At 64.5% G+C, this 57,510-nt stretch carries 49 protein-coding genes and 5 pseudogenes (1 of these 54 only partly in view); 30 read left to right on the forward strand and 24 right to left on the reverse strand.

Translation table 11 applies throughout. The features are described 5' to 3' along the window. The 6 genes from BME24068_RS07385 to BME24068_RS07410 form a co-directional block, all read left to right on the forward strand. On the forward strand, positions 1-545 hold the 3' end of the coding sequence (locus BME24068_RS07385; protein WP_174925623.1) for an acetamidase/formamidase family protein. It extends 796 nt beyond the left edge of the window; only the last 545 of its 1,341 coding nucleotides appear in the window; the start codon falls outside the window, past its left edge; its stop codon occupies positions 543-545. A gap of 58 nt (positions 546-603) precedes the next feature. Further along, positions 604-1,806: an aromatic ring-hydroxylating oxygenase subunit alpha gene (locus BME24068_RS07390; protein WP_174925624.1), complete on the forward strand. Its 1,203-nt coding sequence runs from the start codon at positions 604-606 to the stop codon at positions 1,804-1,806. A 14-nt stretch (positions 1,807-1,820) separates the two neighbouring features. Beyond that, entirely contained in the window at positions 1,821-2,162 is a 342-nt protein-coding gene (locus BME24068_RS07395; protein ID WP_096504740.1) for a hypothetical protein, read from the forward strand. Between the two features lie 63 nt (positions 2,163-2,225). Continuing rightward, complete coding sequence (locus BME24068_RS07400) at positions 2,226-2,717, forward strand: nuclear transport factor 2 family protein (protein ID WP_096504738.1); 492 nt, start codon at positions 2,226-2,228, stop codon at positions 2,715-2,717. A gap of 302 nt (positions 2,718-3,019) precedes the next feature. Beyond that, positions 3,020-4,093: a porin gene (locus BME24068_RS07405; RefSeq protein ID WP_244110684.1), complete on the forward strand. Its 1,074-nt coding sequence runs from the start codon at positions 3,020-3,022 to the stop codon at positions 4,091-4,093. 17 nt (positions 4,094-4,110) lie between these two features. Next, positions 4,111-5,541 (forward strand): purine-cytosine permease family protein, encoded by a 1,431-nt coding sequence (locus BME24068_RS07410; protein ID WP_174925625.1) that lies wholly within the window; start codon positions 4,111-4,113, stop codon positions 5,539-5,541. A gap of 62 nt (positions 5,542-5,603) precedes the next feature. On the opposite strand, the gene BME24068_RS07415 is transcribed toward BME24068_RS07410, so the two are convergent. After that, positions 5,604-6,254 (reverse strand): response regulator transcription factor, encoded by a 651-nt coding sequence (locus BME24068_RS07415; protein ID WP_096504732.1) that lies wholly within the window; start codon positions 6,252-6,254, stop codon positions 5,604-5,606. Between the two features lie 167 nt (positions 6,255-6,421). On the opposite strand from BME24068_RS07415, the pseudogene BME24068_RS34915 reads away from it, so the two are divergent. The 17 genes and pseudogenes from BME24068_RS34915 to BME24068_RS07500 all read left to right on the forward strand — a co-directional run. Further along, positions 6,422-6,904 (forward strand): annotated as a pseudogene (locus BME24068_RS34915) (ketopantoate reductase family protein); the annotation flags it as partial. Position 6,905: 1 nt separating this feature from the next. Further along, positions 6,906-7,184: pseudogene (locus BME24068_RS07425) on the forward strand (VOC family protein); the annotation flags it as partial. Between the two features lie 39 nt (positions 7,185-7,223). After that, positions 7,224-7,669, forward strand: a pseudogene (locus BME24068_RS07430) (LysR family transcriptional regulator); the annotation flags it as partial. 364 nt (positions 7,670-8,033) lie between these two features. Beyond that, complete coding sequence (tssF, locus tag BME24068_RS07435; protein ID WP_174925626.1) at positions 8,034-9,914, forward strand: type VI secretion system baseplate subunit TssF; 1,881 nt, start codon at positions 8,034-8,036, stop codon at positions 9,912-9,914. 154 nt (positions 9,915-10,068) lie between these two features. Continuing rightward, complete coding sequence (locus tag BME24068_RS07440) at positions 10,069-13,068, forward strand: type VI secretion system Vgr family protein (RefSeq protein WP_174925627.1); 3,000 nt, start codon at positions 10,069-10,071, stop codon at positions 13,066-13,068. Further along, positions 13,068-13,937: an ankyrin repeat domain-containing protein gene (locus BME24068_RS07445; RefSeq protein WP_174925628.1), complete on the forward strand. Its 870-nt coding sequence runs from the start codon at positions 13,068-13,070 to the stop codon at positions 13,935-13,937. Before BME24068_RS07440 ends, BME24068_RS07445 begins: the two co-directional genes overlap by 1 nt. 15 nt (positions 13,938-13,952) lie before the next feature. Then, positions 13,953-14,396 (forward strand): hypothetical protein, encoded by a 444-nt coding sequence (locus BME24068_RS07450; RefSeq protein WP_174925629.1) that lies wholly within the window; start codon positions 13,953-13,955, stop codon positions 14,394-14,396. A 64-nt stretch (positions 14,397-14,460) separates the two neighbouring features. Continuing rightward, the gene (locus BME24068_RS07455; RefSeq protein ID WP_174925630.1) at positions 14,461-14,919 is read left to right on the forward strand and encodes a DUF1795 domain-containing protein; all 459 of its coding nucleotides are present in this window, start codon (positions 14,461-14,463) and stop codon (positions 14,917-14,919) included. 21 nt (positions 14,920-14,940) lie between these two features. After that, complete coding sequence (locus tag BME24068_RS07460; RefSeq protein ID WP_174925631.1) at positions 14,941-19,179, forward strand: RHS repeat-associated core domain-containing protein; 4,239 nt, start codon at positions 14,941-14,943, stop codon at positions 19,177-19,179. Between the two features lie 6 nt (positions 19,180-19,185). Beyond that, positions 19,186-19,746 carry an imm11 family protein gene (locus tag BME24068_RS07465; protein ID WP_096504718.1) on the forward strand — a complete coding sequence of 187 codons (561 nt, stop codon included), beginning with the start codon at positions 19,186-19,188 and terminating at the stop codon, positions 19,744-19,746. A gap of 40 nt (positions 19,747-19,786) precedes the next feature. After that, a pseudogene (locus BME24068_RS07470) lies at positions 19,787-20,599 on the forward strand (RHS repeat-associated core domain-containing protein); the annotation flags it as partial. Then, positions 20,599-21,225 carry an Imm43 family immunity protein gene (locus BME24068_RS07475; RefSeq protein WP_174925632.1) on the forward strand — a complete coding sequence of 209 codons (627 nt, stop codon included), beginning with the start codon at positions 20,599-20,601 and terminating at the stop codon, positions 21,223-21,225. The pseudogene BME24068_RS07470 and the gene BME24068_RS07475, both read left to right, overlap by 1 nt. 304 nt (positions 21,226-21,529) lie before the next feature. Further along, positions 21,530-21,943: pseudogene (locus BME24068_RS35485) on the forward strand (RHS repeat-associated core domain-containing protein); the annotation flags it as partial. Then, a complete protein-coding gene (locus BME24068_RS35265) occupies positions 21,937-22,320 on the forward strand; it encodes a DNA/RNA non-specific endonuclease (protein ID WP_279608818.1) in 384 nt (127 codons plus the stop codon). The pseudogene BME24068_RS35485 and the gene BME24068_RS35265, both read left to right, overlap by 7 nt. A 27-nt stretch (positions 22,321-22,347) precedes the next feature. Next, complete coding sequence (locus BME24068_RS07490) at positions 22,348-22,773, forward strand: NTF2 fold immunity protein (protein WP_174925633.1); 426 nt, start codon at positions 22,348-22,350, stop codon at positions 22,771-22,773. A 164-nt stretch (positions 22,774-22,937) separates the two neighbouring features. Next, positions 22,938-23,462 (forward strand): SMI1/KNR4 family protein, encoded by a 525-nt coding sequence (locus BME24068_RS07495; RefSeq protein WP_174925634.1) that lies wholly within the window; start codon positions 22,938-22,940, stop codon positions 23,460-23,462. 407 nt (positions 23,463-23,869) lie between these two features. Continuing rightward, positions 23,870-24,742, forward strand: coding sequence for a hypothetical protein (locus BME24068_RS07500; protein WP_096504708.1), 873 nt, complete (start codon positions 23,870-23,872; stop codon positions 24,740-24,742). Positions 24,743-24,857: 115 nt separating this feature from the next. Here the strand turns inward: BME24068_RS07500 and BME24068_RS07505 are convergent, their stop codons facing one another. From BME24068_RS07505 to BME24068_RS07520, 4 genes are all read right to left on the reverse strand, one after another. Next, on the reverse strand, positions 24,858-26,246 hold the full coding sequence (locus tag BME24068_RS07505; RefSeq protein WP_174925635.1) for an MFS transporter: 1,389 nt from the start codon (positions 26,244-26,246) through the stop codon (positions 24,858-24,860). Positions 26,247-26,348: 102 nt separating this feature from the next. After that, positions 26,349-27,527, reverse strand: a complete 1,179-nt coding sequence (locus BME24068_RS07510; RefSeq protein ID WP_174925636.1) for a CaiB/BaiF CoA transferase family protein — start codon at positions 27,525-27,527, stop codon at positions 26,349-26,351. Between the two features lie 13 nt (positions 27,528-27,540). After that, positions 27,541-28,698: an acyl-CoA dehydrogenase family protein gene (locus tag BME24068_RS07515; protein ID WP_096504702.1), complete on the reverse strand. Its 1,158-nt coding sequence runs from the start codon at positions 28,696-28,698 to the stop codon at positions 27,541-27,543. A 30-nt stretch (positions 28,699-28,728) separates the two neighbouring features. Continuing rightward, positions 28,729-29,574 carry an HTD2 family dehydratase gene (locus BME24068_RS07520; RefSeq protein ID WP_174925637.1) on the reverse strand — a complete coding sequence of 282 codons (846 nt, stop codon included), beginning with the start codon at positions 29,572-29,574 and terminating at the stop codon, positions 28,729-28,731. 140 nt (positions 29,575-29,714) lie between these two features. On the opposite strand from BME24068_RS07520, the gene BME24068_RS07525 reads away from it, so the two are divergent. Next, complete coding sequence (locus tag BME24068_RS07525) at positions 29,715-30,665, forward strand: LysR substrate-binding domain-containing protein (protein WP_174925638.1); 951 nt, start codon at positions 29,715-29,717, stop codon at positions 30,663-30,665. 94 nt (positions 30,666-30,759) lie between these two features. Here the strand turns inward: BME24068_RS07525 and BME24068_RS07530 are convergent, their stop codons facing one another. The 5 genes from BME24068_RS07530 to BME24068_RS07550 all read right to left on the reverse strand — a co-directional run bounded on the left by BME24068_RS07530 (position 30,760) and on the right by BME24068_RS07550 (position 34,378). Then, entirely contained in the window at positions 30,760-31,494 is a 735-nt protein-coding gene (locus BME24068_RS07530) for an ABC transporter substrate-binding protein (RefSeq protein ID WP_174925639.1), read from the reverse strand. 23 nt (positions 31,495-31,517) lie between these two features. After that, positions 31,518-31,811, reverse strand: a complete 294-nt coding sequence (locus BME24068_RS07535) for an antibiotic biosynthesis monooxygenase family protein (RefSeq protein ID WP_096504694.1) — start codon at positions 31,809-31,811, stop codon at positions 31,518-31,520. Positions 31,812-32,314: 503 nt separating this feature from the next. Further along, entirely contained in the window at positions 32,315-32,518 is a 204-nt protein-coding gene (locus BME24068_RS07540) for a hypothetical protein (RefSeq protein WP_096504692.1), read from the reverse strand. Beyond that, a complete protein-coding gene (locus BME24068_RS07545; RefSeq protein ID WP_239007699.1) occupies positions 32,515-32,862 on the reverse strand; it encodes a hypothetical protein in 348 nt (115 codons plus the stop codon). Before BME24068_RS07545 ends, BME24068_RS07540 begins: the two co-directional genes overlap by 4 nt. 430 nt (positions 32,863-33,292) lie before the next feature. Further along, entirely contained in the window at positions 33,293-34,378 is a 1,086-nt protein-coding gene (locus BME24068_RS07550) for an extracellular catalytic domain type 1 short-chain-length polyhydroxyalkanoate depolymerase (RefSeq protein ID WP_174925775.1), read from the reverse strand. Positions 34,379-34,697: 319 nt separating this feature from the next. Here BME24068_RS07550 and BME24068_RS07555 point away from each other — a divergent pair, with 319 nt between their 5' ends. After that, positions 34,698-35,159, forward strand: coding sequence for a GNAT family N-acetyltransferase (locus BME24068_RS07555; RefSeq protein ID WP_174925640.1), 462 nt, complete (start codon positions 34,698-34,700; stop codon positions 35,157-35,159). 39 nt (positions 35,160-35,198) lie between these two features. Here the strand turns inward: BME24068_RS07555 and BME24068_RS35490 are convergent, their stop codons facing one another. The 7 genes from BME24068_RS35490 to BME24068_RS07590 form a co-directional block, all read right to left on the reverse strand. Continuing rightward, a complete protein-coding gene (locus tag BME24068_RS35490) occupies positions 35,199-35,876 on the reverse strand; it encodes a cobaltochelatase CobT-related protein (RefSeq protein WP_420887524.1) in 678 nt (225 codons plus the stop codon). Positions 35,877-36,906: 1,030 nt separating this feature from the next. Continuing rightward, entirely contained in the window at positions 36,907-38,115 is a 1,209-nt protein-coding gene (locus BME24068_RS07565) for an AAA family ATPase (RefSeq protein WP_174925642.1), read from the reverse strand. Positions 38,116-38,738: 623 nt separating this feature from the next. Further along, positions 38,739-39,698: a SphA family protein gene (locus tag BME24068_RS07570; RefSeq protein WP_174925643.1), complete on the reverse strand. Its 960-nt coding sequence runs from the start codon at positions 39,696-39,698 to the stop codon at positions 38,739-38,741. 45 nt (positions 39,699-39,743) lie between these two features. Beyond that, positions 39,744-40,259, reverse strand: a complete 516-nt coding sequence (locus BME24068_RS07575; protein WP_174925644.1) for a flavin reductase family protein — start codon at positions 40,257-40,259, stop codon at positions 39,744-39,746. Further along, positions 40,256-41,503 carry a styrene monooxygenase/indole monooxygenase family protein gene (locus tag BME24068_RS07580; RefSeq protein WP_174925645.1) on the reverse strand — a complete coding sequence of 416 codons (1,248 nt, stop codon included), beginning with the start codon at positions 41,501-41,503 and terminating at the stop codon, positions 40,256-40,258. The genes BME24068_RS07575 and BME24068_RS07580 overlap by 4 nt, the downstream gene beginning before the upstream one ends. 65 nt (positions 41,504-41,568) lie before the next feature. Beyond that, entirely contained in the window at positions 41,569-42,357 is a 789-nt protein-coding gene (locus BME24068_RS07585) for an SDR family oxidoreductase (RefSeq protein WP_174925646.1), read from the reverse strand. 48 nt (positions 42,358-42,405) lie between these two features. Further along, the gene (locus tag BME24068_RS07590; protein ID WP_174925647.1) at positions 42,406-43,653 is read right to left on the reverse strand and encodes a dienelactone hydrolase family protein; all 1,248 of its coding nucleotides are present in this window, start codon (positions 43,651-43,653) and stop codon (positions 42,406-42,408) included. Positions 43,654-44,007: 354 nt separating this feature from the next. Between BME24068_RS07590 and BME24068_RS07595 the strand changes: the two genes are divergently transcribed. After that, positions 44,008-45,033, forward strand: coding sequence for an AraC family transcriptional regulator (locus BME24068_RS07595; RefSeq protein ID WP_174925648.1), 1,026 nt, complete (start codon positions 44,008-44,010; stop codon positions 45,031-45,033). A gap of 173 nt (positions 45,034-45,206) precedes the next feature. Beyond that, positions 45,207-46,400 carry an NnrS family protein gene (locus BME24068_RS07600; RefSeq protein ID WP_096504650.1) on the forward strand — a complete coding sequence of 398 codons (1,194 nt, stop codon included), beginning with the start codon at positions 45,207-45,209 and terminating at the stop codon, positions 46,398-46,400. Positions 46,401-46,601: 201 nt separating this feature from the next. Here BME24068_RS07600 and BME24068_RS07605 read toward each other — a convergent pair whose 3' ends face one another. The 3 genes from BME24068_RS07605 to BME24068_RS07615 all read right to left on the reverse strand — a co-directional run bounded on the left by BME24068_RS07605 (position 46,602) and on the right by BME24068_RS07615 (position 49,212). Then, positions 46,602-47,711: an S-(hydroxymethyl)glutathione dehydrogenase/class III alcohol dehydrogenase gene (locus BME24068_RS07605; protein WP_096504648.1), complete on the reverse strand. Its 1,110-nt coding sequence runs from the start codon at positions 47,709-47,711 to the stop codon at positions 46,602-46,604. Positions 47,712-47,767: 56 nt separating this feature from the next. Then, complete coding sequence (gene frmR, locus BME24068_RS07610; RefSeq protein WP_096504646.1) at positions 47,768-48,043, reverse strand: formaldehyde-responsive transcriptional repressor FrmR; 276 nt, start codon at positions 48,041-48,043, stop codon at positions 47,768-47,770. Positions 48,044-48,249: 206 nt separating this feature from the next. After that, positions 48,250-49,212 carry a LysR substrate-binding domain-containing protein gene (locus BME24068_RS07615; protein ID WP_096504830.1) on the reverse strand — a complete coding sequence of 321 codons (963 nt, stop codon included), beginning with the start codon at positions 49,210-49,212 and terminating at the stop codon, positions 48,250-48,252. A 194-nt stretch (positions 49,213-49,406) separates the two neighbouring features. Here BME24068_RS07615 and BME24068_RS07620 point away from each other — a divergent pair, with 194 nt between their 5' ends. The 3 genes from BME24068_RS07620 to BME24068_RS07630 are packed head-to-tail and all read left to right on the forward strand — an operon-like array spanning position 49,407 to position 52,615. Continuing rightward, complete coding sequence (locus tag BME24068_RS07620) at positions 49,407-50,528, forward strand: M20 aminoacylase family protein (protein ID WP_420887525.1); 1,122 nt, start codon at positions 49,407-49,409, stop codon at positions 50,526-50,528. A 53-nt stretch (positions 50,529-50,581) separates the two neighbouring features. Further along, positions 50,582-51,376 (forward strand): ABC transporter substrate-binding protein, encoded by a 795-nt coding sequence (locus BME24068_RS07625; RefSeq protein ID WP_096504642.1) that lies wholly within the window; start codon positions 50,582-50,584, stop codon positions 51,374-51,376. A 54-nt stretch (positions 51,377-51,430) separates the two neighbouring features. Beyond that, positions 51,431-52,615, forward strand: coding sequence for a porin (locus BME24068_RS07630; RefSeq protein ID WP_174925650.1), 1,185 nt, complete (start codon positions 51,431-51,433; stop codon positions 52,613-52,615). 196 nt (positions 52,616-52,811) lie between these two features. On the opposite strand, the gene BME24068_RS07635 is transcribed toward BME24068_RS07630, so the two are convergent. The 4 genes from BME24068_RS07635 to BME24068_RS07650 all read right to left on the reverse strand — a co-directional run bounded on the left by BME24068_RS07635 (position 52,812) and on the right by BME24068_RS07650 (position 57,490). Next, positions 52,812-53,900, reverse strand: a complete 1,089-nt coding sequence (locus tag BME24068_RS07635; RefSeq protein ID WP_174925651.1) for an aldose epimerase family protein — start codon at positions 53,898-53,900, stop codon at positions 52,812-52,814. An 80-nt stretch (positions 53,901-53,980) separates the two neighbouring features. Further along, a complete protein-coding gene (locus tag BME24068_RS07640; RefSeq protein WP_174925652.1) occupies positions 53,981-55,453 on the reverse strand; it encodes an NAD-dependent succinate-semialdehyde dehydrogenase in 1,473 nt (490 codons plus the stop codon). Positions 55,454-55,510: 57 nt separating this feature from the next. After that, positions 55,511-56,002, reverse strand: a complete 492-nt coding sequence (locus BME24068_RS07645) for an Lrp/AsnC family transcriptional regulator (RefSeq protein ID WP_006749694.1) — start codon at positions 56,000-56,002, stop codon at positions 55,511-55,513. Positions 56,003-56,041: 39 nt separating this feature from the next. Then, positions 56,042-57,490: an aspartate aminotransferase family protein gene (locus BME24068_RS07650; protein ID WP_174925653.1), complete on the reverse strand. Its 1,449-nt coding sequence runs from the start codon at positions 57,488-57,490 to the stop codon at positions 56,042-56,044. Positions 57,491-57,510: the final 20 nt, after the last annotated feature.

The raw sequence follows: 57,510 nt of genomic DNA on the forward strand, positions 1-57,510 counted from the left end.
GCGCGATCCTGATCTGTCCCGTCAAAGTGCCGGGCGCCGGCGTGTACATGGGCGACATGCATGCCCAGCAAGGCAATGGCGAGATTGCCGGCCATGCGACCGACGTCGCGGGCGAGGTCGAGCTGCAGGTCGAAGTGATCAAGGGCCTGACGCTCGACGGGCCGATCCTGTTGCAGCGACCGGACGACCTGCCGCCGATGGCGCGGCCGATGACGGCGGCACAGCGCGCGCATGTCGCGGCGCTCGCGGAACGCTACGGGCAGCGCGAGATCGAGGAGAACGCGCCGATCACCTTCATCGGCTCGGGAACCACGCTCAACGACGCGACGAAGAACGGTCTGCAGCGCGCGGCGAATGTCACGGGGCTGCCGTACGACGAGATCCTCAACCGCGCGACGATCGCGGGCTCGATCGAGATCAGCCGCCTGCCGGGCGTCGTGCGGGTCACGTTCCTGTGCCCGATGCCGATTCTCGAACGGATCGGCATCGCGCACCTGGCGCGTGCGCAATACGGACTCGACGGCGGCGCGCACCACCGGATCTGAACCGCGTGCGGGTCGACACAATAGAGGAAGGCGAATCAATTCATTGAGAGGAGCAGCGATGGACACCACCACCAATACCCTGAGATGGGCGGCCAAGTATCCGGAACTCGGCACGGAGCCGATTCCTGTCGAACCTTGCGTATCGCCGGCATTCTACGAACGCGAAAAGGAGCGCGTGTTTTCGAAGACCTGGCTGAAGGTCGGGCGCATCGAGGACATTCCGAAGGTCGGCGACTACAAGGTCAAGAAGATCCATTTCGCAAAGACGTCGGTGATCCTGATGCACGGCAAGGACGGCAGGATCCGCGGCTTTCACAACACCTGCTCGCACCGCGGCAACAAGGTCGTCGTCGAGCACGGCGAGGAGACCTTCGGCCGCAACAAGGCGGCGGTCGTCACGTGCCGGTTCCACGGCTGGGTCTACGACGGCCAGGGCAAGCTCGTGCAGGTGCCCGAGGAAGAGCGCTTTCCGTCGTGCTTCGACAAGGCGTCGAGCGGGCTGACGCCGGTCCATACGGAGGTGTGGGAGGGCTTCATCTTCATCAACCTGGCCGCAGAGCCGGAGCGCTCGCTGCCCGACTATCTCGGCGGCCTCGGGCATCATCTCGCGGGTTATCCGTTTCACGAGATGAGCCGGTGCTTCAGCTACAACACGGTGCTCGACTGCAACTGGAAGATCGCGCTCGACGCATTCTCCGAGGCCTATCACGTGTCGACCATCCACGCCGGCTCGTTTCCGAACGTGTTTTCGAGCGGGCTGACCGACGTCGCGCTGTTCGACGAGCATCGCACGACCGGCATTTGCCTGACGCTCAATGCCACGCCGACGCCGGTCGCCGGTATCGCCAACGACATCACGGGCGCGTCGCTGGTCGCGCAACGCGGCTCGTCGATGCTGCCGCCGGGCGTGAACCCCGAGCGCCGCGGCGACTTCTCGTTCGAACTGAGCGTCGTGTTCCCGAACATCCTGATCCACATCTCCGAGGGTATCTGGTTCACCCATCAGTTCTGGCCGCTGTCGCACGACAAGACGCTGTGGGAGGGCAAGTACTACGTGAAGCCGCCGAAGACCAACAGCGAGCGCTGGGCCGTCGAGTTCGCCCAGGTGCTGCAGCGCAACGCGTGGCTCGAGGATACGGCGACGATGGAGGATACGCATGCCGCGCTTGCGTCCGGCGCGAAGCAGCACATGTTCCTGCAGGACGAGGAAATTCTGCTGCGACACGGGTACAAGGTTCTCGAACACTACATGGAACAATGACGGAGACGCACGCAATGGACAATCTGCTTCCGAAGGAATTCGACATGCTCGAGCCGCTCGTCGCGGCGTGGGCCCTCCCGACCCAGAACGAACGGCAGCAGCGCCGCATCGGGTCGTCGCGCGGCGAGCTGCGCTACTTCTACGACAACATGCTGCCCCGGTTGCCATCGATCCTGACGTACCTCGACCGCTATCCGATCGGCGAATTGCCCGCGGACGCCGCGCGATTGCTCGCGCTGGCGCTGTCGCTCGCCGAGGTCGCACCGCACATCGAACTGTATGGCGGCGATCCCAAGGTGCCGTACAGCTTCGATGAAGCGCGCTTCGTCGCGGAGCACGGCGACGCACGGCTCTGAACTGCCGAAGCCTGCCCGGTGTCCGGCTGGACATCGGGCGCATTCCTGCAAGGAGACCGGCCGATGGCCGCATCGACACTCGCTCGGCGCATTGCACGGCTCGAGGCCATCGCCGAGGTCGGCCAGCTCGTCGGCCGCTACGCATATGGGGCCGACCGCCGCAACGATGCGGCGTTGATGGCGCCGCTCTTCAGTCGCGACGCGGTGTGGGAGGCCAACGGCTTCGGGCGTCACGAGGGCCGCGACGTCATTACGGAGCAACTCGCGCGAATCGGCAGCGAGCAGATCGTCTGGAGCCTGCATTACATGACCGCGCCGGTGATCGAGATCGACGAGACGCTGCTGAGCGGGCGATGCCGATGGCATTTGTGGGAGCTGGCGCAGATCCGCCAGGGCCGTGACGATGCCGAGCCGCCGGCCGCCCACTGGATCGGCGGCGAGTATGACAGCCGTGTCGCGATCGACGAAGGGCGGTGGCGCTTCCGGCATGTGTTGCTCGATCTGCGCCTCATCCATCGGCACGATGCAGCGTGGTTGCCTCGTCCGTCCTCCTGACCCGGTCGGCTGTGCCGCGACGACAGGGCGCTTCATCCGGCCGCGTGCAGACGCGGCTTTTTTTCGTGCGGCGCGGCACCGCTCGACCGTCACATCGAATCGGAAGACAAATAAGTATTCCCATCTAGTTTCTTACGTGCGCGACCGAATGTCGGCGGCAATTTCGGCTTCTTAACTTGGAGTCGATGCGAATTCGCCGAATTCGTGATCGGGATGGCCCGTGCGTCGATGCATCGGGCCGGCCGTTTCCGGCAAGCGTCTGCAGGCATGACTCGAACTACCGAAACCACGGGAGACACACAGTGAAGAAAACCGGATGGATGGCGATGGCCGTCATGGGCGTACCGCTGGTGGCCGCCGCACAAAGCAGCGTCACGTTGTACGGCGTGCTGGATGCCGGCGTGACCTTCATCAGCAATCAGGGCGGGAGCCGCAACACGGTGATGTCGACCGGGATGCAGGTTCCCAATCTGTTCGGCCTGCAAGGCAGCGAGGATCTGGGCGGCGGGCTCAAGGCGATCTTCAAGCTGGAAGGGCAATTCGGCCTCGAGAACGGCCAGTCGATCGGCGGCGGTGCGTTCGGCCGGCAGACGTATGCCGGACTGGCAAGCCCGTGGGGCACGCTGACGTTCGGCAACCAGTACGAGTTCATGTTCGAGTCGCTGTCCGCGAAGCGTCTCGGTCAGTCGCTCGGCTACGTCAGCCTGTACAACCTGCAGCAGGGGCCGTTCCAGGGGCTCGGCACGCCGTACGGCGGCCTCGATTTCAACCGCGTCGCCGGCGCGTTCCGGGTCGCCAATGCGGTGAAGTACGAGACCCCGGACTACCGCGGGCTCGATGCGGGCGTGATGTACGGCTTCGGCGGCGTCGCGGGCTCGTTCGGGACCGACAGTACGATCAGCGCGGGCATCAACTATGCGAACGGACCGCTCGGGCTGAATGCGGCCTACACCTATGCGAAGGATCCAACGATCAACAACGGACGCGACGGCATCCGCAACTGGGGGGTCGGCGGTCGATACACGATCGGCAAGCTGCAGCTCGATGCGATGTATACCAACACGCGCAACACGTTCAGCAACGCACACGTGGATGTGTATCAGGCCGGCATCGACTACATGTTTTCACCGTTCACGATCGTGCATGGCGACTATCAGTACATGAAGGGCAACGCGAAACTCGGCAACAACAAGGCGCATCAGTTCGGCGTGACGCTCGACTACTGGCTGTCGAAGCGTACCGATATCTACACGAATCTCGTCTATCAGCGCGCGAGCGGAAACGCCGATGCGAACGCGTGGATATCCGGGCTGTCGGCGCCTGCCGCCGGCGGCAACCAGACGGCCGTGCGCATTGGCATGCGCCACCTTTTCTGAGCCTCGAGGACGTCATCATGCATAGCGAATCCAATCTCACTTCGCGTACCGACGATCATGCGCTGGAGGCCGTGCCCGACAACGAGCGCCAGAACTGGCTGCAGTTGTCGTGGAGTACCGCGGGCATCGTCACCACGCTGATCCAGTTGTTCGTCGGCGCGCTCGTCACGTTCGTCGCCGGCATCCGGATCGGGCTGCTCGCCGGCGTATTCGTGGCCATCGCCGGCGCGCTGCTCGGCTGGGGCGCCGGCCATATCGCGTACCGCACCGGGCTGTCGAGCACCGTGCTGTCGCGCCAGCACGGCCTCGGGCCGCGCGGCTCGGCACTGCTCGCGCTCGTGTTCGGCTTCATGATCACCGGATTCATCGCCCTCGAAAACGCACTGCTCTACAAGGGCTTCCTGTTCTACCTCGACCGGCCCGACACGCTGGAAATGCGCATCGTCGTGTATGGCGCGTTGTCGGTCGCATGGATCCTGCTGACGGCCTTCGGTTTCAGGCTGGTTGCACGCGTGTCGTCACTGGCGCTGCTCGCGTTCGTCGCCGTGCTCGTCTACATGATGGTGGAGGTCATCACCGGGTCCGGACAATCGTGGGCGTCGGTCACGCAGTTCGGCGCGCAGATGCCGATGGACGCGCTGCGCGCACTCGGGGCGGACACCGACGCCGGCAAGTTCAGTTTCTGCGTGAACGTGATGATCGGATCGGCCGGCGCGCTGGCGCTGATCGACGCCGATCTCGGGCGCTATGCGAAATCGTCGCGCGACATCGCGATTGCCGCGGTGATCGGCAACCTGTTCATGGATGTCGTGATGGTTGCCGTCGGCGGGATCGTGATGTACGCGGGCATGGACCAGATCGTCGCCCATCACATGAAGGCCGGTGGCATGACCGAGGCGGCCGCGCGGACGCTCGCGCTGCAAAGTCCCGACAGCGTCGCCGTCGCGTTCATCGTGTTCGGCGGCTTGCTCGGCACGTTGCTGATGGTGTTCGCCCAGTCGAAGGCGCAGGTGCTCAATACGTACAGCGCGTCGCTTTCGCTGACCAATCTCGCGGACGTGCTGTTCGACTGGCGGCCGGGCCGGCTGACGTTCGTCGTGCTGGCCAACGTGCTGGCCTGCCTGATGCTCGTCGGTTCGATCCTCACCTGGTTCAACTCGTTCATCACGGTGCTGGGCGTGCTGACCACCGGCTTCGCCGGGATCATCATCGCCGACTATCTGCTCGTCGGCCGCCTGTCGGGTTTCTCGGCGCCGCCGGCCGAGGAGATCAACTGGGCCGGCGTCGTGACGGTCGGGGCGGGGTTCGTGCTGGCGCACTACGTGCTGGAACGGGTCGTGCCGATCGAGTTCTTTACGTCGCTGATCACGTCGTTCGTGTTGTATCCGGTGCTGCGCGTCGGCATGCTCAAGCGCATGAAACTGGTGCGCGGGCAGATCGAGGGCTGACCGGTACGGCATCCGGCTTGCGCCTGTGCCGATGCACGGGCGCAGGCCGGATCGGCCGCAGATCACTCTTCGTGCTGCGTCGTGCCGCGCATCCCGAGCCGCACGAGTTCGGCGAGCGACGTTGCGCCGAGCTTCTCGCGGATGTGTGCGCGATGCACTTCGACCGTCTTGTAGCTGATGTTCAGTTCGGCGGCGATCACTTTTGATGCCTTGCCCTCGATCAGCAGGTCGAACACCTCGCGTTCGCGTGCCGACAACTGCTTGAGCAGATCTTGCGTCTGGTTGTCCGCCTGGGCCTGCCGGTATTCGCGCAGGCCCACCTTCAGCGCATCGGCGACCTTGTCGATCAGATCCTGGTCGTTATAAGGCTTTTCAAGAAAATCGTAGGCGCCGCCCTTCATCGCGCGAACGGTCATCGGGATGTCGCCATGCGCGGTCAGGAAGATGATCGGAAGCCGGAATCCGGCGGCGCGCATGCTTTCCTGCAATTCGAATCCGCCCATGTACGGCATGCGAATGTCGAGCAGCAGGCAGCCGGGGATCTCCGGATCGGCGCCGGACAGAAATTCGCGCCCGTTCGAGAACACGTCCACCCGGTGTCCGACCGATTCGAGCAGCCAGCGCAGCGACACGCGTACCGCTTCGTCGTCGTCCACGACGTAGATTCTGGGCTCGGGGTCGCGAAGAGGGGAACTCGATCGACGGCTGTCCATGTGCGCTTCCTGTGTCGGTGCTGCTTTTTCGGTAAAGTGGGGCGGGTAGTTCGATATCCTGATTCAGGACTGAAATCGCGCCACGAACCTGTCGCGGTCCGCTGGACGCAGTTGGGTTTCGGTGTGGGCACCGTGGAAATTCTATCGTCTCAATATTGACCGGGACAGCCGGGAAAGTCCTCACCGGTCGTGTGTATGCAGCAGGCGAGTCGGAATGCGGTGAGCCTGGTTGGAGGGGCATCGGCGAACCCGACGGCCGCATCACGCGCCGCGCGCAAGCGATTGCGGATGCGTGCAACAGCGCCGGCCTGACGATCACCGTCAGCGACAACATTGTCGGCACGGTGTGGGAAAAACTGCTCATCAACGTCGCGACGGGCGCGATCACGGGCATCACCCGCGTCACCTACGGCCAGCTCTACGACGAGCCCGTTTTGAAGGCCGCCTCGCTTGCGGCCATCGACGAAGCGATGACCGTCGCGAAAGCCGCCGGCATCACGCTTTCCATCGACAACGCCGAAGACGCCCGGAACATGGCCGCCGAGGGCCTTTCACCCGCATTCGAAACCTCGATGCTGCAAAGCCTCGAGAAGTCGTCGGTCACCGAAATCGACTTCGTCAACGGCGCGGTCGTGCGGTGGGGCGAACGGCATGAGCGCACCGAAAGCCTATCTCGAACACGTGCTCGGCATGACGATGCGAGAAATCGACGGCATGCGCGAGGCGCCGCGTCAGTACTGGACGCGGGGCGGTCTGCAGTTCATCAGCGCGCCGCGGCATGAAGGCACCGAAGGCCGGCTCGCGTATCCCGGCGTGATGTGCGAAGACATCGAAGCGGCGATCGCCGCCGCGCAAGCGTTTGGTGTCACCGAACTGCCGCAGGGACGCAACTGGTTGCGTCTGCCCGACGGGCTCGTCGTCGAACTCATCAATGAATACAATGAGGGCGTTGCGTTCGACAATACCGACGTGAACACGGTGGAGCTACCCGATCTGAAGCGGCTGCGACTCTTCGATCTGCTGTATGACGTGTGCAGCGTCACGCGCGCTGCCGAGCAGCTCGGATAGAACCAGTCCACGATCGGCATCTGGCTGGGGCGTTGCGCGAACCTCTGCAGAATCCGCTGTTCGTCCACACGCCGGGCGGGATGACGCCGGCGCCTCAGGCGGACGCGGTGATCGGACCGTGCAGGGAGATCCTGGAGTCGCTTCGCCGGTTTTTGGCGTGGGAGATTTCGTTCGATCCGGCCACGGCGAAGCGCCGCTTTCACATTTGCATGACCGATGCGAGTCACATCACGCTGCTGCCGAGCATGCTGGCCCACGTGCGTGCGCATGCGCCGGGCATTCGGCTGGAGGCCGCGAGAATCGATGGAAGCACGGAGTGCGCGCTCGAATCCGTCGTGGCCGATTTGTTCTAGAACAGAGGTTAGTATCGTGAGGCGATCGCGCGGCCTCCTGGAGGCTTGATCGGGCGCGCGACAGCCGCGAGGTGACGGCGATTAATGGATTGGCGGCTGCCGGTCGACGCCGTGTATGCGGCCGGTCGAAAAAAGAATCCAACTCCCGAGGCCCGGCGGGCTGTTGCGAGGGCAATAGTGGCGGCCCTCGCGTCATGCATTTGGATTCCTCATGACTCGCGTATTACAGGCGCTGTGTTTGATCTGCGCCTGACTCGATGAATTCAAGCCAAGGAGGATCGACGTCCGGTTAAAATCGCGGCGTCTATCCATGAGCACGGTACCGATAACCCAATCGGTGCGACTGTCTGAAAAGTGTATGGCCATCGAACCCGAGGATCTTCTACCGCATTTTGAGCGTGAGTTAGGTCTGCTGCGCCGCTCGACGCGCGCATTCGCCGACCTTTACCCAAAAATCGCAGCTCGCCTTGCGATGTCCGGCGAGCACTCGGATGACCCGCACGTTGAACGGCTGCTGCAATCGTTCGCGTTGATGTCCGCCCGGCACGACATCCGGCTCGAGGATGAGGTGCCGGAGTTTACGCACGCATTGATTGACACGATCCACGGCGCTTTCCTGCGGCCGTTTCCATCGTGTGCGATGGCCCAGTTTCGCGGGAACCGCGACGGCAAGCTGACTGAGCCGCGGCTGGTTCCACGCGGTACGCCATTGGTCGCACCGAATTCCCGACTGGTGTTCTGCACCGCCGCCGACGTTACGCTGGTGCCGTTGACCATCTCTGCCGTACGTTACGCGACGTCGACCGTCGCGCCGATGCAAGCGCCACTGCCGCCTGACACCACTGGCATTCTGTCTTTCACCCTCGAACTCACTTCACCGTCAGTCCAGTTCGCCATCGCGCCGGACATGCTGCGGCTGCATTTGGCGGGAGAGCGGGAGGTCGCAGCCGCGCTTGCCGACGGCGTGCTGATGCACTCGGCGCGCGCCTTCATTGAACTGGACGACAACGGACGGTGGAACCGAGTGGACATGCCGCTGGCGGCCGCAGGATTCGATGATGCGGATACGCTGCTCCCGCCGCCTCGCGACAACACGATTGCGCCGTTTCATCTGCTGATGGAATATGGCGGCTTTCCTGCCCGATTCGACAGCCTCGATCTGAACCTGGCACGGTTGAAACGGTTGGCGGCTGGCGCGCGTCGGATCACGGTGCATTTGGCGCTCGCCGGTATCCATCCCGATTCGCGTCGTGCTCAACGATTGGCCGTAGCGTCGGCCGACAATCTCCGGTTGTTTTGCACGCCCGTCGTCAACCTGTTCTCGAGCAACGCCGAACCGATCGAAACGAAGGCTGGGTTGGCGTATTACGGCTTGAAACCGTTTTCGCTCAAGTCCGCCGGTACAACCGAGGTCTGGTCGGTCGATCAGGTTCGCTTGACGACCGCTGAGGGCGGCGCAATTCTGCCGCCCTTCGAATCTCTCCAGCATGCGCTTGACGCAGTGCCAGGCCTGTATTGGGTCGTCTTGCGAGACGAAGCCCGGCGCGCGCCGAAACCGCCAGCCGAACCACCCAAACCCGGGCAGGAAGCAACGCACGAACGGGCAACTGGAGCCAACCGCAGCGCCTGGCTTGGCTTGGAGCTCGCGCTCGTGAACGCCCACGGCGAGCCTGTCGATCCTGCCGCTCAGCACCGGCTCGACATCGTGCTGTCTTGCACGAATGGCAATTTGGCCGCCATGCGCGAGCGGCAACTGGCCGTGCGCGATGGGGACACCGTTGACGAGATCGAGTTGCTGGATCAACCAAGCGCCAGTCCCGCGCCGGTTTTTCGTCGAGGTGAACTCTGGGAATTGCTGTCATGGCTGGTTCCGCAGGCAGTACGGTTGAATGCCGATAGCCTCACGAAGGTCAAGCAGCTGTGCACCCGTTTCGGAATGTTTGCTCCTGACGGCGGGCGCCGATTCGATGCGCTGCTATCTCTCTCAGCGGAGCGGGTTCGGCGCTGGATGCCGGGAAAACCTGCTTCAGCGTTCGTGCAGGGACTGGAGATCCGGCTCGTGATTGACGAGCAGCGTTTCGTCCAATTCAGTCTCGACGGTTTGGGACGCGTGATGGATCGACTTTTTTCTCCGTACGTGCCAGTTACCAGCTTCGTACAGATCGTGTTGGTCTCCGGCGAGACGGGGGCGGTGTTGCGACGTGGTGAACCTTGCACGGGTAGCCAGCCGCTTACTTGACAGTCGATTGATGGACAGGTCAGGCGATGGAAAGGGAATTGTAAAGAAATTGCAGGTATCTTTCGTTCGCAAACGTTTTGTCCTACAGTAGCGGGGCCTCGCGCTGGTGTGCCAGTTGGGGACAGGACCTGAGACGAGAATAAAGGGAATTCAAATGAGTTTCGCCCCGAATGGCGGTATTCCGGCCGGTTCCGGCGGGAATCTGTTGGGCTCGCTGAGCGCGCTCGGTGGCCTTGCCGGGCCGGTTGCGTCCACGGTTGCAGGCCAGATCGGCCCGCTCGCCGGCGTCGCCAGTCATATCGACACCGTGCAACGCGCCGTCCAGCTTGCGCAGACCGGCTTCTCGCTGATGAACAAAACGCCGGCCGCGATTGCGGAGGCGCTTAACAATGCGGCCGGCGGCACCGCTCGACTGACTCAGCTAAATCGATACGTTACCATCGACACGCCACTCGGTTCGGACGTGCTGCTGGTCAGCACCGCGGTCATCGACGAGCACGTAAATCGGTTGCCGGAAATCCACCTCGATTTGCTGTCGCACCAGCATGATCTTGCGCCTGATGACCTGATCGGCCAACCGATCAAGATTCGCTTCGACCAGAGCGCACGGCAGTCGACACTGGAACGCATCGTCTCGTCAGGCGGCGCCGACGGCATCCGCTACTTCGACGGCTACGTCACGTCGTTCGACCGGGCCGGCAACCCGGGTAAAGTGACTCAATATCAAATGACGGTGGCGCCGTGGTTCTGGTTTCTGACGCGCTCGACCGACTGCCGGATTTTCCAGAACAAGACCGCTCAGGACATTCTCACCGAGATTTTCCAGGATCACGGGTTCACCGATTTCGAGTTCGACATTCGGACCGCGCAGAAGCCGCTCGAATACATCGTGATGTACCAGGAGTCGTATTACAACTTCTGTGCTCGGCTGATGGAGCAGGAAGGCCTGATCTGGACGCACCGCTACGAGAAGGAAAAGCACTTCCTTGTCATCGGCGATACGAATTTCGTTTTCCGCCCGATCGACGGGTTGGCCAATTTGCCGTATGCAGCCACCGCAGCGAGCGAAGACAACGGTATCGACCAGTTGCACGAAGGGCGACGCTTTGGCGTCGGCAAGATCGCCTTTCGTGACTTCAATCACCAGAACCCGTCGTCGCCGTTGATGCTGGCCCAGGCCGAGCCGGAGAATCTCCGGCATGCGGGACTCGAGACAACGGAGCGTTTCGAACACCAGTCGTTGTTCGACCACGGCGATGATGGCGATCGCTACGCACGCATTGCGATGCAGGCGGAAGAAGCGAGCGCGCATCGCTATACGGGAAGCGGCTATGCATGGCGGATGACGTCTGCAGGCAGCGTGACGGTGACGAACCATCCTGTCATGGCCAATAATCAGGAATACGCAATTCTGCACGTTCGTCACGAAGCGGTGAACGACTACACGGAACACAGCGCAAAACTGCCGTACCGCAATACATTTGGGCTGCTCCCGAAGAAGTTTCCGTATCGTTCGCCCAGAAATACCCCGAAGCCCGTCATTCATGGCACGCAGTCGGCAATTGTAGTCGGCCCGAAGGGCGAAGAAATTCATACGAACGGGAGTGCCGTGAAGGTGCACTTCCTGTGGGATCGCCGCGGCAAGCTGGACGGCTCGGATTCGATGTGGATCCGTGTATCCCAACCGTGGGCGGGTGACGGGTGGGGCGCGGCCGCGATTCCACGGATCAACCAGGAGGTCTTGGTCGCGTTTAATCAGGGGGACCCCGACAATCCGGTCATTGTGGGCCGTGTCTACAACGGCGAGCAGGGCAATCCTTACCACGGCGCCGCCGGGCAGACGATGGGGATCAAGAGCCAGACGCACAAGGGCGCGGGCTCGAACGAACTGCGGTTCTCCGACGTGAACGGTGCCCAGGAAGTTTTTCTGCATGCGCAGAAAGACATGAACACGCTCATCAAGGATGCGGAAACGCACACGGTCGAAGCCGGCGCGCGCACGGTGTCGCTGCTCAAGGGCAGCGAGACGAAGCAGATCGCGCAGGGCGGGTTGAAGGAAACCATCGCGCTGACTCGCGACACCACGGCGAACGTGATCAACACGAAGGCCATCTCGAGCAAGGCCGGGCCCGGCATGCAAAGCCATCAGGCGAGCGACGGCATCGAGCATCGTGTGGGGGACGGCGTCGTGACGATGACGCCGGACAGCATCAAGCTGACATTCGGTCCGTCAACGATCGTCATCAACGCGAACGGCATCTACCTCGACGGACCGGTCATCCATCTGAATCGCGGCAGTGCGCAGTCCGCCGAACAGGCGCTCGCGCTCGAGTGGGCGGCCGAGCAGGCGACGATCGCGAAGGGGCTGGCGAGCCCCGATCCCGCGACGCGTGCGGCGGCGGCCAAGCTGGCGAGCTCGCTGAAGGCGCAGCAACTGGCGAAGCTCGCGGATCACGTGTATCACCCGAACGATCCGCCGCCGACCGGGTGGAAGATGGCGTCCAACGATCCGGAAGCGTTGAAGGCGTTCGGCCTCAAGCCGAGCGATTTCGAGAAAAGCGGCAGCAACTTCGGGTCGCAGATGTATGTCCCGGATCCGAATGTCTTCGGCGACAGCATGAAGCCGACGGTTGCGTTCAAGGGGACGCAGCAGCTCTTCGGCGAAGACATGAGCAACAACATGGCGCAAGGGCTTGGCGCGGACGCGCCGTATTATCGCAATGCGGTCACGATCGGGAAGAACATCGAGACCACCGGCGCGTCGTCCGGCGTCGATTTCACCGGACATTCGCTAGGTGGCGGCCTGGCGTCCGCTGCAGCCGAGGCCAGCGGCGGTTCCGCCGTGACCTTCAATGCCGCCGGCCTCAATCCGGAGACCGTCGCGCAATACGGCGGGACCGCCCAGGCGGCCAACATCACGGCCTATCGCGTTGACGGCGATATCCTGACCGGGCTGCAAGAAGGCCGACTCGGGCCGATCAGCGACGGTACGGCGGCGCTGATGCCCAAGGCGGTTGGCAGCCCCGTTACGCTCGATGGCGAGAGCGTGACCACGGTCGGCCGTCACCTGATGGGTGACGTGACGAACGGGATCAACCAGCAGGTCGCGAAGGATCAACTCGACCTCGTCTCCCAACTGAATTCATCTCACTGATGCGATACAAAAAAACATTTGCCGCCGGCGCGCTTGCCGCACTCGTTGGAGTGACCTCGCCGCTTTGGTGGCCCACTCAAGCCCAAGGGACGAACATGACCGGCTTCAAACGTTACGCACCGGAAGATTTCTTTTCGGGGCAGCAACTCACGTTGGCTCAGGCCATTCATGACGGCGATCTTGCCCGTGTGCAGCAACTCGCACCGAAGACGGACCTGAATGCGCCGGGCGCGAAGAATACGACGCTGCTGTCGTATGCCGTGCAGGAAATCGTTCCGGTCAAGAACGATGCGTCGAATCCGCGCTACCAGATCATTTCCGTACTCCTGAAGAATGGTGCCGATCCCAAGGTGCCGGTCGGCGCCAACGGCGGATCGGTCGCCGATGTTGCGCTGCGCGCCGACACGCCGAACCTGCTGCGCGTGCTGCTGAACAGCGGGCTCGATCCCAACTGGCTGTACAACGGCGACACGCCGATGATTTTCGCGGTGTCCGAGAACAGGCTGCTGCCGCAGTTGAAGTTGCTGATCGAGCACAAGGCGAACGTGAATGCCCGCGACTCGCTGGGCAAGACGGCGCTCTTCGAGGCGACGATGATCCAGCAATGGGACGTTGTCGACTATCTGCTCGCGCACGGCGCGGATCCGAAGATCGCCAGCCAACTCGGCATATCGTACGGGTGGGTGTTGCAGAACGAGTTGAAGAACCACACCACCGCGGATTCGCCTGCACGCACGCGCATCGAGGAGATCCGCCGCAAGATCGTTTCGGCCGGCGCGCCGTGGCCGCCGCTGGACCCGAAGGCGCAACGCGCGGCGATGCGGGCGCGTGGCGAAAAGGTCGTGACGCCGGCCGGCCAGACCGATTGATCGCGCGGTCCGACAATGACGCGCGCCTTTGACTCGACGCCGCGTGTCAGGCGAGAGACGGTTCTCGGCGTGTCCGGAGTGCTGTACGTCCTCTCGCTGATGACGCCGGCGATGTATTTCGAAAAGGAAGCGCCGCTGAGCGGGATGTCGGTGCTCGTCCAGGGATGGTGGGGGCTGTTCATGTTGAATCCTGCATGGCTCGCCAATCCGCTCTATATGGTCGCGGCCGTTCAGCTCGTGCGAAACCGATACGCCCGCGCAAGCATGTTCTCGGCTGCGGCGCTCGCATGCGCACTGTGTTCGCTGTTCACGACGAAGTGGTACTTCAACGAAGCGGACGCGACGCCGATTTCCAGCTTCGGGATTGCGTTTTACGCGTGGTTCATCGCGCAGCTCGTGTTGCTGCTGGGCAGTTTGCGTTTGCGCCGGGAAACCACCGCCGCGCTGCCGGACAAATGATCATCGGCGAACGTGGCGCCGATTTCGACAATTTCCAATTTCAACGAACGACGAGAGAACCAGCATGACGGATTCCGAAAACCGTATCCGGATTCACGAAGGCAGCATCATTCTGCCGGACGGTTTCGAGGATCGCACGACCAACCTCTTCGTGCCGGCTGATACAACCGCGCAGCCCAACCTCAGTGTTGCGCGCGATTGGCTCAAGGAGGGCGAGACCCTGGCGGCGTATGTCGATCGCCAGATCGCATTGCTCAAATCGCGGTTGCAGGGCCATCGGGTGCTTTCCCGTCAGGTCGAGCGTCTTGGACCTGAAATCGATGGTATGCCGGGTGAGCGCATCGATGCCGCATATCGGAACGGCCCGAAGACGGTGTTTCAACGGCAGGGTGCGTTCATCGTCACCCCGGGGCGCGTGCTGATCTTTACCGCATCGAGCGCGAAAAGCTTCGGTGCAACGCTCGATGCACTGTGGCGCAACTGGCTCGACGGCTACCGCCCGGCCGAACAAGAGTCGGCGTAACAACAGAAAAGGACAATCATCGTGTTCGAAGCCGCACGAGTCACTGATCCGATTGATCACACCAGCGCGCTTGCAGGTTTCCTGGTTGGCGCCGTGCTGGGCATCGCCCTGATTGCCGCGGTGGCGTTTGCCACGTTCACGTGCGGATTCGGCGTCGCGTTGCTGGCAGGCATGATGGCCGGTATCGGCGCGCAGGCTCTCCTATCAATAGGGGAGTCGATCGGCAAGATGTTCAGTTCGCAATCCGGCAACATCATTACGGGTTCGCCGGACGTCTACGTCAATTCCCTGTCGGCGGCCTATGCGACGCTGAGTGGCGTGGCTTGCAGCAAGCACAATCCCGTCCCGCTCGTTGCGCAAGGCTCGACGAACATCTTCATCAACGGTCGGCCTGCGGCGCGCAAGGATGACAAGATTACGTGCGGCGCGACGATCGCCGACGGTTCGCACGATACGTTCTTCCATGGCGGTACGCAGACGTATCTACCCGTCGACGACGAAGTGCCACCGTGGCTACGGACCGCGACGGAATGGGCGTTCGTGCTGGCGGGTCTGGTCGGCGGGCTGGGCGGGTTGTTGAAGCAGGCTGGCGGGTTGTCACGTGCGGTCCTGCCGTGCGCTGCGAAATTCATCGGCGGGTACGTGCTCGGCGAGGCGTTCGGGCGCTACGTCGCCGGGCCCGCCATCAACAAGGCGATAGGCGGGATGTTCGGCAACCCGGTCGACATCACGACTGGAAGAAAGATCCTGTTGGCCGAATCGGAAACCGACTTCGTCATCCCGAGCCCGATGCCGGTCGCGATCAAGCGGTTTTATTCGAGCAGCATCGACTATGCAGGGACGCTCGGCCGCGGCTGGGTGGCGCCGTGGGAGCTTCGTCTGCATGCCCGCGACGGACGCCTCTGGTACACCGACGCGCAAGGGCGCGAGAGCGGATTTCCGCTGCTGCGTGCCGGGCAAGCCGCATTCAGCGAGGCCGATCAACGGTATCTGACCTGTACGCCCGACGGCCGCTACATCCTGCATGACATTGGCGAGACGTATTACGACTTCGGTCGGTACGATCCGGATTCGGGCCGCATCGCCTGGGTTCGTCGCATCGAGGATCAGGCAGGCCAGTGGTGCCAGTTCGAGCGCGATAGCCGCGGCCGCGTTACAGAGATTCTGACGTGCGGCGGGTTGAATGCCGTCCTCGATTACGAGCAAGAACACGGACGCCTTGGCACGGTCACGCTCGTCCATGGCGATGAGCGCCGGCTGGCCGTTGCTTACGCATACGATGAGAACGGCCAGCTGGCATCGGTGACGGATGCAAATGGGGCGGTCGTGCGCCAGTTCGCATATACCAACGGCCTGATGGCGAGTCATGTAAACGCACTGGGTTTCACATCGAGTTACGTGTGGTCGACGATCGAAGGGCAGCCGCGGGTTGTCGCGACGCGCACGAGCGAGGGCGAGGACACGATGCTCGAATACGACATCGAGGGCCGTCAGACACGCGTACGGCATGCCGATGGTCGCACCGCGCACTGGCGCTTCGATGCACAGTTTCAGATTGTCGAGTACACCGACTTCGACGGCGGACTCTACCGGATCAAGTACAACGATGCCGGCATGCCGGTGATGCTGATGCTGCCGGGGGAGCGCACGGCCGAATTCGAGTACGACGACGCAGGCAGGATCGTCGCCGAGACCGATCCGCTTGGCCGCACGACTCGCACTCGCTATGACGGCAACAGCATGCGGCCCGTGGAAGTTGTCGGGGCGGACGGTGGGGCTTGGCGCGCAGAATACGATCCGCAAGGCCGGTTGCTGTCGAGCCAGGATCCGCTTGGCCGCGAGAATCGCTACGAGTATCCGAAGGGGTTGACCGCATTGCCGATTGCGCATATCGACGCGCGTGGCGGACGCAAGACGCTTGTGTGGAATCGTCTCGGAGAATTGGTTGCCTATACGGACTGTTCCGGTAAAACCACGCGCAGCAGTTTCGATGCATTTGGACTGCCGCTTGCACGCGAGAACGCGCTGGGGCAGCGCGTGGTGTATGACGTACGTCCGACCGGCGAGCCACGTCGCATCACGTATCCCGACGGCAGCACGGAAACCTTCGATTACGACGCGGCCGGGCTCGTCGTGCGGCACGTCGGCCTCGGAGGACGGATACAGCAGTCGCTGCGCAATGCACGCGGTCAACTTGTCGAAGCGATCGATCCTGCCGGACGACGGACCCGCTATCACTATGACGCAGCGGGGCGCCTGCGCGAACTCCGGCAGGGCCACGCGGACTACACGTTTACGTATAGCGCGGGCGGGCGGCTGTTGACCGAGAAGCGTCCGGACGGTGTCCAGCGGCGATTCGAGTATGGCGAAGGCGGTGAATTGCTGGGGCTGGACATCGTGGGCTCGCCGGACCGCCATGCGACGGCGAATCGTCCGATCCGTACGATCCGATTCGAACGTGACCGGATGGGTAACCTGAAGGTCCAGCATACGCCGACCGATGTTACACGTTACGAGCGTAACAAGAATGACCAGTTGGTGAAGGTCGAGCGTACGCCGACGTCGGCGGGTATCGCACTCGGCATCACGCCGAACGTGGTGCGTTTCGACTACGACAAGGTTGGGCGTCTTGTTGCCGAGCACGGTGCGAATGGCGACGTCGAATACGAGCTTGATGAACTCGGCAACGTGATATCGCTCGCGCTGCCGAACGATCAGACGCTACAGATGCTGCGTTACGGCTCCGGTCACGTTCATCAGATCCGCTGCGGTGATCAGGTGGTGAGCGACTTCGATCGTGACGATTTGCATCGCGAGATCGCACGAACACAGGGGCGGCTGACTCAGCGTTTTGCCTACGATCCGCTTGGCCGAAAAGTCTGGCAGTCCGCTGGCTTCCAACCGGACGCACTCGGTCGAGGACGAGGCGAGTTGTGGCGTAACTACGGTTACGACGCGGCGGGCGAACTGATCGAGACCAGCGACAGCCTGCGTGGCAGCACGCAGTACAGCTACGATCCGGCTGGACAGTTGACACGTCGCGTGAATACCATGGATCGGCAGTTCGAGGAATTTGCGTGGGACGCAGCAGGCAACATGCTCGACGACGCACAGCGCAAGAGTCGCGGATACGTGGAAGGCAATCGCCTGCGGATGTGGCAGAACCTGCGCTTCGAGTACGATCCGTTCGGCAATCTGACGACGAAGCTGCGCGGAGCCAACCAGCAGCAGCGCTTCACTTACGACGGGCAGGATCGGCTGATCGTGGTGCGTACGCAGGACGCGCGTGGTGTGGTCGAAACGCGCTTCGAGTACGATTCGCTGGGTCGGCGTATTGCGAAGACCGATACCACCTTCGATGTACGCGGCGTGAAACTGCGCAGCGAGACGAAACGGTTCGTATGGGAAGGGTTGCGTCTCGCGCAGGAAGTGCGCGAGACGGGGGTGAGCAGTTATGTGCACAGTCCGGATGATCCGTACTCGCCAGCGGCCCGCGTCGATGCGGTGATCGCGGAGGCGCTGGCGGCGGCCGCGATCGACACGGCGAAGCGAGCGTCGCGGATCTACCACTTTCATACGGATCTGGCGGGGGCGCCGCTAGAGGTCACCGACGAGGCAGGCGAACTGGCGTGGGCGGGGCAATACACTGCGTGGGGCAAGGTCGAGCCGAGCAGGCGGCAACTGACTGCGGCGCGTACGGATCAGCCACTGCGCTATGCAGGACAGTATGCCGATGACAGCACGGGCCTTCACTACAATACCTTCCGGTTCTATGATCCGGACGTGGGGCGGTTTATCAATCAGGATCCGATTGGACTGTATGGCGGTGGAAACCTGTATGCCTATGGTCCAAATTCACAGCGGTGGGTCGATCCATGGGGTTGGTGCTCGGTCAAGTTGAGCAATAACATGGAGAAATCGGGTATAAGTCGTCCCGCCAACTCTGCCGCGCACCATCTCGTTGGAGATACAGCGAAGCAAGCTGCGCCTGCGCGTGCCATTTTGACCAAATACGGTATTGATGTTGACTCTGAATTGAATGGGGTGTTTTTGCCTAATAGGAATAATGCCGACAATCTTGGCGGTATATTGCATAATGGGAAGCATCCTGATGTTTATTTTCAGAAGGTCAACCAACTTCTGCAAAAGGCTGATTTGGGTGGAAAGCAAGCTGTTCTTGATCAATTGCAGGCGATAAGGGAGGCGCTGCAGAATGCATCCAGAGATACGCCTTGGAAATCTGTTCTTTCTGAATTGTGAGGCTGTATGGATAATATTTATGGCATGAGACAGGATGAAGCATTTCAGCCGCTTGTTCAAGTCGATGATGATGGTGAAATCGCATATGACAAGAGCGTAGCTATACGAGCAACCGCTCTGTGCGGGCGAGGGTTTGGTCAGGATTACGACCCCGTTAAGCTTACGTGGGGTACTTCACGCAGAAAAAAGACTAGCGACGTTCATACGATGCTATCTCCGTTTATCGTGTTTAGTGAGAAGGCATTTGATGCATTGGCGCCGCTACTTCATGACAGTGGGGAGATATTGCAGGTCGAGGCTCCGATAAAAGGCATGCTCGGATTTCATGTAACCAGAGTGATAGAGAATGCTGTCGATATGGATGCATCAAAATTCAAAGTTTATCCTCAGGCGACGGTTTTTAATAAGATATGTCTTCTAGGGAGTCGTATCGAGGGGGTTGATGTATTTCGCCTAAATGAAAGCCCTGCAACTGTATTTGTTTCCGAGCGTTTTAGAGAATTGGTGGAGCGAAACAAGTTAAAAGGGTTCGATTTTGGAGAGGTTATTTCTCAATCTCATAAGTAGTATTCAGATCACGCTCGGTAACTGGTCAGAATATGGTGAGCCATACTCGCCAGCGGCCCGCGTCGATGCGGTGATCGCGGAGGCGTTGGCAGCGGCCGCGATCGATACGGCGAAGCGAGCGTCGCGGATCTACCACTTTCATGCGGATCTGGCGGGGGCGTCGCTAGATGTCACCGACGAGGCAGGCGAACTGACGTGGGCGGGGCAATACACTGCGTGGGGCAAGGTCGAGCCGAGCAGGCGGCAACTGACTGTGGCGCGTACGGATCAGCCACTGCGCTATGCAGGACAGTATGCCGATGACAGCACGGGTCTTCACTACAATACTTTCCGGTTCTATGATCCGGACGTGGGGCGGTTTATCAATCAGGATCCAATTGGGTTGTTGGGCGGCAACAATTTGTATGCCTACGCATCAAACCCATTGACCCGAATCGATCCGATGGGGTGGTGTTCGACGAAGCTCGGGGAAAATATGGGGGCTCGCCCGCATGACGGTATGGCGAACCACCACTTGACTCCTGAAGAGTTCATGAAGCATCCCGACTTCGCTGCTATGTTCAATCGGCTGCGCGGGATGGGATTCGACGGTGATGGTGCGTCTAATGGCATATTCCTGCCCGGTAGCTCCAAGCTTGCCCAAACGCTAGAGCTTCCTGGGCACTGGTCGAATCACGGGCAATACACTGCAGCAATTGAAACTGAGTTAACGAAACTTAACCAGCAATTCCTGGCTGACCGTCTTAGCGATACGCAACTTGCGTTCGGTATCGGGTGCATTCAAAATATGGCAAGAAAAGGTTTGAAATCCGGTAAATATGTGGTTGACGCAATAGCGGGAAGACTGCTCTGATGAATGCACGTTTTTACGTTGTTAAATATCGCGCCGGGGATGCGGGCTGCCCTCCATATCTGTCGGGGGAATTGAACCGTGATGAATGGGAATGGCCGATGTATGTGGCTGATCCTTTCGGTGTCGATGTGAAGCATGAATATGTTTTCACGTTATCTGATCCGTCTATTTCGATTGATTTTGATTTTTATGGGGCGCAAACGAATTACGTGTCACGAGAGTTTTTGACTGTATGTGAAAAGACGGGAGTTCGTTATCGAGCAATCCCCATAAATATCGTTGCAAACAAAAGGTCCGCTGGTAAAAAAATATATTCTATATTTTTTCCTGCCGATCATGAATCTCTGCTCGACCGCCAAAAGTCAGACTATTCCGAGGACCGGGATCTGGAAACAAAAGAAGTTTCTGAGAATAAGTTGTTTCCAGGAATTCCGATGTATAGTTGGATCAAAAAATTCATCCCGTGCGACGATTGCTCTGGCAATCTTTTCAGATGCGAAGAGACAATGGAGCTAGTATGTAGCCAGGCTTTTAAAGCTGAGGTTGAGCGATGCGCATTGAAAGGCATTGATTTTTTGCCGATCGATGAAAATTATTCCTATGACCCGTGGGGTGAGGCGCCTTAGGCCGCTGTTTATCGTAGCTCCATGATTTGGATGTGGGGCGGTGCGTGAGTAACGTTTACGGTTTGAGACAGGATGACGCGTATCAGGCGCTGGTTCAGGTCGACGATAACGGTGAAATCGCAGATGACGCGAGCATTGCGATCCGAGCAGCCGCGCAATGCGGATAGAGGCTTGGGGGTGAATATTCTCCTCCAAGCCTTTCGTGGGATACGCCGCGTAGGAAAAAAGATAGTGATATTCCAGCGATGCTGCCTCCATTTATCGTATTTTTAGCTCAAAGCGCTGGACGGTCAGAGTATGGTGTCCGTACTCGCCAGCGGCCCGCGTCGATGCGGTGATCTCGGATGCCCTGGCGGCGGCCACGATTGATACGGCGAAGCGAGCTTCGCGGATCTACCACTTCCATACGGATTTGGCGGGGGCGCCGCTAGAGGTCACCGACGAGGCAGGCGAACTGGCGTGGGCGGGGCAATACACGACGTAGGGTAAGGTCGAACCGAGCAGCCGGCAACTGACGGCCACGAGGACAGATCAGCCGCTGCGCTACGCTGGGCAGTATGCCGACGACAGCACTGGCCTCCACTACAACACGTTCCGATACTATGATCCGGATGTAGGGCGGTTCATCAACCAAGATCCGATCGGGTTGTTGGGTGGTGACAATCTATACGCGTATGCGCCAAATCCGACCGGGTGGATTGATCCGTGGGGATGGTGTGTTCACCTATAGTTTCCCGCGGGGCCGCCGGTCAGCCGCTGCGTGCGACAGCGACAATCACGGCTGCAGGCCTAGGCACCGGGACCACAACGAATGCGTCGTCTCGAGCGTGGGCGAGATTATTGGGGTATCCGACTGACGATGCAGGACACATTCCAGGAAAACTTCTCGGCGGGAGTGGTGGGAAAGACGGTGTCTTCCCTCAGTTGCCGGGCATCAACCGTGGGTTGTTCAGAGATTTCGAGGGACGGGTCGCAGCGTATGTGAATAGGGCTGGCTCGGCTGATGTGGACATCCAATTTGTCTACGGTAACGGTGGCACTCGCCCTACACAGATAATCTATGACGTATTCCAGTACGGGAAAAATTATGGGTGATATTTTAAATAATTAAAGGTGGAGATGATGGATGGTAATTTTGACCAAGCGCGAACGGCATTGAAATCATTCATGTTTGAAATGAATCATTGGGAAAATAATTTTTATAAGAAAAAGCGCGGCGCGTTGGAAAATGGCGGCGATGTTTCTGAAATTGATGGTCACGCGCGGAAAGATCTTCTCGTTATTTTAGAGAAGTGGACGTTCCAAGAAAAAACAAACCAAGGGCGTTTGATTGATTTGGGCTGTTCGGACCCGCCAACATACGATCCTGAAACTGACGTCGAAGAGAGCGTGGAATCCAGTGGTGGCGAGGTGGTTTTCACCATTCGCCAGACAGTGGGGATGCTGACGATATCCCGATTCACCATGAAGAGCAAGGCGGGTGAATGGAAGGTGAAGAAAAAGGAGTTCATTAATTTTAAAGATAAATGGCAGCGTTCAGTCCTGTAGCAACGTCGCTAGACCTTTTTATCTAGTCGAGCCCTGTTAAGAGTAACGCATCTTCTGATGAGCGTGAGGATTGGATGTGAAGCTGCTTGTACAGGTTTCTGACACTTTAATCGCGTACGGTGTCGCAATAACGTAGAATCAACCGTCGTGTTGAGGATGGTAATGTGCCAGTTCTGTATGGAGTAAGGCCTGCGGAGCCATTTTTCGCTAAATTTGAATCGGAGATTGGGTTCGGTATTCCGGCGGAATATGCGAATTTTTTGAGGAGGTGGAATGGATTGTTTATGGGTGGATTAGATTATCTGGATCTCAATTTTTCGAGTGTCGATAATGGGATTATTTCTTTTGCCTCATTATTTGGGTTCGATGCAAGTAACGATAATTTTGATCTAATCGAGCAAAATAAACGACTCAGGGGTGAGGTTGGATTCCTGAACGAGTTCTTCGTGATCGGCGATGATCCGGGGGGCAATTACTATGCTCTTGCGAAGTTCGATGACGTTCACAAGGTTCTTTATTGGGATAGAGCCCATCTGCATGTGGTCGACACTGCCAAGCCGGATTTTGCAGAAGTGGCCGAATGTGGCAACCTCTACTCTGTAGCAGATGGATTCTCGGTATTTCTGGATAAGATCGTCGCTGGAACAAAGCACATGCAGTTCATCCCTCTCGAAGACTGGCCCGGCTAAAAAGCCGAATGTCGCGGCTTCGGGGAGGTTGCGGATATGGGCGCGAGGCGTCGAGCGGTGGCCGGTTCCAAAGTGGTCATGCGAGGCTATGTTTTGAGCCGAGGTTGATTGCGTCGTGTCGTACGGTCCGATTCGAACTTTCACGGATTGATTTGGCTGGGTCATGGTTTGAACAGGATGTATGAGAGCATCAAGCGGAGCAGCAACGTTGTCGGTCGATCAGCTGAAACGAATGCGCCAGGCGCTTCGCCCACATGGATTGAAGCGTCTGGAAACAGAATGGAAAGGTTGGCACGCGCAATATCGATTTCGATTTCATTTGTTCTCGAACAGAGGTTAGTATCGCGTAAGCCGGCCGGGCCGCTCGCCGCAGGCTGAAAGATATGTTGAACGGAAATACACCGGTTATGGCGATCAACAGGCACGAAAAGCGCAGAGAAGATTCATCGTCGACGCGACGATACCCCCGCGACAGCAAAGGCAGGGGACGCGACTTTTACGTACAAACAGCGCTGGCGCTCACCCTGGCGCTCATTGCAAACTGCACGTTTGCCGCGAGCGATACGAGCGACAAGGACCAGCAAGCCGCATTACTCGCCCTGATGGGCAAAACCCCGGCCCCCGCTGACAACGTCAAAGGCTCCGCGCTGGCGCAATGGACGCACGGGCCGTCGAATTCGGGCCCGTTATGGGTCACGGCCGCATTGGTACAACGCCCGAATGAAGACGTCGAAGCGGCGCTATGGACCGGCATCCTGACCCGCGACGCTCACGGCTTTCACCTGCTTGCCAGCGACCGAAGCGAGCGTGTCGATACGTCGCCGATGCTATGGAATGCCTCGCTGACTATGGATCTTGTCCCTTACCGAATCAGCGATCAGGAAACCGCGTTCGGCGTGCGCTTCGACAATAACTACACGTCAACCGCACATAGCGATACGACCGAGATGCTGAGCCTGTACCGCTATGCGGACGCTCGCGTGACGCCGGTCTTCACCGCGCTGACCGATTGGTCGACCTATGACAAGGACGGCGCCAGGGATTGCACCGAGAAGAAGGCGGGGAAGGGCAAGGACCCGAGCGATGCGCAGCAGGATGCGTGCGATGCAGACAACACGACGGCGGTTCACTACGCAGTGTCGTTCAGTCCGCGCAAGACGAACGGCCACTACGACCTCCTCGTGCGCCCCAAGGGCAACGCTGCGTTGGGCAAGTCCGCGCGCTTTACGTGGCGTGACGGAACTTATCAGCCGCGTCGATTCACGGGCGACTGGCACTGAAACCGGTGCAACGTCATGAACGCCCGCAGCACGTTCTCGGGCAACCAGCATCCGACCGCGAACATTGAAAGTTCATCGCGGCCGGTAAGCTGGCATACCGATACATCGTCCTCAATCAGCTTTGCGTAACCCCCGGGCTACCCACCGCCACCTCCGCGTCACTCGCCCCCGGCGCAACTTCCTCCAGCGCCTGCCGCCCCGTTTCAACCCGCAGCAGCCCGATCGCGACACACAGCACGCCGAGCGTCGCGCTGACCATCGCGATCACGCCGGACACCCCGAACGCCTGATAAAGCGCCAAGGCCAGCGCAGGCGTCCCGATCGACGACATCCGCCCGGCCATCCCCGCCACACCGGTGCCACGCAACCGCACCTCGGTCGGAAACAGCTCTGGAATATAGCCGAACAACCCGAGCGTCGTGATCGTGTAGATCGCACTGACGAGGCAGAACCCGACCAGAATGATCGCCGTCGTATCGCGCAACGACACGTACAGCCACCCGAGCGCGATACTGAGAATCGACGCAATGACGATCCCCCTCGCACGCCCGACCCGATCCGCGATCAGATACCCGATCAACCCGCCGACCGGCGACCCGATCGACATCAGGAACACGAACCCGAGCGACCTGACGACCGACAGCCCCTGCGTGACGAAAAACGTCGGCAGCCACGCGATAAAGCCGTAAAGCCCCACGTTGACGCCGATCGCGGTCAACGCGGCAACCGCCGTCCGCGCCCGCATCCCTCTCGAAAATAGCACCCCGAGCGGCACCTTCCCGACATGCAGATCGACGATGCGCCGCACCGGCGGCAGCGTGCCGACCTGCTTGCCGACCTCCCGCTCGATCGCGGCAAGCGTCGCCTCGGCCTCGTCGAGCCGCCCGACCGATTCGAGCCAGCGCGGCGACTCCGGCATCCGCTTGCGCATGAACCAGACCACCAGCGCGCCGACACCCGCCAGCGCAAACATGTAGCGCCAGCCGAGGTAAGGAATGATCCAGTACCCGGCAGCCAGCGCAGCAAAGAGTCCGCTATTGGTGATGATCGCCAGCAACGACACCCACTTGCCACGCGTCTCGGGCGGCACGAATTCGGCCAGCGTGCCGGCCGCGACCACGAGCTCCGCGCCCAGACCAACGCCCATGACGAACCGCAACACGATCAACCACTCGATATCGGGCGCAAAGCACGCGGCGATCGACGCGAGCCCGAACACCGCGAGATTGAGCTGATACGAATACCGCCGCCCGAGCCGGTCGCCGACGTAACCGGCGACGAACGCCCCGATCATCATCCCGACGAACGTCGACGACACGAACATCGCGCCATGCCGCAGATCGGTGAACCCGTCCTTGACCATCGCGGCGACCGAGCCGTTGGCGAGATAGATGTCGAACGCATCGAGGAACGCGCCACCGGCGATCAGTCCGAGTATCTTCCAGTGAAACCTTGAAATGGGCAGCCGGTCGAGCCGGCCGGCGGCATTGACGGTATTCGCCATGATGTCTCCAGTTGTGTGGCGCCCTCGCGTCTGTCGACCAGACGCGGAGCCGCTTCGATAGTTGGATGAGGAGCGCGCTGCGATCAGCGCGAAAGGGCCCGGTCAGACGGCGCCGGATGCATGCAACGTGCGAATCTGTTCGTCGGCATAGCCGAGCTCGCGCAGCACGGCATCGGTGTGCTGGCCGAGCGCCGGCACCGGATCCATGCGCGGGTCGTCGGCCGGCCCGACACCGGGCGGCAGCAGGGCAGGGATCTCGCCGGCGGGCGTGCCGACCTGCGTCCAGCGATGCCGCGCGGCGAGCTGTTCATGCGTCCAGACACCGTGCATGTCGTTCATCCGTGCGTTTGCGATGCCGGCCTGGTCGAGCCGATCGATCACGTCGGCAGCGCTCAGCGTCGAGAACGCGCGCAAGATGAGGGCCGTGAGCGCATCGCGATTCGCGACCCGGCGGCTGTTCGAACCGAAGCGCTCGTCCGCTGCCAGCTCGGGCATGCGGATCACGGTCTCGCAGAAGTGCTTCCATTCGCGCTCGTTCTGCAGCCCGAGCATCACGGTGTTGCCGTCGCCGGCCTTGAACGGGCCATACGGAAAGATCGTCGCGTGCGATGCGCCGGCCTGCCGCGGCGGCGTCTGGCCGTCGATCGCGTAGTAAAGCGGATAGCTCATCCACTCGACCATGCTTTCGAGCATCGACACGTCGATGTGCCGTCCGCGCCCGGTGCGTCCGCGCTCGATCAGCGCGGCGAGGATGTTGGTGTACCCGTACATGCCGGCGGCGATATCGGCGATCGAGCAACCGGCCTTGGCCGGTTGTCCTTCCGAACCGGTAATGCTGAGGAATCCGGATTCACTCTGGATCAGCAGGTCATACGCCTTCTTGTCGCGAAACGGGCCGTCGAGCCCGTAGCCGGAAATGTCGCAGACGATCAGCCGCGGGTAGCGCTCGCGCAGCGTGTCGTAGTCGAGGCCGAGGCGCTGCGTCGCGCCGGGCGCGAGGTTCTGCACGAACACGTCGGCATCGGCGAGCAGCTTGTGCGCGACTTCGAGCGCGGCAGCCTGCTTGACGTCGAGCGTGATGCTTTCCTTCGAACGGTTGGTCCACACGAAGTGCGACGCGAGCCCCGACACGCGTTCGTCGTAGCCGCGCGCGAAATCGCCGACGCCCGGCCGCTCGACCTTGATCACGCGCGCGCCGAGATCCGCGAGCTGGCGCGTGCAGAACGGCGCGGCGATCGCATGCTCGAACGTGACGACCTTGATTCCTTCCAGTGGGCGCATGCTCGTCACCCCGTCAGAACGAACGCGGCAGGCCGAGGATGTGCTCGGCGACATACGACAGGATCAGGTTCGTCGAGATCGGCGCGACCTGATACAGGCGCGTTTCGCGGAACTTGCGCTCGACGTCGTATTCGCACGCGAAACCGAAGCCGCCATGGAACTGCAGGCACGCATTCGCGGCTTCCCACGACGCATCGGCGGCGAGCAGCTTCGCCATGTTCGCCTGCGCGCCACACGGCTCGTGCGCGTCGAACCGGCGCGCGGCCTCGAAGCGCATCAGGCTCGCGGCCTCGACGTTGATGAACGCGCGCGCGATCGGAAACTGCACGCCCTGGTTCTGGCCGATCGGGCGGCCGAACACGACGCGATCCTTCACGTACTGCGACACCTTGTCGACGAACCAGTAGCCGTCGCCGATGCATTCGGCGGCGATCAGCGTGCGCTCGGCGTTCAGCCCGTCGAGGATGTACTTGAAGCCCTGGCCCTCCTCGCCGATCAGGTTTTCGGCGGGGATCTCGAGGTTGTCGAAGAACAGCTCGTTGGTCTCGTGGTTGACCATGTTCGGGATCGGGCGAACCGTCATCCCGTTGCCGATCGCGTGATGCAGATCGACGATGAAGATCGACATCCCTTCGGACTTCTTCTTCACGTCCGACAGCGGCGTCGTGCGCGCGAGCAGGATCATCAGGTCGGAGTGCTGCACGCGCGAGATCCACACCTTCTGGCCGTTGATCACGTAGCGGTCGCCCTTGCGGACGGCGGTGGTCTTGATCTTCGTCGTATCGGTGCCGGTGGTCGGCTCGGTCACGCCCATCGACTGCAGGCGCAGTTCGCCGCTCGCGATCTTCGGCAGATAGCGCTGCTTCTGTTCGGCCGAACCGTGACGCAGCAGCGTGCCCATGTTGTACATCTGGCCGTGACACGCGCCGGAGTTGCCGCCCGCGCGGTTGATTTCCTCCATGATCACCGACGCTTCGGTGAGGCCGAGGCCGGAGCCGCCGTATTCCTGCGGAATCAGCGCGGCGAGCCAGCCGGCTTGGGTCAGCGCATCGACGAACGCTTCGGGATAGCCGCGCGCTTCGTCGATCTTGCGGAAATATTCCGCGGAAAACTGGCCGCACAGGTCGCGAACGGCTTCGCGAATGTCTTGATACGCGTCGGTAGGATTCATCTTTCGTGTCGGGGAAATCGTGGGAATGGGTCAGGCGAGGGTGGCGCGGGCGGTCATGGTCAGCCAGCCGTCGTGGTCCTTCGCCCAGAGATCGATGGTCTTGCCGTCGTCGGCGACGCGGCCGCACACGCTGAACGCGTTGCCGAGGAAGGTCGGCCGCACGGCGCGATACGCGTATTCGGCGACCGTCGCGCCCGGCAGCGAGCGCGTCACGAGATCGAGCAGCAGCGTCGAGATCAGCGGGCCGTGCACGACGAGGTCCGGATAGCCTTCGACGTCGCGCACGTAGGTGCGGTCGTAGTGGATGCGATGGCCGTTGAAGGTCAGCGCGGAATAGCGGAACAGCAGCACTTCGTCCGGCGCGATGTCGCGCTGCCATTGCGCGTCGCCGGGCGCGGCCTTCGGCGCGGGCTCGGCGGCGCCGGGCGCGGGGGCGCCGCGATAGACGATGTCGTGTTCCTCGCGGATCGCGACTTCACCGGCGGATTCGATCACGTGCTCGACGGTGACGAAGCCGAGCGTGCCGGTGCGCCCTTCCTTGCGTTCGATCGACAGCACGCTCGACGTGCGCGTCGCGTGCTCGCCGATGAGCAGCGGGCGCTCGAACGTGAGCCGTCCGCCGGCCCACATGCGCCGCGGCAGCCCGAGATCGGGCAGGAAGCCGCCCTTGCGCGGATGGCCGTCGGGGCCGAGTTCGGACTGCTGCGCAATCGACCAGAAATACAGCCAGTGCCACGCGGGCAGCAGCGCGTCGCCGGTGGCGGGAACGATCGGATGATCGAGCGCGGCGGCGAACGCCACCGCACGTTCGGCACCGATCAGGTCGGTCTGGACCTGTTTGGCATCGTCGCTGGCATGCGACCCGGTTGCATTCATTGTCACCTCCATCGCCGGTCGGGACGGCTGATTCGATTTCGATTGAAGTGACTTTAGGTGAAGCGCGGACGCAGCGGAAATACCGTTTGAATGTGCCGGTCATAGGGGTATCCTATGACTTTCGCGTCGACCGACCCGCCATGGATATCCGCCAGCTCCGCTATTTCGTCAGCATCGTTGAATACGGGAGCCTCGGGAAAGCGGCAGAAAAACTGTTCGTCGCGCAGCCGTCGCTGAGCCAGCAGATCGCGAAGCTCGAAGGCGACATCGGCGTCACGCTGCTGGTGCGCAGCCCGCAGGGCGTGAAGCCGACGGCCGCCGGGCAGGCGCTCTACCGGCATGCGCGGCTCGTGCTCCGTCAGATGGAGCAACTGCGTCAGGAAGTGCGCGAAGGCGCGGGCAGCGAGTCGGGCACGGTCGCGGTGGGCTTTCCGACGACGATGACGTCGATCCTCGCGGTGCCGCTGTTCGAACGCGTGCGGGCACGCTATCCGGGCATCCGCCTGCAGTACATCGAAAGCATGAGCGGCTTCATCAGCGAGCTGCTGGCGAACGGGCGGCTCGACCTCGCGATCCTGTTCCGCGAATCGAACACGACGGGCGTGACCGCGATGCCGCTGTTCGACGAAGTGCTGCATCTGCTCGGCGAGCCGGGCGGCACGGTGTCGTCGCGCGGCCGGACCTGCAGCCTCGCGTCGCTCGCCGGCGTACCGCTCGTCGCGCCGGGCGTGCAGAACGGGCTGCGCCTGCTGCTCGAGCGCACGTTCGCGCGCGAGGAGGTGCCGCTGAACATCATCGCGGATGTCGATTCGCTGCCGACGCTGATCTCGCTCGCGCAATCGGGCCATGCCTGCACGATCCTGCCTGCGTCGGCGCTGGCGCTGCGCGAACCGTCGAACCGGCCGAAAATGCGCCGGATCGTCGAACCCGAGATTCGCCGGCCCGCCAGCCTGTGCTGGTCGAATACGTCACCCGTCAATTCCGCGACGCTCGCCGTGCGGCAGACGATCGTCGAGCTGATCGGCGAGCTGTCCGCAAACGGGACGTGGACGGGCATCACGCTGCGCGCGAACGATGCCGCGCCGTCGTGATGCGGGGGATGAGGGCTTGGCCAGGCGACGGCAGGTCCGCGTCGGGCGGCGCCGGGGCGCGCGCCACGGCCGGCCGCCGACGGCAATGCACCGATCAGCGCAGCGGCGCGACCGACGCACCCGTAATGCCATGCCGGCGCAGCGAGTCGGCCACGAAACCCGACGCCTTCATCTCCTCGACGAACGCGCCGAGGAAAGCGGCAGCCGCTTCGCCACGGCTCTTCGGTACGCCCATCGCCTGGCGGATCACCATGAAGCGCTCGTCGAGCAGGCGCAGGCCCGGGGTTGTCGCGGCGTCGGCTTCGAGCTGCTGCTTCACCCCCGCTGCCACTTCCAGCTGCTGCTCGACGAAGGTCGGCACGACGGCCGGCGACGTCGGCGCGCGCACGATCTGCGCGGCCTTCAGTTCGCGCGTGAGGAACAGGTCGTACGCGCTGCCTTTGCCGACCGCCACGCGGTTGTGCGGCTGGTCGACGTCGGCGTTGCCGCGGATCGGCGAATCGTCGCGCACGAGATAGAAGCCTTCGATCAGCACGTACGGCTCGGTGAACGCCACCGTTTCGCCGCGCAACGGATCGACCGCGAAGAAGCCGAAGTCGGCGCGCTCTTCGGTCAGCGCCTGCACCGATTTGCCGGCGGCGTCGAACACCACGAGTGCGAGGTCGGCCGACAGGCGCTCGGCGAACGCACGCGCGAGATCGATCGATACGCCGAACGGTTCGCCCGTCGCCGGGTCGCGGTTCGCGAGGATCGGGTTGCCGAGATTGATCGACGCGCGCAGCTTGCCGGTCGGGGTGAATGCGGCGAGGACGGAAGGGTCGACGGTCATGAGGATTCCGTGGCGATTGCCGGTTATTGCACAGCCACTTCCGTATGCACGACTTGCGGCGGGCTCTTGAAGAACGGCCCGGCCAGTTGCCGCCACGTCTGGAAGTCTTCCGACTCCCGGAAATGCACCATGTGATCGTCGACGGTGTTCCACTTGACGACGAGCAGATACCCGCCGCTGCGCTCGATCACGCGATGCAGCTCGGCGCCGCCGCAGCCGCGCGCGCGGGCGAACAACGGAAGTGCCTGGCGAACCGCGGCCTCGAACGGCTCGGCCTGCGACGGATCGATTTCGAGCGATGCCATTTCCAGAATCATGAATGCTCCAATGCGGGTTGAATGCTGCGAACGGATCGTGATGCGACGCGCGCCGTGGCGGCGCATACGGCAACGATACCGGAAGTCGGCATCGCGGGGGCGTTTCCGCGAGGCCAAACGCGACGCCACGCCTTCCCGATGAGTCGGCGACAAGGACAGCGCGGCGGGCACCGCGAGAATCGCCTGGATCCCGGTCGGCGCGTGTCGCTGCTGTCAGTCGTGCCTGATTGCGATGGTTTTAAGCGCGGTAAAGCGCGGCAATGCTTCAAACCCTCTATGCCGCCGGCTTCCGCGCGCTCGACGAGGGCCGAACCCGCGCATGCTGCTTTGCGTTGACGAGCGGCCCCATCTCCCGATTCATCGACGGCGGCCCCGACCGCAGCAAGGCAAATCACTGGTCCAGATGATCCCGCACGTGCTCGTAGATGCCGCGCCGGACGAGCAAGCGGCTACCGTGCCGTTCTGCATCGGCTGCCCGACCGACACGGAGGGCGCGCGCGAGGTTATCGTTTGCGCTGGCGCGGATCGATGCCGTTCTGTTTGAGTAGCTTGCGCAAGCGGGCGTTATCGCCCCACAGCGTAGCGAACGCGATCACCATCATCAGGGTGGGGAACCATTCTCCGGTTCCGGCGATGATGGCCCAAGCGACGGCGAAACAGATTACCGCCGTACCGATGAGAAGCAGGCGATCAGCAATCCATTTCATCGCGCACCCCGGATCGCCGTATTTGCCTTCAGCCCCAAATAACTATGCGGACCGGGTGCCAGCACTTCGGGATGACGCAGGATTTGCGCCATGACGAACGGGTGAATGTACAGACCGTAGCGCGCACCCCATTGCGCAACGGCGAGCGACATGTTCGCGTTGCGTTTGCCGATGCCGCATGCCAATGTCGAGTCGGTTGCGACCATCAGGCTACCGACTATTGCGCCCAGGTAGGCACTCGCGAGAGTCGACCCGACGACGCCTGCCTTTTCCAGGATCGTGGTTGCGCCAAGCATTTCGCCAACCGTCGCGTCGGGACCGAGGGCCTTTAGGGTGCCCGTCATCGTACTGACACTGGCTACCGACGTTTGCAATGTCGCAAAAAGGTAGTTGGAACAGGCATATGAAGCGCGGCCATATTGGCCTGAAACGCTTGCGAAAAGGTTGGGCAGGTCGGCGACGACATGGAGCGTTCTCGCGATTAAACGCGCAATTTTCGCACACCCGCCGCGCCACTGGACCTGACAACCCTGTTAGGTCGGCGTGCCTCAGCAAGCAGTGTACGAGCGCCAACCGTACTCGGGCCGGCGGCCGACCGAGGCGCGCGTGCCGGTTACGCACTGGGTGCCCCACGACCTACGTCGTCCGGCCCGCACTCAGCTTGCAGCGTTGGGATGCCGGAGGGAGGTAGGGGAGGCGATCGTCGGGCACATGCTTCCGGGCGTCGAAGGGCTGACGTCGAACGCCTCGACGTACCTCCGGCAGTTGAGCCTGTCACCGCTTGCGCCGCCGCCGCCGAAAGAAATTCCAGAACATCGCGGTCGCGTCCGGCCCGGTGGCCGAATGGAACGCTTCGCGCGGATCGCCGCCGCTCCATGCGTGCGCCAGCCGGCGAACGATGCAGACCCGCACGACCACCCGGCCGCCACGCAGATAGTCGGTGTATTCGGCGCCGTCATCCGCGTACGTGTGTTGCTCGCCGACGCGCAACTCGCCGTGTTCGTCGACGAGCCGATTGAGTCGCGCGAATGCCGCGCCGAGCTGCATCGCGTTCTGTTCGGCGACCACCGTATCGAGTCCGCCGTGCATGACGAGCGCGGGCATGCCCGGATACGCACGAACGTCGACGCATGTGTCGACCACCTGTACCGGATCGTCGCGCAGCCCGCGCCGCATCAGGCTCATCGCGGCCATGGTCGACAACGGCGGCGCGATGGCCGGGCCGGAGTGCAGGCCGACGGCCGCGAACAGGGCAGGACACTCGATCGCCAGCCGCGCGGCCAGCCCCGCGCCGGCTGACATCCCGGCCAGATACACACGGTCGCGATCGAACCCGCGCTCCCGCACGACCGCATCGATCAGCGACGCGATCGCCGGCGCTTCCGAATGCGCTGCATCGCCATGCCAGTTCCAGCAGCGATGCGAATGGGCGGTCTTCGCCTGTTCGGGAAACAGTACGGCAAACCCGGCGCGCTCCGCGATGCGGCAAATGCGCGTGCCGGCGGCGAACGACTCGGCGGTCTGCTTGCAGCCGTGGAGCATCACGACGACGGGCATGCCGACGGTCGTCGCCGGCGCGACGGGAAGATACAGCCCGTACGCGAGATGGTTGACGAAGCGGCCGGCAGCCGGGCGGGCGGAATGGAACGAGCGCAGCCACGTGCCGGGCGCCTGGTTCGGCGTTGTCCGTGCGGCGGGAGCCGGGCTCGTGCGGCGCGTCGCCGGTGTGCTTGCCGGGCGCTGGGTCGTTCGCTTGGCCGACGCGGCCGGTTTGGCAGGCTTCTTCCCGGGCCGCGTGCTCGTTGCGGCGGAAAGCAGATCGAAAGGCCGTAGCCAGAGACTGGATTTTTTCCTGGGCATGGACGAATCTCGTGCCGCCGGCTCGCGCCACGGGATGCGGCACAGCCGGCGGTCGGATGGAAGTCGAATGCGGGCAGCGTCCGTGTCGAAACCGCCGATCATGGACGACCCGCCCGTGATCGGCCGGCCGACGACATGCAACGCGACATCTTTACGGCAGCGGCGCGATCCGGAGCCGCCATGCGGCATGCTAGCAGGCGTCGCTCGTAGCGAGTGCGATGGTTCCGTGACGTATCGATGAACGATTCGACCCTGCCGCGGGCCGCGCCGAACCAGTATGCTCGTCTTTTTCCATGCACCTCCAGCGAGCGGCCTCGCGATGAACCTGACTTTCTCCCCCACGACGCAAGCCGACGCAGACACCCTCGTCGCGATTCGTATCGCCGCGATGCGCGACAGCCTCGAGCGGATCGGACGCTTCGATCCGCAGCGCGCGCGTGAGCGGTTTCTCGCGTCGTTCGATCCCGCGTTGTGCCGGTTCGTCGAATGCGACGGCGTGCGTGCGGGCTTCGTGCTGGTGCGGCCGAACGCCGATCACTGGCTGCTCGATCATCTGTACATCGCGCCCGGGCAGCAGGGGAAGGGCCTCGGTGAGGCCGTGCTGCGCGAGATTTTCGTGGAGGCCGACGCGCAGCGGATGCCGGTTCGCGTCGGCGCGTTGCGCGGCAGCGAATCGAACCGTTTCTATCGGCGGCACGGCTTCGTGCAGACCGGTGAAGCGGAATGGGATATCTACTATGTGCGGGAACCGGGAGCGCCCGGCCCATTCGTATCGGCGTAGCGCGGACGCGCGTGCGTCGACCCGACCCGCTCTGCCCGATCAGCGCCGATCCAGCAACGTGTCGCTGAGCACGCTGAACGCCGCGCCCGGCAACGCGTTCAATTGCTCGACGACACTGCTGACCGGATAAAACGACTCCACCGAATCGTCGAGAATCCCGATGCCGATCAGTTCGACGCGCTGTGCGCGCAGCGCATCGACGCGTGCACGCAGGTCGGTGCGCAGGATCGCCGGGTTGCCGTCGCCGGTGGCCGGGTAGCCGTCCGACAGCACCATCAGGATGCGGCGGCGCGCGCGCTTCGACAGCAGCCGTTCGGCGGCCCAGCTCAACGCTTCGCCGTCGGGGTTCTCGTGCCCGCATTCGATGCAGGCGAGCCCGCTCGGGTTGTCCGAATCGAAGCGCTTGTACACGCGCAGGTCGAGCCGTTCGACGAAGCGGTTGTAGCCGAACGTGTCGCGGCCGCCGTCGAGCCAGCGCTGGTAATGCGCGCGCATCGCGGCATCCTCGACGGAGCTGTAGCCGAGCACTTCGCAGGCGAAGCCGAGCTGCATCAGCGCATCGCACAGCGCGGCCGCGCAGCGCGTCGCGAGTTCGATCTTCCGGCCGGCCATCGAGCCGCTGCAGTCGAGCAGCAGGCTCACCGCCGCGTCGCGCCCGGGCGCCGCGCGTGTGACGCGAAACGGCGTGCGATAGCCGGGCGTGGTCGCCACGCGCACGAGCGATGCGCGATCGAGCTGCCCGCGTTCCTGTTCGCGTTTCCAGTGCGTCTGCTCGTCGACTTTCAACGCGCGTTCGAGCCGCATCCGCAGCGGCTCGGTCTGCGCGCGCGCCGCGCCGCGCAGACGATGCCAGCGTGCCGGTTCGCCCTTGCCGGTGAAGTCCGTCACCGTATCGAAGGCCGTGGTCAGCGGAATCGAGAGGAGCGGCCGGTTCTCCTCGGACAGCCGGATCGTGCCGGGCGCCGCGTCGCCTTGCGCCGGTGTGTCGGATGACGACACCGTTTCGGCGATCACGCCGGCTGCGGAGTCGGCGGCGGCGGGCGCGCGTGCGTCGTCCGACGCGCCGGGTTCGTCCGCGTCGAACTCGGCGGCGATCGCGTCGCTGTCGAGCGTGCTGCCCGGATCGGCGGTGAACATCATGGTGTTGGCGCCGGCCGATGCGAGCGCGCGAACGCGTGCCACGATCCGTCGCGCGGCCCCGATGCTGTCGGAAGTCGACGTCGACGCACGTGCTTCGACGATGAGATCGGCGGTTGCCGCGACGGTCGCGTCGAGCGACGGCACGTGCTCGGTGGCGGTCGGCGGCTCGTCCCACAACGCGCGTTCGATGCGCCACAGCAGCTTGTCGCGCCATGCGAGCTTCGGCCATCCGCGCAGCGTGTCGGCGGCGGATACCGCACGCATCCGGATCAGGAATCGCTGTGCGCCGGGATAAAGCGCCACGAGGCGCCCGGCCGCACGCCGGTCGTCGATCGCCTGCGCGATGCGTTGCACGACGGGCGACGTCAGCGCGGCCACGGACGCGATCGCGCTGAAGCGCGTGCGGGCCGCGTGGAGATCGACGAAGCCGGTGATCGCGTCGTCGTCGATGGCGCCGTCGAGCAGCGTGTCGGGCAGCACGAGCCGGTCGCGCTGCAGCAGCGGCCCGTGGCTTGCAAAGCGCACGTCGATCCCGTGCCGTTGCGACAGCGTGCGCGCGAGCCGCGTCAGGTGAACCGAGCGCGCGTCGTCGTCCCGGTCCATCGCGTCACGCCTCGAAATCGATGTGGTGGCGGACGATGCTGCGAATCAACGCCGCGTCTTCCGGGCCGACCTTCGCATAGATCGTCGGCCCCGCGGCCGATTCCGGATCGCCGGTGCGCAGCATCAGTTCGGCCCAGTCGAGCAGCCGGCGGGTCGAGAACGCGCTGGCGAGATCCTCGCGGACGAACGCCGCGCGACAATCGGCGGCGATCGCCGCCAGCGTCGCGGCCATCGCGGCGGACATGCGTGGGCCGAACGTCTGCTGCAGCACCTGCGCCTCGTCGCGCGGCGGCAGGTAATCGATGTGGTACACGCGCCAGCGATCGAGAAACGCCTCGTTCATCAAGTTCGCGCCCTGGTACAGATGCCGGAACTGCCCCATCGCGCCGACCGCGTTCGCGGTCGCGAACAGCCGGAACGACGGATGCGGGACGACGATCTCGTTGCCTTTCTCCTTCAGCAGCAGGCGGCCGCCCGGTTCGAGCACGGCGGTCAGCACCGCGAGGATCGCCGGCTCCGCGAAGTCGATCTCGTCGACGATCAGCCACAGCCCTTCGCGCATCGCGGCCGGCAGCACGCCGTCGACCCAGATCGTTTCGCCGCCCTTGACCGTCCAGAAGCCGACGAAGTCGCCCACCGTGGTCTGGCCGTTCATGTTCGAGCGCAACACGCCGTGACCGGCCTGCGCGGCGGCCTGTTCGATCAGGCTCGTCTTGCCGGTGCCCGTATGACCGATCAGCAGGATGCGGCGATTCTCGACGACGTCTTCGAGCACGCCGGATGCGCGGGCGGTGAACAGGTAAGCGGGATTGCGCGGCGGAACGAGCGGGCCGCCGGGGCCGCGCGGCATCGGCACGCCGCCGACCGGCACGGTGTTTGCCGCGTGCCGCGACGCGGCCGGCCGGGCAGCACGCGCGCGGCGCAGGTCGTGCATGAAGCCTTCGCGAAGGGCCGGGGTAACGCGGTCGCCGTCGTTTTCGTCGCGACGGACGAAACCTTCGTGGTGCCACTTGCGCAGCTTCGCGTCGAGGTTGTCCGCATCGACGACCGTATCGACCGACGTGCTGCCGTCGGGCCGGTGATGCTGGATGCGGAACATGTGCGCGCGCTCGGAGCGGCTGACGACCCATTGTCCGGCGGACGGATCCGCCGGTTGCCGATAGACGCCGAGGACCGACGGGGCGGAAGGTGCGTTGTCAGCGGTTGCGTTCATGGTCGAGAGCAAAAAGGGGCGGCGGAATCGGCGGTCGCGGGCGTCAGCGTTCGGCAGACGGCGCCGGCTGCGCTGGATACCGACCGCGCGGGCCGTGCCGGCCGGATGCCACGAAATGCGCGAGCGGCGAACCGGAGCGTCCCGTCCCCGGGGCATTCTCCGTACTGTATCGCATCGGATCGATGTCGGGTCCGGCCGGGGGCGACGCTCGGGAATGGCGGCTCGGGTGGTCCAGCAGGGCGCGATCGACGCCGATCGCGGCGAATGCCGTTCCCGGGGCGGTGGCTGGAAGGTGACATACGGCGCGAGGTTCGCCCGAATTACCTCGATCGTTGCGATGAAACGGATGACTTTCGAGTTCGGTCAGATCAACGGCGCCGCCCGGCCTCGGGCATTCGCGTCATCATTGCGCCACCACGCGGCCAGCACGATGCAAACGGCAACCAGCGCGACCCTGGATACCGCCGTAGTCCACTGCCCGCGCGGGCGGCCCCCTGCTGCCAATCCTGAATCGCGGAGCATCCGTGCACCCGGGGCCGACCCGATCGCGGGCCGGGACATCTACCGCCCCGCGCCGGCAGGATGCGTTTCATTCGCCGGACGAGCCCGGCCGGGTTCGCACATCACTGAAAGTGATGCACGTAGCGCAGCACCATCCGCGTGCCCTGCGGCCGGTTGCGCGCATAGACCTCGAAATACGCGTTGAACAGCAGGTGATCCTGCGGCGAGAAGCTGACCATCGCGCCGGGCCCGATCGCGAGCACGGCTTCCCGCGTGCCCGATACGTCCTGCCCGTTCGCCTTCATGTCGGTGGTCTGGCGCAGCCAGTAGCCGTTGAGCCCCAGCCGCAGGCCGGGCCGCACCTCGTACTCGGTCGCGAAGTTCGCATGCACGGCCTGGCCGGCCTGCGTCGAGCTCACGTCGGACCCGAGCGCGCTCGCCGGTTCATGGTTGGTCGCATTCCACAGATAGTGCAGCCGCCATGACACGGTCCACTTCGGCGTGACCCAGAACGTCGCGGCCCAGTACGGATCGAACGACCAGAAATGACTGCCCGGATTGATCGCGCGGGCCGGATCGTAGGCGCCGGTCGGCGCGATGAACTGGAACTCCACGCGCTGCGCAAAGCGCGGCCCCTGCGAGCCCATGACCGGATCGAACTGGATGAACGGGCCGACGAGCAGGTCGCCGAACCCGGCGCGCGAATTCAGCGCGACGTTGCCGATCCCGTCGTTGGTATGCACGGACGCCACCCACGGCAGGATCACGTCGAGCCCCGGATGCATGCCGCGGAACGTCAGCGGCGACTGGTAGACGAGCTGGCTCAGCCCGGCGAACAGATCGATGTCCTGCTTCGGCAGCCCGGCCTTGTTGCCCGCGTTGTCGTTGACGCGGCCGGCCGTGTAGTACTCGAAGTACTGCGTGCCGTACCAGCCGGAGCCGGCCGGCGGCATCCCGTCGAGAAAACTCGTCATCCCCAGGTTGACCGACGGCAGGTCGGTCGCATGGGCCGGTGCCTGGCCGGCGATGCCGGCGAACACGAGGCCCGCGATCGCGAGCAGGCGAGAGCTGCATTTCTTCATCACCACCTCCTGGCTATTTATTTGTATAACTAATCAAAACGCGCGTTAAAGATCGGGATGATCCGAGATCGCCCGATACTGGCCCGCATGGAAGACGAGCGGCGGCTTGCGGAACACGTCGAGCTGCTCGATTCGGCCGATGAACAGCAGGTGATCGCCGCCTTCGTAATGGCCGACGTGACGGCACACGAAACGCGCGCTCGCGCCGTCGAGGCACGGCACGCCGCCCGAATCCGCGTCCACGTGCGGCACGCCGTCGAACTTGTCGGCGCTCGGGGTCGCGAAGCGGCGCGACAGCGCGATCTGGTCGTGCGCGAGAACGTTGATCGCGAAGTGCGTGGCCGCCACGAAATCCGGGCGGCTCGGCGCGAGCTTGCGCAGGCTCCACAGCACGAGCGGCGGGTCGAGCGACAGCGACGAGAACGAGTTGGCGGTGAGGCCGACCTTGCGTCCGTCGGCGGCGCGCGTGGTGATCACGGTGACACCGGTCGGAAACTGCCCGAAGGCGGCCCGCAATTGCATCGGGTCGATGGCGGGATGGCCGGAAGCGGTCGTCATCATCGCGCCTGCTCCGCACGTGCGGCGTGCTCGCGGATCAGCGCGGCGCAGGCCGATGGATCGAACCACCACGGCGAGAACCGGCGCGGATCGTCGAAGCCGTCGACGATCGTCCGGGCGAGCGACGGCAACTGGCCGGCCGCGCCGAGCAGTTCGAGCACGTGCGGCGGCGGCGGGGTCAGCAGCGAGTTGGTCCAGCGCACGACGTGCTGCGCATAGGCCCAGTAACGTTCGAACGTCTCGTGCATCCAGCCTTCGTCGAACGGCGCCGCCTCGCGCGCGAGGATCGCGTCGCCATACACCTTCGCGCACTTGGCCGCATTGTTCGAACCCTGGCCGGTGATCGGATCGTTGACGACCACCGCATCGGCCATGCCGAACACGGTGCGGCCCGACGGCAGGCGGAAGAACGGCTTGCGCACCGTCGGCGTGAAGCGCCCGGACAGCGTGCCGTTCGGGTCGGTGAGCTCGACGTCGCGGCAGCGCTCGAATTCCCACGGCACGTACTGCTGCAGGAACGACAGGCTCCGGTCGAGATGCTGCTCCGGCGTCTTCACGTCGGCCCAGCAGTCGAGCGGGCCGCCGGGGATGCCTTCGAACACCATGATCTCGCACGGGCCGGTCGTGGTCAGCGCGGGGAACACGAAGTATTCGCCGATGCCCGGCAGCAGGTTGAAGCGCACGCGCGAATACGGCTGGCTCGGCGTCATGCCCTTCACGTAGGTGAGGGCCAGCGCGCGCTGCGGGCGCTCGAACGCGCTGCGCGCGTCGTCGCGGCCGAGCAGGTTGACGATCTCGCCCTTGCCGGCGGCGAGCAGTACGAGATCGTGGCTGCGCGCCAACTCCTCGAGCTCGGGCACGCCGACGTCGCAGATGCGCACGTCCGCGCCGCGCCGCCCGATCGCGTCGAGCCAGTCGGCCATCTTCACGCGCTGGTCGACGGACTGTGCGTAGCGGGTCAGGCGCGACGACCAGTCGATCGCCTTGCGGCCGTTGCCGTCCGGATGCGGCACCGCGATGCCGATGCCGTTGACGGACGGGCACGCCTCTTCCCATTCGTTCAGGCCGAGGTCGCGCTCGATCTGCAACGCGGTATGGAACATGCACTGGCTCGACATGACCTTGCCGGCGCGGATCTGCTCCGCGTCGCGGTTGGTCGCGAGCGTGACGTGATAACCCTGGTCGAGCAGCGTGAAGGCGAGTTGCAGGCCGGACTGGCCTGCACCGACGATGGCGATGCGTTTCATGATGAAAATCCTTGGTAGAACGAATTACATGGGGCGGAACGTGAACCGCGAGATGGGGCTGGCGGCTATTCCGCCAGGCGCGGAATAGCCGGTACGGCCTGTTCGGGGCCCATCGCGGAGTAACCGCCATCCACCGCATAGTCGGCGCCGGTCACGAAGCTCGCCGCGTCGCTGCACAGGAACGTGACGACCTGCGCGACTTCCGACGGGTCGCCGACGCGCCCGAGCAGGTGAAACGGCGCGGCCACGCGATCGGTTTTCGCGCGGTCGCCGTGCGTCATCTCGTCCATCACGCGCGACCACGTCCACCCCGGCGACACCGAATTCACGCGAATCCGGTCGGCGGCCAGATCCATCGCCATGCTGCGGGTGAGCTGGCGCATCGCGGCCTTCGACGTCGGGTACAGCCAGCGGCCGGTTTGCGCGCATTGCGCGGAGATCGAGCTGAAATTCACGATCGCGCCGCCGCCGCGGCGCGTCAGGTACGGATGCACGGCTTTCGCCATCATCGCCGCCGAGACGACGTTGACGTCCATCGCGGCGAGCCAGTCGTTGCGCGTGGCCTGGATGCCGTTGTCGACGTAGCTGCATGCGAGGTTGATCAGCAGGTCGACCGCGCCGAAGCGCTCGGCGACGGCCGATACCGCGTGTTCGATCGCACGGTCGTCGGTGATGTCGGTCGCGACGAACATCCCGCGCTCGCCGAGGGAAGCGGCGACGCGCGCGCCGTTCTGCGCATCGAGATCGAGGATCGCGACGCACGCGCCGGCGCGGCTCAGGTCCTGCGCGACGGCGGCGCCGATCAGCGTGGCGCCGCCGGTGACGATGGCGACTTTGCCAGCAAGGGTTGTCATGGAGTGTCTCCTGATGCTTGTGTGTCGTCGGTTGAGGGCGGTGCGCGTTCAGCCTGCGTCGGGCGATTGCGCGCTGTCGCGCCAGCGGCCCATCAGCCCGTTCGACGGCACGGTTTCGTCGAGCAGCTTGCGCGCCGTTTCGACGCCGGCGACGGGCAGGCCGGCCGTGTCGAGCAGGCCGATCTGCACGAGCACGCTCGCCTGATCCCAGTAGATGTGTTCGTGATAGAGCTTGTCGCCGCGAAACTTGACGATCGCGACGAGCGGGATCTCGACGCGCTTGCCGGTCGGCGCGACGCCGGGCAGCATCCAGTCGATCTCGGTCGTGTGCGTGAAGCAGAACAGCAGTTCGTCGACGATCTGGCTCGCGCCGACCGTGCGCGAGATCGGCGTGATCGTCGTGTCGGGCGGATTCGCATGCACGAAGTGATGCGTGTAGAAGCGCTTGAGTTCGTCGTAGCCGACGCCGCCCGTCAGCGTCGGGATGTGGTTCACGTAAGGTTGCGCGACCATCGTGGCCATCGTCGCGTCGACGTTGCGCGTGTCGAATTCGTGCCGCAGGTGTTCTTCCCACAGTGCGGACAGATCGTAATGCGGGCCGAGCGCCGCGCGGAATGCGGCAATCGCGCGCTGGTGCGCCATCACCGAAGCCGCCTTGTCGAAATGATAGCCGCCGATGCGCGCGAATGCGTGGTCGACGCCCGGGTAGACATACACTTCGACGCCGTCGCGGCCGGACAGCGCGGCGACGATGCGCTGCTGCGCGTCGGGCGGGCAGAAGCGGTCCTGCGCGGCGATCTGCAGCACGAGCCGCCCGCGCAGGTGCGACGCTTCGTCGAGCGCGTGCTCGATCCCGACGCCGTAATAGCTGACCGCGGCGGCCACGCCCGGCAGCCGGCACGCGGCCAGGTACGCGAGCTTGCCGCCGAGGCAGTAGCCGAGCACGCCGGCCTGGCCGGTGCATTCGGGGCGCTGCGTGAGCACGGCGAGCGCCGCGCCGATGTCCTCGACCCCGCTGTTTTCGTCGTACTCGCGGTACAGCGCCATCGCGCGCTCGAAGTCGGCGGCGGAGTCGCCCAGCTCGATGCCGGGGGACTGGCGCCAGAACAGGTCGGGCACGAGCACCGTGTAGCCTTCTTCCGCGTAATAGTCGGCCACGTCCCGCATCGTCGCGTTCGCGCCGAAGATCTCGTGGCACAGCACGATGCCGGGCCCCTTGCCGGCGGCCGGCACGCTCAGGTAGGCGCGAAACGTGCCGCCGTCCGGCGACATGATCTCGATGTGATGTCCTTTCATGTGTCCCTCCATTCTGTTCGTGGCTTGCATGGCCCCAGTATTGGCGGACGAAACGCGCGCTTCTATCCGCTTTCTTCGGCCGGTATCCGCGAATTCCGGAAACCTGCGGTTCGGCCTGCCGCGCCGGGGCCGGAACGCGGCGCACTGCGGGTATGTGCGGATGCGGAAGTCCCGTACAGTTTTCTACGATGCGCGAACGGTCCGCTTCTTGCATGAGGTACGCAGGGCTTGCGTAGTGTAACGAGGCGGACTGTCCGGATACTCCGGGCGCTATCCGGATCGTGCGGGCGCATTCCCGGGAATCGGGAATGCGCGCACAGCGCAAGTGCGATCGAGCACGACGGGAGAACATCGATGGGGCAATTTTCCGGAACGGGCTGGCTGGGTGACGCCGCCTGTTTCAATCGCGACACGCTGCTGCTGCAGTCGAACGATCTCGACGAGGTGCGCGCGCGCGTGGCGGATGTGTTCAAGCCGCATCGACTCACGCTGACCGGCGATTCGCGCGCGCTGCACAGCCGCATGCACCATGCGCGCTGGGGCAATCTGTCATTGAATCTGCTCGACTACGGCGGCGAGGTATCGATCGAACCGGGGCCGCTCGAGCATTTCTATCTGTTGCAGATGCCGCTGCGCGGCGATGCGGAGATCGAGTGCGGCGCCACGCGCTTCGTGTCGTCGCCCGACACCGCGTCGCTGCTGTCGCCGACGTTGTCGCTGCGGATGCGGTGGGGCGAGGCGTGCCCGCAAGCGATCCTGCGCATCGAGCGCGAGGTGATGGAGCGGCATGCACAGCGGCATTTCGGCGACGACCGGCGCGTGCCGGTCGAGTTCGAGCCGGCATTCGGCTTGTCTTCGCCGCAGGGTGCGTGCCTCGCGCAAATGCTGCCGATGCTGGCCGACGCGATCGCAACCGACGGGCATCCGCTGCGTCATCCGCTCGCGTTCGAGCAGCTCGAATCGACGCTGCTGAACCTGTTGCTGTACGGCCATCCGAATACCGCGCGCAACGGCATGCGCCCCGCGCCGGCGCCGCTCGCGCCGTTCTATGTGCGGCGCGTCGAGGAGTACGTCCGTGCGCATCTCGACGAACCGCTGACGATCGAACGGCTCGCCGAACTCGCCGGCGTCAGCCCGAGCACGCTGTTCGCGAGGTTCCGCAACCGTCACGGCATCACGCCGATGGCGTTCGTGCGCCAGTTGCGGCTGCAACGTGTGCGCGACGAACTGCGCGACGACGCGACACCGGGGCTCGCGTCGGTGACGGACGTCGCACTGAAATGGGGGTTCGCGCACCTCGGGCGGTTCGCGATCGAATACAAGCGCGCGTTCGGGGAATCGCCGTCGGCGACGCTGAGAATGCGGCGCGTGCGCAACTGACGGCGGCAACGTCGACGCAGGCTCATGGCTGAAAGTGTGGCACACGCGTGAAGCGCGAGCTTGACGCAGATCACGAACGCGGACGATGCCACCTCTGCGCGTAGGGGCACGCCCCATCGCACGCGTCACGGCGCTAGGATGAATGACGTCATCCCCAGTCGCCGGAGACGCACATGAAAATCAGCGAACCGATGCGGGCACCCTCGACGCCCGATACGCTGCCGTTGCTGCAGCTCGGCCTGCGGCCGTTCTACCTGACCGGAGCCTTGTTCGCGAGCATCGCGATGGCCCTATGGCTCGCGGCCTGGCACGGGATGCCCGTCGCCGGCCGCACGGGTGCGATGACGGGCCTGATGTGGCACGTGCACGAGATGATCTTCGGCTTCGTCGCGGCGATCGTCGTCGGCTTCCTGCTGACCGCCGTGCGCGCCTGGACCTCGCGCGAGACGCTGCGCGGCCCCGCGCTCGCGGCGCTGTGGCTGGGGTGGCTGGCCGGGCGCGTGCTCGTCTGGTCGGGGCCGCCGATGCTCGCGGCCGTCGTCGATTCGCTGTTCCTGCCGGTGACGGCGCTCGTGCTGCTGCGCGTGCTGATTGCCGCGCAGAACCGGCGCAACGTGTTCCTGCCGATCGCACTGCTGGCGTTCGGCGCGCTCAACGCGCTGTTCCATGCGTGCGTGATGACGGGGCGCCCGGATCTCGCGCTGCGCGCGGCCTATGCGGCGACGGGGCTGGTCGTGTTCTTCGTCGCGGTGATCACCGGCCGCATCGTGCCGATGTTCACGATGAATGCGATCCCCGGTTTCAAAATTCGCCGCTTCAGGATCGTGGATGCGCTCGCCGCGCCCGCGGTCGCATTCACGCTGTTCGCGGACGCGCTCGGCGCGCCGGGCACGCTGTTGATCGCCGCCGCGCTCGTCACCGCGCTGCTGCATGCATGGCGCCTTGCCGGATGGCATTCGTGGCGCGTCGGCAACCGGCCGATCGTGTGGATCCTGCACGTGTCCTGCCTGTGGATGCCGGTCGGGTTCGTGCTGCTCGCACTGTCGTTCGCGGGCGTGCTCGCGCATTCGCTGGCCGTGCACGCGCTGACCGTCGGTGCGATCGGCGGCGCGATCGTCGCGATGATCACCCGCACGGCGCTCGGCCACACCGGGCGCATGCTCGTCGCGGGCCCGTGGGAGCAGCTGTGCTACTGGCTGGTGATCGGCGCGGGCGTCATCCGCGTGTTCGGGCCGCTCGTCCCGGGGGTGCCGTATGGCGTCTGGCTCGATGCGTCGGGGGCATGCTGGATCGTCGCGTTTCTCGCGTACACGGTGCACTACGCGCCGTTCCTGCTGGCGCCGCGCGCCGATGGTCGCCGGGATTGACGACGGAGCGTCGCCGGTCAGGCAGAGGCGGGGAGAGCGGGTGCGGAGGACGTCGTGCGCCGGACGGCACGACGATGACCGTGATCGGCCCGAGCGAGGCGGGTGCGGACATGCAGCGCCGCCGGCCAGCGCGAGGGCTTGCCGGCGGCGTCACGCAAGGAGACCGGTTGCCGCGACCGGGCCGGCCTCGTTGCGCGTGTGTCAGAAATGCACGACGGTCCGGATGGACTTGCCTTCGTGCATCAGGTCGAACGCTTCGTTGATGCCGGTGAGCGGCTTCGTATGCGTGACGAACGGCGCGAGCTGGATCGTGCCGGCCATCGCGTCCTCGACCATGCCCGGCAATTCGGAGCGGCCCTTGACGCCGCCGAACGCGGTACCGAGCCAGCGGCGGCCGGTGACGAGCTGGAACGGGCGCGTCGAGATTTCCTGGCCGGCGCCCGCGACGCCGATGACGACCGATTGACCCCAGCCGCGGTGCGCGCATTCGAGCGCGGCACGCATCACGTTCACGTTGCCGATGCACTCGAAGCTGTGGTCGACGCCCCAGCCGGTCATCCCGACGATGACTTGCTGGATCGGCTCCTGATGGTCCTTCGGGTTCACGCAGTCGGTGGCGCCGAACACGCGTGCGAGGTCGAACTTGCCCGGGTTGGTATCGACCGCGATGATGCGGCCGGCCTTCGCGAGCTTCGCACCCTGGATCACGGCGAGACCGATGCCGCCGAGGCCGAACACGGCCACCGAGTCGCCCGGCTGCACCTTGGCGGTGTTCTTCACCGCGCCGAGGCCGGTCGTGACGCCGCAGCCCAGCAGGCAGACCTGCTCGGGGTTCGCGTCCGGGTTGATCTTCGCGAGCGAGACTTCGGCGACGACGGTGTATTCGCTGAACGTCGAGCAGCCCATGTAGTGATAGATCGGCTGGCCGTTGTAGCTGAAACGCGTGGTGCCGTCGGGCATCACGCCCTTGCCCTGGGTGGCACGCACCGACACGCACAGGTTGGTCTTGCCGCTCTTGCAGAACAGGCATTCGCCGCATTCGGCGGTATACAGCGGAATGACGTGGTCGCCGGGTTTCACGCTGGTCACGCCTTCCCCGACTTCCACGACGATGCCGGCGCCTTCATGGCCCAGCACGGCAGGAAAGAGCCCTTCCGGATCGTCGCCCGACAGCGTGAAGGCGTCGGTGTGACAGACGCCCGTATGGGTGATCTTGATCAGCACTTCGCCCTTGCGGGGCGGCTCGACATCGATCTCGACGATCTGCAGCGGCTTACCCGCCTCAAACGCAACAGCAGCACGTGATTTCATGGCAATCCTGTTAAAAAAACACCGAATGGAGCGTTACGTCGACGATTTCGCCTCGGTCAACGCAAGTAGGACCGAACGAGGGTGACGATTTCGTCGATCGATCCGGAAGCGGGCCGCGGGGCGTCCGCGAGCTGGGTGAATTCCTCGCGCAAGTGACTTTCCAGCACGTTGGCCATGACCCCGTTGATCGCGCCGCGGATGGCAGCCAGTTGCTGCAGGACCGGGCCACAGTCCGCGCCCTCCTCGAGCGCTTGCTCGAGCGCGTTCAGCTGCCCGCGAACGCGGCGCACGCGGGTCAAAACGCGTTTCTTTTCTTCGGGGGAATGCGGCATGGTGTCGTGGCTTCCTGATACTGGGGGGTAGTATAGAACAAGGCGGCGCGGAGGTATACGGGGGCGTTCCCGGGGCAGCGTGGCGGGCGCCGGCCGAAAAGGCGGCGGCCGGCCGGCAGGTACCGGCAGGTAACGGGCGGGTAGCCGCCGGCGCAACCGATGCGCGGTTTTTGCGGCGGCGCCGCCGTGGCCGGTGTCGTTCATCGTCAGATCAACAGCTCGAGCGTGCGGAACAGCGCCAGATCCTCGCCGCGCGCCGAGCGTGCGTGCCGCCGGATCACCTGCAGCAGGCAGTCGATGAAGCAGCGTGCCGCGTCGCCGAGCGTGCTGCTGCGGCGCGTGACGATCCCGAGCTCGCTCGGCTCGAACGTCTCCTTCAGCGGCAGCACGCGCATCCGCTCGCCGAACGGCCGCACCGCCGCGAGGATCGTCGGGCACCACGTGCACATGCCGGCCTGTTCGAGCATCGTCTGCAGGATCGCGACCGACTGCGCGCGCACGATGCGCCGTTCGTCGATCTGCGCGCCGTGCCGCGTGAACAGATAGTCGACGAGCGCGGCCTGCCCGTCGGCGGACGAATTCAGCACCCAGTCGCAATCGAGCAACGCGTGCACCGACTTCGCGCGCTCGTGCGGATGCCCGGCGCGCACCATCACCGACGTGCCGTAGCGCAGCAGCGGCTCGAACGCGAATTCCTGCGCGCTGCTGCCCGGCTGCACGTGGCCGAGCGCGAAATCCATGCTGCCGTCGCGCAGCAGCGGTTGGGCGACGGCCATCAGCGCCTCGTAGAGTTCGAGGCGCACGTCGGGCATCCGCTCGCGAAACCGCAGCACGGTTTCCGCGAGAAACGTCATCGTGAGCCACGGCGTGACACCGACGCTCAGCCGCCCCTCGACGCGGCCGCGCATCCGTTCCAGATCGCTCTGCGCGTGCTCGAGCTGCTTGAGCACGAGCTTCGCGTGCGTGAGCAGCGTCTTGCCGTATTCGGTGAAGCCGATGCCTTCCGGCGCGCGCACCAGCAGCGGCAGGCGCTCGCTCGCCTCCAGCTCGCGCAGCGCGCGCGTGACGGCCGCCTGCGACAACCCCAGCGTGCGCGCGGCGCCGCGGATGCTGCCGGCCTCCGCGCTCGCGACGAGTGCCTGCAACTGATGCAGCTTGATCGTGCTCATGGTGCGAAACGGGACGAAACCCGACAACGAAAGGTTGTCATCATAACGAAACTGCGACTGTTCGACGGCATTTTCGCTGCATACGATCCCGCCACGATCTGCCATTCGGCAATCGGCAAACCAGAACGCATCGAGGAGTATCGGGGTTGGATCGAGAACGCATTGCGCCAGAAATGGCGGCCATCGAGACGGAGATGATCGCGCTGCGCCGGCGGCTGCACGCGCATCCGGAGCTCGGTTTCGACGAACACGCGACGAGCGAACTCGTCGCCGGCTGCCTGACAACGTGGGGTTATCGGGTGACGCGCGGTCTCGGCGGCACCGGCGTGGTCGGCACGCTCGCGCGCGGCGCCGGCAAACGGCTCGGGTTGCGCGCGGACATGGACGCGCTGCCGATCCGCGAGACGACCGGGCTGCCGCATGCGAGCCGGCACGACGGCGTGATGCACGCGTGCGGCCACGACGGCCATACCGCGATGCTGCTCGCCGCCGCCCGGTGCCTCGCCGAACGCGGGCGCTTCAGCGGCACGCTGAACCTGATTTTCCAGCCGGCGGAGGAAGGGCTCGGCGGCGCGAAGCGGATGATCGACGACGGGCTGTTCGCGCAGTTCCCGTGCGATGCCGTGTTCGCGATGCACAACGTGCCGGGGCTGCCGGCCGGTGTGCTCGGCTTCTGCGACGGCCCGGCGATGGCGTCGGCCGACGAGGTGCGGGTGCGCGTCGCGGGGCGCGGTGGTCACGGCGCGGCCCCGCACACGACGATCGATCCGGTGGTGGTGTGCGCGTCGATCGTGATGGCGTTGCAGACCGTGGTATCGCGCAACGTGAATCCGCAGGACCTCGCGATCGTCACGACCGGCTCGATCCACGCGGGCACCGCATCGAACGTGATCGCGCCGCATGCGGATCTCGAACTGAGCGTGCGGGCGCTGTCGCCGGACGTGCGCGCGCTGCTCGAACGGCGCATCCGCGCGATCGTGCACGGCCAGGCCGACAGCTATGGCGCGACGGCCGAGATCGACTATCGCCACGGCTATCCGGTGCTCGTCAATCATGCGGCGGAAACCGCGTTCGCGCGAGACGTGGCGCGGGAATGGGGCGGCGACGACGCGCTGATTGCGCATCTGCGGCCGATCGCGGCGAGCGAGGATTTCGCGTTCATGCTGAACGCGTGCCCGGGCAGCTACCTGTCGATCGGCAACGGCGACGGTGCCGCCGGCTGCGGGCTGCACAACCCGGGATACGACTTCAACGACGCGTGCCTCGCGACCGGCGCGAGCTACTGGATCGCGCTCGCGGAGCGCTACCTCGCGTGAGCCGGGCAAACGCATTCGAATTACTTTCAACGACGGAAACAAGGAGACGGGCAATGAAACAGTGGATGGCGGCGCTCGCGGTGGCGCTGACGGCAACGACGATGGCGGGGGCCGCGCACGCGGGCGACTGGACGGGCAAGGAGATCCGCCTCGCGGTCGATCCGACGTATCCGCCGCTCGAATACAAGCAGCCCGACGGCACGCTGACGGGCTTCGGAATCGACATCACGAACGCGTTGTGCGCGGAACTGCATGCGCGTTGCGTGTGGGTCGAATCGAGCTTCGACGGGATGATTCCGGGGCTGCTCGCGCGCAAGTTCGACGTGATCGCGTCGTCGATGACGATCACGCCGAAGCGGATGCAGCAGATCGCGTTCACGAACCGGATCTCGAATGCGCCGGCCCGGCTGATCGCGCGCAAGGGTTCGCCGCTGCTGCCGACGGCGGCGGCGCTGAAGGGCAAGCGCGTCGGCGTCGAGCAGGGCTCCGCGCAGGCCGACTATGCGATCGCGAACTGGCAGCCGGCCGGCGTGCAGATCGAGTCGTACCAGAACCAGGATCAGGTGTATGCCGACCTCGTGACCGGGCGGCTCGACGCGGCGTTCCAGGCGTCGATCGCGGCCAGCGACGGCTTCCTGAAAAAGCCGCAGGGCAAGGACTTCACGTTCGTCGGCGCGGCGATCGACGACGCGAAGTACTTCGGGCAGGGCGACGGCCTCGGCTTGCGCAAGCAGGACACCGACCTGCGCGACGCGTTCAATCGCGCGCTGGCGACGATCCTCGCGAACGGCACGTATCAGCGGATCAACCGCAAGTACTTCGACTTCGACATCTACGGCGCGAAATAAGCGGCACGACGGCACATCGGGTGGTAGCGCTCAATATATCAATAAGGAAAACGAATGAACTGGAGATTGTTTCTCGTCGCGATGCCGGCACTCTGTGCGGCGCCGGCCTTTGCGCAAAGCAGCGTCGCGCTTTACGGGGTGGTCGATGCCGGTATCGACTACACGAACAACGTCGGCGGCCACGGCGCGTGGCAGATGGCGAGCGGCTTCGCGCAAGGCAGCCGCTGGGGGCTGAAGGGCACCGAAGATCTCGGCGGCGGCTACAGTGCGCTGTTCCAGATCGAGAACGGCTTCAACGTGAACAGCGGCACGCTCGCGCAGGGCGGCCGCATGTTCGGGCGGCAGGCTTACGTCGGGCTCGGCAGCACGCGCTTCGGCACGCTGACGCTCGGCCGCCAATACGATTCGGTGGTCGACTATCTCGCGCCGACCACCGCGAACGGCAGCTGGGGCGTCTATCCGTTCTCGCATCCGCTCGACAACGACAACACCGGCAACACGTTTCGCGTGAACAACACGGTCAAGTATGCGAGCCCGGATTTTGCCGGCTTCTCGTTTGGCGGCACGTACAGCTTCAGCAACGACACCGGCTTCGCGAACAACCGGCAGTGGAGCGTCGGCGCGCAGTACGAGCAGGGCGGCCTGCTGGTCGGCGCGGCGTTCCTGAACGCGGACAACCCGGGCGCGACGGCCGGCGGCGCGATCGCGGGTTCGGGGTCGGTGGGGGCGGATGCGAACTTCGCGTCGGCGCGGCTGCGGATCTTCGGCGCGGGCATCAACTATACGGCCGGGCCGGCGACGCTCGGGTTCGCGTATACGAACAGCAACGTCACGCGGCCCACTGCGAACGTCGGCTATCTGTTCGGCGACGAGACGATCGAGCCCGTCACGGGGCCGCTCGCCGGCGGCACGGTCACGGCGATCAAGTATCAGAACTTCGAAGTGAACGGCAAGTATCAGTTCACGCCGGCGTTCTTCGTCGGTGCGCAGTACGTGTATACGACCGTGCGTTACGACGCCACCACGGGCAGCGCGACACCGAAGATCCATTCGCTCGGGCTGATGGCCGACTACAACCTGTCGAAGCGGACCGACGTCTATCTGATGGGCGCATACCAGCGCATCGCCGGCGATGCGACCGGCTCGTCGCTCGACCAGGCGTATATCCCGGGGGCGGCCGACCTGTCGTCGACATCGAAGCAACTGATGGTGCATGCGGGGATCCGTCACAGGTTCTGACGGAGTCGGGCGGGGACGGACGCCGTCATGTTCCGGCGCGGGCCCGGTCGATCTCGGGATCGCAGGCTGAGGTGATTCGAGAGGTCGAACTTCGGCACATGGCGTATCAGGCGGCGCATGCGCAAGGAACGCGTGCGTTGCCTGCCATTCCGCAACGGGCGCGCCGCGCGCAACCGGCGGCCGCCCGACGCATCCGCTACCCGCGAATGCCGACCCGATACCGCGTCGTCTGGCGATAGGTCTCGCCCGGGCCGAGGATCGTTTCGTCGCGCAACGCATCCATGTTGACCTGGTTCGGAAAGAACCCGGCTTCGACGCACAGCGCCGCATGCTGCACACACGACACGCCGCCGCTCGTGCGCACGCCGTCCAGATAGTTGCCCGTATAAAGCTGCAACCCGCGCTGATCCGTCGATACCGCAAGCTCTCGGCCGCTTTCCGGATCGTAGATCGATGCGACGGGCCGCACGCCGTGCCCGTAATCGCGCAGCACATAGCAGTGATCGAAGCCGCGTCCGCGCGCGAGCTGCGCATGCGGCCAGTCGAGGCGGGCGCCGAGCGGCGCGCTCTGCCGGAAATCGAACGCGGTGCCCGTCACGTCGGCCGTGCCGGTCGGGATCAGCGCATCGTCCACTTCGACGAACGCATCGGCGTCGATCTGCAGCAGATGGCCGCGCACGTCGCTGCCCGCGCGTCCGCTCAGGTTGAAGTAGCTGTGATTCGTCAGGTTCAGCGGCGTCGGCGCATCGGTTCGTCCCGCATAGTCGATCGTCAGCGTGCCGTCGTCGTCGAGCGTGTAACGCACCTCTACGCTCACGTTGCCGGGGAACCCCGCATCGCCCTCGGGCGAATCGAGCCGCAGCGTCAGCCCGCCGCGATCGTCGATCACGTCCCAGCGCGCACGGTGAAAGCCGCTTGCGCCGCCGTGCAGCAGATTGCCGTGCTCGTTGCGATCGAGCGCGTGGTCGATTCCGTCGAGCGTGAAGCGTGCGCCCGCGATCCGGTTCGCCCAGCGGCCGACCGTCGCGCCGAAGTAGGTGCCCGACCCGACATAGTCGGCCGGCGTGTCGTGCGCGAGGACGATATCGGCGAAGTGCCCGGCGCGGTCAGGTGCGAGCCACGACACGACGGTCGCGCCGAGATCGCTGACGACGACGCGCATCCCGTGCGCGTTGCGCAGCGTGTAGCGCCGTACCGGGTCGCCGCCGGGCAGCGTGCCCCACGGTTCGGAAGGCGTGCGGGCGACGCCGGATGCCGGGCGGGAGGAATCGGTATCGATGGGCATGAGCAGGTTCGATCGCGGGCGGTGAATGCGGTGGGCGGGCGCGGCGCGTTGCCGGCAGCCGCGCGGACGGCGGCGCCGGGTCAGTCGAGCCCGCCCTGGCACAGGTACTTGATCGACAGGTAGTCGTCGAGCCCGTAGCGCGAGCCTTCGCGGCCGTAGCCCGATTCCTTCACGCCGCCGAACGGGGCCGCCTCGCTCGCGAGCGCGCCCTCGTTGATGCCGACGATGCCCGTTTCGAGCCGTGCGGACACGCGCGCGATCCGCCGCACGTCCTGCGTGTAGAAATACGCGGCGAGTCCGAACGGCGTGTCGTTGGCGGCGCCGATGGCGTCGTCCTCGGTATCGAACGGAAACAGCGCGGCGACCGGGCCGAAGGTTTCCTCGCAGGTGAGCTGCATGTCGGCGGTGGCGTCGGCGAGCACCGTCGGCGCGTAGTAGTTCGAGCCGAGTTCGGGCAGGCGCCGGCCGCCCGTCAGCACGCGCGCGCCGCGCTCGATCGCGTCGCCGACGTGGCGCGCGATCTTGTCGACCGCGCGCGCGTTGATCATCGGGCCGATCTGCGCGGCCGGGTCGGTCGCCGGTGCGACCTTCAGCGCGGCGACGCGTGCGGCGAGCTTCGCGGCGAATGCGTCGTACACGCCGGCCTGCACGTACACGCGATTCGGCGACACGCAGGTCTGGCCGCCGTTGCGGAACTTCGCGGCCATCAGCCCGTCGACCGCGGCGTCGAGCTCCGCATCGTCGAACACGATGAACGGCGCATTGCCGCCGAGCTCCAGCGACAGCTTCTTCAGCGTCGCGGCCGATTCGCGCGCGAGCAGCTTGCCGACCGGCGTCGATCCGGTGAACGTGATCTTGCGCACGCGGCCGTCGGCGAGCCAGTCGGCCACCGCCTCGACGCCGCGCTCGCGCGATGCGGCGATCATGTTCAGCACGCCGGGCGGCACGCCGGCTTCGTGGGCGAGGAAGGCCAGCGCGAGCGCGGTCAGCGGCGTATCCTCCGCCGGCTTCGCGACGACCGTGCAGCCGGCCGCGAGCGCGGGCGCGATCTTGCGCGCGATCATCGCGAGCGGGAAATTCCACGGCGTGATCGCGGCGACGACGCCGATCGGCTCCTTGACCGCGCTCAGCCGTTTGCCGCGCTGCTGCTGCGGAATCAGGTCGCCGTACGTGCGCGTCGCTTCCTCGGCGAACCACAGCACATACGACGCGCCGTATGCGACTTCGCCGCGTGCTTCGGCGAGCGGCTTGCCCTGTTCGCGCGACATCAGTTTCGCGAGATCGTCGGTATGCGCGACGATCGCCGCATGCCACGCGCGCAGGATCGCCGCGCGTTCGCGCGCGGGCGTCGCGCGCCAGGCGGGCAGCGCGCGTGCGGCTGCGTCGGTGGCGGCGCGGGCGTCGGCGGAGCCGCTGTCGGGCACGTCGGCGACGGCATCGAGCGTCGCCGGATCGGTGACCGCGAAGCGACGGCCGTCGAGCGCATCGCGCCACGCGCCGTCGATCAGGTTGGCGGTACGAACGAGTTCGGTTCGGGATGGCGTAAGCGGCATGACTGATCCTTGTATGAGGTGGTTCGGCGGGCGCGCGGCAACCCCGCGCGCCGTTCGTCAGTGGCGTTCGCCGAACAGCGATTCGAGCGGGTAGTGCCGTTTGACGAACGGCGACTTGATGATCACGTAGCTGAAATACTTCTCGATGCCGATGTTCTGTTCGAGCAGCCCTTCGACGATCGTCTGGTAGTGGCTCACGCTGCGCGTGATGAACTTGAGCAGGTAGTCGTAGCCGCCGCTCGCGAGATGGCACTCGACGATCTCGTCGACGTTGCGGATCGCCGCGACGAAGCGGTCGAAGTCCTCGCGCCGGTGGTCGGCCAGCGTGACCTCGGTGAACACGACCTGCACGTCGCCCAGCTTTTCGAGCTGGATGTGCGCGCCGTAACCGCCGATGTAGCCGGCTTTTTCCAGCCGCTTCACGCGGATCAGGCACGGACTGGGCGACAGCCCGACCGCATCGGCCAGTTCGACGTTGGTCATGCGGCCGCGCTTCTGCAACTGGGAAAGGATGCGCAGGTCGATGCGATCCAGCTTGCTGTCCGTCATGTTTACGTGAGAGGGGAAAAAATGGAATGTCCGGTTACTTTAGAGTCGAACGATGGCGGCCACAAGCCCGGCTTTCCCTTGCAGGGCTCGGGCCGGCTGCGCGTGCGCGGCGTCGAGCGTGCGCTGCACGCCCGGGTCGGCCAGCACGTCGTCGAGCGTCTTGCGCACGCGCTCGAACATCAGGTCGAACTCGCCCGCCGTGAAGCTCAACGCCGGCGCGAAACCGAGCGTGCCGTCGCCGAACGCACGAAACACCACGCCGTTCGCGTAGGCCGCCGCGGCGATCTTGTCGGGCACGTTCAGCGCGGCGTCGAAGCGCGTCTTGCGGGCCTTGTCGGCCACCAGTTCGAGCGCGCCGAGCAGGCCGACCGACCGTGCGTCGCCGACGAGCGGATGCGCGCGCAGCGCGTCGAGGCCCGCGGCGAAGCGCGGCGCCATCGCCTGGCCGTTCGCGAGCAGCCCGCCTTCGTGATACAGCTTCAGCACTTCGAGGCCGATCGCGGCGCTGACCGGATGCGCGGAATACGTGTAGCCGTGCCCGACCACGGCCGAATCGGCGCGGCTGCCGGCGATGCCTTCGTAGATTTCGTCGGACATCAGCACCGCGCCCATCGGCGCATAGCCGGCGGTCAGCCCCTTCGCGACGGTCATCAGATCCGGGTCGACCTGTTCGGTCTCGCACGCGAACAGCGGGCCCGTGCGGCCGAAGCCGGTGATGACCTCGTCGGCGACGAACAGGATGCCGAGGCGCCGGCACGCGTCGCGCATCGCCTTCAGCCAGCCGGCCGGCGGCACGATCACGCCGCCGGAGCCCTGCACCGGTTCGCAGAAGAAGGCCGCGACGTTGTCCGCGCCGAGTTCCGCGACCTTCGCTTCGAGCGCCGCGACCGACGCGGCGATCAGCGCCTGCGGATCGTCGCCGAGCGGATGGCGGTACGGGTAGGGCGACGGAATGTGATGCTGGTCGGCGCGCGGCAGGTCGAAATGGCGGTGGAACGCGGGCAGCGCGGTGAGGCCCGCACCGATCGACGACGAGCCGTGATAGCCGCGTTCGAGCGCGATCATCTGCTTCTTCGACGGGCGGCCGGTCGCATTGAAATAGTGCGTGATGAAGCGCACGGCGGAATCGACCGCGTCCGAGCCGCCGAGCGTGAAGTACACGCGGTTCAGCGACGGCGGGGCGAGCGAGGCGAGCCGTTCGGCCAGCTCGATCGCCGGCTGCGAGCCGAAATGGAAATAGCCGGTCGCGTACGGCAGTTTCGCCATCTGCTCGGCGGCGGCCTTCACGATGCTGTCGCGGCCGTAGCCGACGTTGACGCACCACAGGCCCGAGAACGCATCGAGCAGCGTGTTGCCGTCGCCGTCGTGCAGGAACACGCCGTCGGCGGATTCGAGCACGGTGACGCCGCGCGCTTCATGCGCGCGATAGTTGACGACGGGATGGATCAGGTGTTGACGATCGGCTTCGATCAGTGCGGCTTGGTTCATGGCGGGCAGGATTCTCGTCG

This window comes from Burkholderia anthina (assembly GCF_902498995.1).
Classification (GTDB): Bacteria; Pseudomonadota; Gammaproteobacteria; order Burkholderiales; family Burkholderiaceae; genus Burkholderia; species Burkholderia anthina.

Coding starts and splice junctions, on each gene's coding strand:
- BME24068_RS07455 (WP_174925630.1), top strand. CDS start 14,461: ATGACGGATTCCGAAAACCGTATCCGGATTCACGAAGGCAGCATCATT.
- BME24068_RS07530 (WP_174925639.1), bottom strand. CDS start 31,494: ATGACCGTCGACCCTTCCGTCCTCGCCGCATTCACCCCGACCGGCAAG.
- BME24068_RS07615 (WP_096504830.1), bottom strand. CDS start 49,212: ATGAGCACGATCAAGCTGCATCAGTTGCAGGCACTCGTCGCGAGCGCG.
- BME24068_RS07395 (WP_096504740.1), top strand. CDS start 1,821: ATGGACAATCTGCTTCCGAAGGAATTCGACATGCTCGAGCCGCTCGTC.
- BME24068_RS07440 (WP_174925627.1), top strand. CDS start 10,069: ATGAGTTTCGCCCCGAATGGCGGTATTCCGGCCGGTTCCGGCGGGAAT.
- BME24068_RS07590 (WP_174925647.1), bottom strand. CDS start 43,653: ATGAAAGGACATCACATCGAGATCATGTCGCCGGACGGCGGCACGTTT.
- BME24068_RS07555 (WP_174925640.1), top strand. CDS start 34,698: ATGAACCTGACTTTCTCCCCCACGACGCAAGCCGACGCAGACACCCTC.
- BME24068_RS07410 (WP_174925625.1), top strand. CDS start 4,111: ATGCATAGCGAATCCAATCTCACTTCGCGTACCGACGATCATGCGCTG.
- BME24068_RS07475 (WP_174925632.1), top strand. CDS start 20,599: ATGAATGCACGTTTTTACGTTGTTAAATATCGCGCCGGGGATGCGGGC.
- BME24068_RS07625 (WP_096504642.1), top strand. CDS start 50,582: ATGAAACAGTGGATGGCGGCGCTCGCGGTGGCGCTGACGGCAACGACG.
- BME24068_RS07585 (WP_174925646.1), bottom strand. CDS start 42,357: ATGACAACCCTTGCTGGCAAAGTCGCCATCGTCACCGGCGGCGCCACG.
- BME24068_RS07545 (WP_239007699.1), bottom strand. CDS start 32,862: ATGACGGGCACCCTAAAGGCCCTCGGTCCCGACGCGACGGTTGGCGAA.
- BME24068_RS07550 (WP_174925775.1), bottom strand. CDS start 34,378: ATGCCCAGGAAAAAATCCAGTCTCTGGCTACGGCCTTTCGATCTGCTT.
- BME24068_RS07650 (WP_174925653.1), bottom strand. CDS start 57,490: ATGAACCAAGCCGCACTGATCGAAGCCGATCGTCAACACCTGATCCAT.
- BME24068_RS07505 (WP_174925635.1), bottom strand. CDS start 26,246: ATGGCGAATACCGTCAATGCCGCCGGCCGGCTCGACCGGCTGCCCATT.
- BME24068_RS07415 (WP_096504732.1), bottom strand. CDS start 6,254: ATGGACAGCCGTCGATCGAGTTCCCCTCTTCGCGACCCCGAGCCCAGA.
- BME24068_RS07600 (WP_096504650.1), top strand. CDS start 45,207: ATGAAAATCAGCGAACCGATGCGGGCACCCTCGACGCCCGATACGCTG.
- BME24068_RS07515 (WP_096504702.1), bottom strand. CDS start 28,698: ATGAATCCTACCGACGCGTATCAAGACATTCGCGAAGCCGTTCGCGAC.
- BME24068_RS07605 (WP_096504648.1), bottom strand. CDS start 47,711: ATGAAATCACGTGCTGCTGTTGCGTTTGAGGCGGGTAAGCCGCTGCAG.
- BME24068_RS07535 (WP_096504694.1), bottom strand. CDS start 31,811: ATGATTCTGGAAATGGCATCGCTCGAAATCGATCCGTCGCAGGCCGAG.
- BME24068_RS07620 (WP_420887525.1), top strand. CDS start 49,407: ATGATCGCGCTGCGCCGGCGGCTGCACGCGCATCCGGAGCTCGGTTTC.
- BME24068_RS07465 (WP_096504718.1), top strand. CDS start 19,186: ATGGATAATATTTATGGCATGAGACAGGATGAAGCATTTCAGCCGCTT.
- BME24068_RS07575 (WP_174925644.1), bottom strand. CDS start 40,259: ATGATGACGACCGCTTCCGGCCATCCCGCCATCGACCCGATGCAATTG.
- BME24068_RS07400 (WP_096504738.1), top strand. CDS start 2,226: ATGGCCGCATCGACACTCGCTCGGCGCATTGCACGGCTCGAGGCCATC.
- BME24068_RS07500 (WP_096504708.1), top strand. CDS start 23,870: ATGGCGATCAACAGGCACGAAAAGCGCAGAGAAGATTCATCGTCGACG.
- BME24068_RS07595 (WP_174925648.1), top strand. CDS start 44,008: ATGGGGCAATTTTCCGGAACGGGCTGGCTGGGTGACGCCGCCTGTTTC.
- frmR (WP_096504646.1), bottom strand. CDS start 48,043: ATGCCGCATTCCCCCGAAGAAAAGAAACGCGTTTTGACCCGCGTGCGC.
- BME24068_RS07525 (WP_174925638.1), top strand. CDS start 29,715: ATGGATATCCGCCAGCTCCGCTATTTCGTCAGCATCGTTGAATACGGG.
- BME24068_RS07445 (WP_174925628.1), top strand. CDS start 13,068: ATGCGATACAAAAAAACATTTGCCGCCGGCGCGCTTGCCGCACTCGTT.
- BME24068_RS07450 (WP_174925629.1), top strand. CDS start 13,953: ATGACGCGCGCCTTTGACTCGACGCCGCGTGTCAGGCGAGAGACGGTT.
- BME24068_RS07640 (WP_174925652.1), bottom strand. CDS start 55,453: ATGCCGCTTACGCCATCCCGAACCGAACTCGTTCGTACCGCCAACCTG.
- BME24068_RS07645 (WP_006749694.1), bottom strand. CDS start 56,002: ATGACGGACAGCAAGCTGGATCGCATCGACCTGCGCATCCTTTCCCAG.
- tssF (WP_174925626.1), top strand. CDS start 8,034: ATGGCCATCGAACCCGAGGATCTTCTACCGCATTTTGAGCGTGAGTTA.
- BME24068_RS07510 (WP_174925636.1), bottom strand. CDS start 27,527: ATGCGCCCACTGGAAGGAATCAAGGTCGTCACGTTCGAGCATGCGATC.
- BME24068_RS07390 (WP_174925624.1), top strand. CDS start 604: ATGGACACCACCACCAATACCCTGAGATGGGCGGCCAAGTATCCGGAA.
- BME24068_RS07570 (WP_174925643.1), bottom strand. CDS start 39,698: ATGAAGAAATGCAGCTCTCGCCTGCTCGCGATCGCGGGCCTCGTGTTC.
- BME24068_RS07630 (WP_174925650.1), top strand. CDS start 51,431: ATGAACTGGAGATTGTTTCTCGTCGCGATGCCGGCACTCTGTGCGGCG.
- BME24068_RS07490 (WP_174925633.1), top strand. CDS start 22,348: ATGGATGGTAATTTTGACCAAGCGCGAACGGCATTGAAATCATTCATG.
- BME24068_RS35265 (WP_279608818.1), top strand. CDS start 21,937: ATGGTGTGTTCACCTATAGTTTCCCGCGGGGCCGCCGGTCAGCCGCTG.
- BME24068_RS07580 (WP_174925645.1), bottom strand. CDS start 41,503: ATGAAACGCATCGCCATCGTCGGTGCAGGCCAGTCCGGCCTGCAACTC.
- BME24068_RS07635 (WP_174925651.1), bottom strand. CDS start 53,900: ATGCCCATCGATACCGATTCCTCCCGCCCGGCATCCGGCGTCGCCCGC.
- BME24068_RS07565 (WP_174925642.1), bottom strand. CDS start 38,115: ATGAACGCAACCGCTGACAACGCACCTTCCGCCCCGTCGGTCCTCGGC.
- BME24068_RS07520 (WP_174925637.1), bottom strand. CDS start 29,574: ATGAATGCAACCGGGTCGCATGCCAGCGACGATGCCAAACAGGTCCAG.
- BME24068_RS07540 (WP_096504692.1), bottom strand. CDS start 32,518: ATGAAATGGATTGCTGATCGCCTGCTTCTCATCGGTACGGCGGTAATC.